This is a genomic window from Kitasatospora sp. NPDC056446, from assembly GCF_042796115.1.
GTDB lineage: Bacteria > Actinomycetota > Actinomycetes > Streptomycetales > Streptomycetaceae > Kitasatospora.
The window spans coordinates 55782-99510 of sequence record NZ_JBHTRF010000026.1 but is presented as its reverse complement, the minus strand read 5'-3'; the positions used below and the strand labels follow the sequence as shown (position 1 = coordinate 99510).

38 protein-coding genes (1 of these 38 running past the window's edge) are annotated in these 43729 nt (G+C 74.8%); 18 read left to right on the top strand and 20 right to left on the bottom strand.

Going from position 1 to position 43729, the window contains the following annotated elements; genetic code table 11:
* The first annotated feature begins 274 nt into the window (after positions 1 to 274).
* Positions 275 to 1066, top strand: a complete 792-nt coding sequence (locus ACFQ6N_RS18565) for a sigma 54 modulation/S30EA ribosomal C-terminal domain-containing protein (protein ID WP_380650173.1) — start codon at positions 275 to 277, stop codon at positions 1064 to 1066.
* Between the two features lie 109 nt (positions 1067 to 1175).
* Here the strand turns inward: ACFQ6N_RS18565 and lpdA are convergent, their stop codons facing one another.
* Together lpdA and ACFQ6N_RS18555 are read right to left on the bottom strand one after the other, a co-directional pair.
* A complete protein-coding gene (lpdA, locus tag ACFQ6N_RS18560) occupies positions 1176 to 2582 on the bottom strand; it encodes a dihydrolipoyl dehydrogenase (protein WP_380650172.1) in 1407 nt (468 codons plus the stop codon).
* A gap of 310 nt (positions 2583 to 2892) precedes the next feature.
* Complete coding sequence (locus ACFQ6N_RS18555; RefSeq protein WP_380650171.1) at positions 2893 to 4533, bottom strand: M28 family metallopeptidase; 1641 nt, start codon at positions 4531 to 4533, stop codon at positions 2893 to 2895.
* 151 nt (positions 4534 to 4684) lie between these two features.
* On the opposite strand from ACFQ6N_RS18555, the gene ACFQ6N_RS18550 reads away from it, so the two are divergent.
* The 3 genes from ACFQ6N_RS18550 (at position 4685) to ACFQ6N_RS18540 (ending at position 7215) form a co-directional block, all read left to right on the top strand.
* Positions 4685 to 4864 carry an antitoxin gene (locus ACFQ6N_RS18550; protein ID WP_380650170.1) on the top strand — a complete coding sequence of 60 codons (180 nt, stop codon included), beginning with the start codon at positions 4685 to 4687 and terminating at the stop codon, positions 4862 to 4864.
* Between the two features lie 366 nt (positions 4865 to 5230).
* Positions 5231 to 5821, top strand: a complete 591-nt coding sequence (locus tag ACFQ6N_RS18545; protein WP_380650169.1) for a TetR/AcrR family transcriptional regulator — start codon at positions 5231 to 5233, stop codon at positions 5819 to 5821.
* Positions 5818 to 7215 (top strand): MFS transporter, encoded by a 1398-nt coding sequence (locus ACFQ6N_RS18540; RefSeq protein ID WP_380650168.1) that lies wholly within the window; start codon positions 5818 to 5820, stop codon positions 7213 to 7215. The genes ACFQ6N_RS18545 and ACFQ6N_RS18540 overlap by 4 nt, the downstream gene beginning before the upstream one ends.
* Here ACFQ6N_RS18540 and ACFQ6N_RS18535 read toward each other — a convergent pair.
* Positions 7202 to 7729, bottom strand: coding sequence for a DinB family protein (locus ACFQ6N_RS18535; RefSeq protein ID WP_380650167.1), 528 nt, complete (start codon positions 7727 to 7729; stop codon positions 7202 to 7204). The genes ACFQ6N_RS18540 and ACFQ6N_RS18535 overlap by 14 nt on opposite strands.
* 100 nt (positions 7730 to 7829) lie before the next feature.
* The gene (locus ACFQ6N_RS18530; protein ID WP_380650166.1) at positions 7830 to 9266 is read right to left on the bottom strand and encodes an MATE family efflux transporter; all 1437 of its coding nucleotides are present in this window, start codon (positions 9264 to 9266) and stop codon (positions 7830 to 7832) included.
* Between the two features lie 223 nt (positions 9267 to 9489).
* Between ACFQ6N_RS18530 and ACFQ6N_RS18525 the strand changes: the two genes are divergently transcribed.
* From ACFQ6N_RS18525 to ACFQ6N_RS18505, 5 genes are all read left to right on the top strand, one after another.
* Positions 9490 to 10077 (top strand): PadR family transcriptional regulator, encoded by a 588-nt coding sequence (locus tag ACFQ6N_RS18525; protein ID WP_380650165.1) that lies wholly within the window; start codon positions 9490 to 9492, stop codon positions 10075 to 10077.
* A 171-nt stretch (positions 10078 to 10248) separates the two neighbouring features.
* Positions 10249 to 11118 carry a class I SAM-dependent methyltransferase gene (locus ACFQ6N_RS18520; RefSeq protein ID WP_380650164.1) on the top strand — a complete coding sequence of 290 codons (870 nt, stop codon included), beginning with the start codon at positions 10249 to 10251 and terminating at the stop codon, positions 11116 to 11118.
* Positions 11119 to 11438: 320 nt separating this feature from the next.
* Positions 11439 to 12326, top strand: coding sequence for an oxaloacetate decarboxylase (locus ACFQ6N_RS18515; protein ID WP_380650163.1), 888 nt, complete (start codon positions 11439 to 11441; stop codon positions 12324 to 12326).
* Positions 12323 to 12658: a hypothetical protein gene (locus ACFQ6N_RS18510; protein ID WP_380650162.1), complete on the top strand. Its 336-nt coding sequence runs from the start codon at positions 12323 to 12325 to the stop codon at positions 12656 to 12658. The genes ACFQ6N_RS18515 and ACFQ6N_RS18510 overlap by 4 nt, the downstream gene beginning before the upstream one ends.
* Before the next feature lie 98 nt (positions 12659 to 12756).
* Positions 12757 to 13788 carry a bile acid:sodium symporter family protein gene (locus ACFQ6N_RS18505; protein ID WP_380650161.1) on the top strand — a complete coding sequence of 344 codons (1032 nt, stop codon included), beginning with the start codon at positions 12757 to 12759 and terminating at the stop codon, positions 13786 to 13788.
* Here ACFQ6N_RS18505 and ACFQ6N_RS18500 read toward each other — a convergent pair.
* The 6 genes from ACFQ6N_RS18500 to ACFQ6N_RS18475 form a co-directional block, all read right to left on the bottom strand.
* The gene (locus ACFQ6N_RS18500) at positions 13754 to 14272 is read right to left on the bottom strand and encodes a hypothetical protein (protein WP_380650160.1); all 519 of its coding nucleotides are present in this window, start codon (positions 14270 to 14272) and stop codon (positions 13754 to 13756) included. The two genes, ACFQ6N_RS18505 and ACFQ6N_RS18500, sit on opposite strands and share 35 nt — an antisense overlap.
* Positions 14273 to 14354: 82 nt before the next feature.
* Positions 14355 to 15197, bottom strand: a complete 843-nt coding sequence (locus tag ACFQ6N_RS18495) for a hypothetical protein (RefSeq protein WP_380650159.1) — start codon at positions 15195 to 15197, stop codon at positions 14355 to 14357.
* Entirely contained in the window at positions 15194 to 17047 is a 1854-nt protein-coding gene (locus tag ACFQ6N_RS18490) for a GMC family oxidoreductase (protein WP_380650158.1), read from the bottom strand. The genes ACFQ6N_RS18495 and ACFQ6N_RS18490 overlap by 4 nt, the downstream gene beginning before the upstream one ends.
* Positions 17044 to 17541: a hypothetical protein gene (locus ACFQ6N_RS18485; protein ID WP_380650157.1), complete on the bottom strand. Its 498-nt coding sequence runs from the start codon at positions 17539 to 17541 to the stop codon at positions 17044 to 17046. The genes ACFQ6N_RS18490 and ACFQ6N_RS18485 overlap by 4 nt, the downstream gene beginning before the upstream one ends.
* Positions 17542 to 17813: 272 nt before the next feature.
* Entirely contained in the window at positions 17814 to 18860 is a 1047-nt protein-coding gene (locus tag ACFQ6N_RS18480) for a TIGR03617 family F420-dependent LLM class oxidoreductase (protein ID WP_380650156.1), read from the bottom strand.
* A 107-nt stretch (positions 18861 to 18967) separates the two neighbouring features.
* Positions 18968 to 19627, bottom strand: coding sequence for a TetR/AcrR family transcriptional regulator (locus tag ACFQ6N_RS18475; protein WP_380650155.1), 660 nt, complete (start codon positions 19625 to 19627; stop codon positions 18968 to 18970).
* 133 nt (positions 19628 to 19760) lie between these two features.
* Here ACFQ6N_RS18475 and ACFQ6N_RS18470 point away from each other — a divergent pair, with 133 nt between their 5' ends.
* Positions 19761 to 21266 (top strand): carboxylesterase/lipase family protein, encoded by a 1506-nt coding sequence (locus tag ACFQ6N_RS18470; RefSeq protein ID WP_380650154.1) that lies wholly within the window; start codon positions 19761 to 19763, stop codon positions 21264 to 21266.
* Positions 21267 to 21401: 135 nt separating this feature from the next.
* On the opposite strand, the gene ACFQ6N_RS18465 is transcribed toward ACFQ6N_RS18470, so the two are convergent.
* A complete protein-coding gene (locus ACFQ6N_RS18465; RefSeq protein WP_380650153.1) occupies positions 21402 to 22076 on the bottom strand; it encodes a type 1 glutamine amidotransferase domain-containing protein in 675 nt (224 codons plus the stop codon).
* 174 nt (positions 22077 to 22250) lie between these two features.
* On the opposite strand from ACFQ6N_RS18465, the gene ACFQ6N_RS18460 reads away from it, so the two are divergent.
* Complete coding sequence (locus ACFQ6N_RS18460) at positions 22251 to 23159, top strand: LysR family transcriptional regulator (RefSeq protein WP_380650152.1); 909 nt, start codon at positions 22251 to 22253, stop codon at positions 23157 to 23159.
* 109 nt (positions 23160 to 23268) lie between these two features.
* On the opposite strand, the gene ACFQ6N_RS18455 is transcribed toward ACFQ6N_RS18460, so the two are convergent.
* The 5 genes from ACFQ6N_RS18455 to ACFQ6N_RS18435 form a co-directional block, all read right to left on the bottom strand.
* A complete protein-coding gene (locus ACFQ6N_RS18455) occupies positions 23269 to 24105 on the bottom strand; it encodes an ABC transporter permease subunit (protein WP_380650151.1) in 837 nt (278 codons plus the stop codon).
* Positions 24102 to 25070 (bottom strand): ABC transporter ATP-binding protein, encoded by a 969-nt coding sequence (locus tag ACFQ6N_RS18450; RefSeq protein ID WP_380650150.1) that lies wholly within the window; start codon positions 25068 to 25070, stop codon positions 24102 to 24104. The genes ACFQ6N_RS18455 and ACFQ6N_RS18450 overlap by 4 nt, the downstream gene beginning before the upstream one ends.
* A gap of 174 nt (positions 25071 to 25244) precedes the next feature.
* Positions 25245 to 26534, bottom strand: a complete 1290-nt coding sequence (locus tag ACFQ6N_RS18445; RefSeq protein ID WP_380650149.1) for a styrene monooxygenase/indole monooxygenase family protein — start codon at positions 26532 to 26534, stop codon at positions 25245 to 25247.
* A gap of 93 nt (positions 26535 to 26627) precedes the next feature.
* A complete protein-coding gene (locus ACFQ6N_RS18440) occupies positions 26628 to 27380 on the bottom strand; it encodes a thioesterase II family protein (RefSeq protein WP_380650148.1) in 753 nt (250 codons plus the stop codon).
* A 133-nt stretch (positions 27381 to 27513) separates the two neighbouring features.
* Positions 27514 to 28152 carry an AAA family ATPase gene (locus tag ACFQ6N_RS18435; RefSeq protein WP_380650147.1) on the bottom strand — a complete coding sequence of 213 codons (639 nt, stop codon included), beginning with the start codon at positions 28150 to 28152 and terminating at the stop codon, positions 27514 to 27516.
* Positions 28153 to 28304: 152 nt separating this feature from the next.
* On the opposite strand from ACFQ6N_RS18435, the gene ACFQ6N_RS18430 reads away from it, so the two are divergent.
* Positions 28305 to 29945: an AMP-binding protein gene (locus tag ACFQ6N_RS18430; protein ID WP_380650146.1), complete on the top strand. Its 1641-nt coding sequence runs from the start codon at positions 28305 to 28307 to the stop codon at positions 29943 to 29945.
* A 150-nt stretch (positions 29946 to 30095) separates the two neighbouring features.
* Entirely contained in the window at positions 30096 to 30296 is a 201-nt protein-coding gene (locus ACFQ6N_RS18425; RefSeq protein ID WP_380650145.1) for a hypothetical protein, read from the top strand.
* Positions 30297 to 30320: 24 nt separating this feature from the next.
* On the opposite strand, the gene ACFQ6N_RS18420 is transcribed toward ACFQ6N_RS18425, so the two are convergent.
* The 3 genes from ACFQ6N_RS18420 to ACFQ6N_RS18410 form a co-directional block, all read right to left on the bottom strand.
* Positions 30321 to 31310: an ABC transporter ATP-binding protein gene (locus tag ACFQ6N_RS18420; protein WP_380650144.1), complete on the bottom strand. Its 990-nt coding sequence runs from the start codon at positions 31308 to 31310 to the stop codon at positions 30321 to 30323.
* A gap of 97 nt (positions 31311 to 31407) precedes the next feature.
* Positions 31408 to 34221, bottom strand: coding sequence for a hypothetical protein (locus tag ACFQ6N_RS18415; RefSeq protein ID WP_380650143.1), 2814 nt, complete (start codon positions 34219 to 34221; stop codon positions 31408 to 31410).
* Positions 34218 to 37535, bottom strand: a complete 3318-nt coding sequence (locus ACFQ6N_RS18410; protein WP_380650142.1) for an FtsX-like permease family protein — start codon at positions 37533 to 37535, stop codon at positions 34218 to 34220. Before ACFQ6N_RS18410 ends, ACFQ6N_RS18415 begins: the two co-directional genes overlap by 4 nt.
* A gap of 408 nt (positions 37536 to 37943) precedes the next feature.
* Between ACFQ6N_RS18410 and ACFQ6N_RS18405 the strand changes: the two genes are divergently transcribed.
* The gene (locus ACFQ6N_RS18405; protein ID WP_380650141.1) at positions 37944 to 38678 is read left to right on the top strand and encodes an ABC transporter ATP-binding protein; all 735 of its coding nucleotides are present in this window, start codon (positions 37944 to 37946) and stop codon (positions 38676 to 38678) included.
* A gap of 378 nt (positions 38679 to 39056) precedes the next feature.
* Here the strand turns inward: ACFQ6N_RS18405 and ACFQ6N_RS18400 are convergent, their stop codons facing one another.
* The gene (locus tag ACFQ6N_RS18400; protein ID WP_380650140.1) at positions 39057 to 40673 is read right to left on the bottom strand and encodes an alpha/beta hydrolase; all 1617 of its coding nucleotides are present in this window, start codon (positions 40671 to 40673) and stop codon (positions 39057 to 39059) included.
* 411 nt (positions 40674 to 41084) lie between these two features.
* On the opposite strand from ACFQ6N_RS18400, the gene ACFQ6N_RS18395 reads away from it, so the two are divergent.
* The 4 genes from ACFQ6N_RS18395 to ACFQ6N_RS18380 all read left to right on the top strand — a co-directional run.
* Positions 41085 to 41606, top strand: coding sequence for a MarR family winged helix-turn-helix transcriptional regulator (locus tag ACFQ6N_RS18395; RefSeq protein WP_380650139.1), 522 nt, complete (start codon positions 41085 to 41087; stop codon positions 41604 to 41606).
* A 128-nt stretch (positions 41607 to 41734) separates the two neighbouring features.
* Entirely contained in the window at positions 41735 to 42250 is a 516-nt protein-coding gene (locus ACFQ6N_RS18390) for a hypothetical protein (RefSeq protein WP_380650138.1), read from the top strand.
* The gene (locus ACFQ6N_RS18385; protein WP_380650137.1) at positions 42247 to 43113 is read left to right on the top strand and encodes an NmrA family NAD(P)-binding protein; all 867 of its coding nucleotides are present in this window, start codon (positions 42247 to 42249) and stop codon (positions 43111 to 43113) included. Before ACFQ6N_RS18390 ends, ACFQ6N_RS18385 begins: the two co-directional genes overlap by 4 nt.
* A gap of 415 nt (positions 43114 to 43528) precedes the next feature.
* Positions 43529 to 43729, top strand: the beginning of a protein-coding gene (locus ACFQ6N_RS18380) for a Pls/PosA family non-ribosomal peptide synthetase (RefSeq protein ID WP_380650136.1). It continues 3690 nt past the right edge of the window; only the first 201 of its 3891 coding nucleotides appear in the window; the start codon lies at positions 43529 to 43531; its stop codon lies beyond the right edge, outside the window.

Genomic DNA, 43729 nt, shown 5'->3' with positions numbered 1-43729 from the left:
TGGTGGTGGGCGGCCGGCGCCGCCGGACCGCGCTCTGCCGCGGTGTCTCCCCCGGTGTGGTATGTCGGCCGGGCCGACTCCCCACTCCTCGGGGGCGGCCTCCCGCCTCCCCCGGCTTCCCCGGCTTCCCCCGCTTCCCTTCTCCCGGAGCGGCACTGGTCCGCCCGGCCCCCGGGGTGGGGTCCTTGGGCCCTGGCCCGGACGGCCGGGCGGTGGGGATTCTGGTCGCCGGTACGCGCCGGTACCCGCCGGACGGGAGTGGAAGGGCCTGGTGATGGGCGAGTTGGTCGCGGTGGGGGCGTTCGATGGGCTGTTCGAGGGACTGCCGGGCGAGGCCCTGGCCGAGGCCCGGGCCCGGGTGGCCGCGGCGGCGGTCGCCCCGGGGGTGGGCACGCTGGTGGAGGCCCTGCGGGTCAGGCTCGCGGCGGTGGCCGGGGGCGTGCTGGCGCAGGTGAACGCGGAGGTGGACGGCCGGCGGATCCGCGTCCAGGAGGCCGCGGCCCGGCCGGGCGACTCCCTGGACCGGGCGGCCGAGGCGCTGCGCGCCAGGATCCGGGCCGTCACCGGCGCCTGGGCGCCGCGCCCGTGGCCCGCCCACCGCGCGTCGGCGCCCGCCGGTCCGGCCGACGCCGCCGCCGCCGGCTCCACGACCGGCGCGACCGGCGCGGCTGCCCCGGCCGGCCGCGCGCTCAGGGTCGTCCGGCGCAAGGAGCCGGCCCTGGTGTGGTGCTCGCCGGAGGCCGCCGCCCGGACCATGGACGCGATGGACTACGACATCCACCTCTTCACCGATCCGGCGACCGAGACCGACGCCGTCGTCTACCGGGTCGGACCGACCGGCTACCGCCTCGCCCGTACCCTCCCCGCCCGCCCGCCCGGCCGCAGGACCTCGCCGATCACCCTCAGCCCGCACGGCGCGCCGCGGCTGACCGAGGCCCAGGCCGTCGACCGGCTGGCGGGCGCGGAACTGCCGTTCCTGTTCTTCGCCCACCCGGTCAACGGACGCGGCCGGGTGCTCTACCGGCGCTTCGACGGCGGCCTCGGCCTGATCGCGGGGCGGGCCTGAGCGCCCGCGCCACGCGCGGCACCTCCGGAAGCTCCGGCCGCCGGGGAGACGGCCGTGCCCCGCGGAGCGGCTGCTCGGCGGGGCACGGACGGGTGGCGGGAGCGGTGCGTCACATGTTGATCATGTGACCGGCGAGGCCGTGGATGGCCTCCTTGACCGCCTCGCCCAGGGTCGGGTGGGCGTGCACGTTGCGGGCGACCTCGTGGACGGTCAGGTCCCACTGCTGGGCCAGCGTCAGCTCCGGCAGCAGCTCGGTGACCTCCGGGCCGATCAGGTGCGCGCCGAGCAGCTCGCCGTGCTTGCCGTCGCTGATGACCTTGACGAAGCCGATCGGGTGGCCGAGGCCGTGCGCCTTGCCGTTGGCGGTGAACGGGAACTTGGCGACCTTGACGTCGTACCCCAGCTCGCGGGCCTGCGCCTCGGTGTAGCCGAAGGAGGCGATCTGCGGCTGGCAGTAGGTGGCGCGCGGGATCATGGCGAAGTCGACCTCCATGGTCTCGGCCCCGCCGATGGTCTCGGCGGCGATCACGGCCATCGTCTCGGCGGCGTGCGCGAGCATCAGCTTGGCGGTCACGTCGCCGATGGCGAAGATGTGGTCGACGCTGGTACGGCCGCGGCCGTCCACTGCGATGGCGTTGCGGTCGGTCAGCTTGACCCCGGTGTTCTCCAGGCCGTAGCCGTTGACGCGCGGCGCGAAGCCGATCGCCTGGAGCACCTTGTCGGCCTCCAGCACCTTCTGCTCGCCGTCCTTGGTGACGGTCACCCGGACCTTGGCGCTCGGGTCGCTGTCGTCGATCGACTCGACCCGGGTGGAGGTCAGCACCTCGATGCCCAGCTTGCGGTACTGCTTGGCGAGTTCGGTGGAGACCTCGACGTCCTCCAGCGGCACCACGCGGTCCAGGAACTCGACGATGGTGACCTTCACGCCGAAGTTGTGCAGCACGTACGCGAACTCGACGCCGATCGCGCCGGCGCCCGCGATGATGATGCTCTCCGGCAGCTCCTCGGTGAGGATCTGCTCCTCGTAGGTCACCACCCGGTCGCTCAGGCTGGTGCCGGGCAGCAGACGGGTACTGGCGCCCGCGGCGATCACGCAGTGGTCGAAGGTGACCACGTCGAAGCCGCCACCGCTCAGCGCGACCTGGATGGTGCGGTCGTCGACGAAGGTGCCCCAGCCGTCGTACTCGGTGATGCCGTTCTTCTTCATCAGGTAGTGGACGCCCTTGACCCGGCCGTCGGCCACCGACCGGCTGCGGCGGAAGGCCTCGCCGAAGTCGAAGGTCACCGTGCCCTCGACCTTGATGCCGAAGGTCTTGGCCTCCTTGGTGAAGATGTGGGCGAGCTCGGCGTTGCGCAGCAGGGCCTTGGAGGGGATGCAGCCGACGTTGAGGCAGACGCCGCCCCAGTACTTGGCCTCGATGACCGCGACCTTCAGGCCCAGCTGGGCCGAACGGACGGCGGCGGTGTAGCCGCCGGGGCCCGCGCCGAGGACGACGACGTCGTAGTGCGTGCTCATGTTGCTGACTCCTCCGAGGGTGTCACGGTGTCGTGATCTCGGTCCCATGGTGGCAGGACCGGGCTCGGCGCACCCATCGGGTCTCGGCGGGTGCGCTCCGCGCGGCACCGTACAGGCCCGGGGCCGGATTGTCAGTGGGCTCCGTTACGGTGGCCGCGCCGGCACCCACCGGGGGTGACGACGGCTTGGCGGAGGGGAGGGAGCGGATGGCGCGATCGCGTGCGGCGTACTCGGAGCGCACGTCGGGTTCGGCGGGTACGTCGGGCGGGTGGGCCCGCCGCGTGCGGACGGCGGCGGGCCCACCCGGGCGTCAGGCCGTCACCCCGTGGGCGTGGTCGCCGCTGATACCCGGGCCGCTCCCGGCCGCCGCCGACTTCCCGGCCGGGCCCTGGGCCGGTACCGGCCGCTGGAGCGAGGAGAGGTCCCAGGCGTAGGTACCGACGGCGTGGGCGATCACGTCGATGTTGACGTCGAAGGCCTCCATGTCGATGTTGCCCAGGTTGTCACAGGCCTTGTGGTAGCAGGAGTCGTAGGCCGCGCCCGCCGTGCCGCCGTAACGGTCCGCCTGCTCCGGGGACTTGATCTTCTCGGCGCCGGTGTCGGTGCCGCCGGCCGGGATGCCCGCGTCGATGAACGGACCGTAGTCGGACCGGCCGTCGAAGGCGGTCGGGTCGTGCGGCAGGCCGAGGCCGTCCAGGTAGCCGGTGATGTCCCGTTCGATCTGCGCCGAGCCCTCGGGGCCCGAGCCGCCGCCGGCGCTGCCGGAGCCGTTGTAGACGAACTGTGCGTAGTTGGGGGAGGCGATCATGTCGAAGTTGAGGTAGAGCCGGACCTTCTTCCGGTCCGCCTCGGAGAGCGACTTCACGTACGCCTCGGAGCCCTTGAGGCCGAACTCCTCGGCGGACCACCAGGCGAATCTGACCTTGTTCTTCACCGGGTGGACGTTGAGGTTCTTCGCGACCTCCAGGATGCCCGCCGAGCCGGAGCCGTTGTCGTTGATGCCGGGCCCGGCCGGGACGGAGTCGAGGTGGGCGCCGACCATCACGGTGTTCGCCGGGTCACCGCCCCGGGTCTCGGCGATGACGTTCCAGGTCTTGCGCGGCTCCATGAAGGTGCGCAGGTCGAGGGTCACCCGGACGGGCCCGGCGGCGGCCTGGGCGGCCAGCGCCTCCCCGGCGGCCTGGGTGATCCCGCCGGTCGGGACCTTCCCGGCCGTCGGCTCCCCGAGGGTCCCGCTGAGCTCACCTTCGGTGTTGTTGTAGATCAGCGCCCCGGCCGCGCCCGCGGCCGCCGCGGCGGCCTGCTTCTGGGCGAAACTGCACCCGCCGCGCCGGATCAGCGCGACCTTCCCGGTGAATCCGCCCGCCGGGTAGTCGGTGGGCGCGCAGCCGGTGGTGGCGCCGACCGGGGCGACCGCCAGCTCGGCGGTCACGCCACCGTCCGGGCCGCTCACCGAGTACGTCATGGCGGTCACCGGCACCGACCCGGCCTTCGGGGACACCACGTCGAGCCGCTGGGTACGGGCCTCGAAGAAGGTGTACTCGAACTCCTGCTTGGACACCTTGAGCCCGGCCCGCCGCGCCTGCTCGTAGACGTACTGCGCGGACTGGTCGTGCCCCTTCGAACCGGCCACCCGGGTACCGCCGTTGCGGTCGGCGATCCGCTGCAGCGCGGCCAGGGTGTCGTGGGCGGTCTCGGCGTCACTGGCCTCGACCAGCCGGGCGGCCAGCTTGGCGCCCTTGCGCGCCGGGTCCGGGTCGGCCGCCGCGCTCCCGGCACCGGCCAGCAGCAGCGGGGTGACCAGGGCGGCGACGGTCAGCGCGGCGCCGGCGCCGCGCCGGGCGGCGACGGCACGCGGGCGCCGTAACGGGCTGGAACTGCCGGACCGGGCAGAGCGGTTGGTCGCGGTGGAACGGTCGAGCGGGGAGGTCGAGCGACGGGTGCGCAGCATCAGGGCGACTCCTTCCGACGGGACGTGAACTCACGATTTGACATGACCGGAATCGCCTTGCCAAGCCCCGCCGCGCACCTGTGGGATGCGCGTCGGGCGATGCGCGGTGATATTGGAGGGGTAGGGCCGTCTCATCCGGGAGTGTGACCACATGTCCATGTTGGATAAGCTCAAAGGCCTGTTGAAGGGCCACGAGGACCAGGCCGACAAGGCCGTCGACAAGGCGGGGGACGCCGTCGACGAGCGCACCCAGGGCAAGTACAGCGGCCAGGTGGACTCCGCGCAGGAGCAGCTGAAGAACCAGTTCCGGGACCAGCCTCCGCAGCAGTAGCCGACCGGCTCCGGTCCGGCCTCGCGGCCGGGCCGGTGGTCCGGCGTTCGCGCGGGTTCAACCCGGGCGCGGGTTCAGCCCGGGCGCGGGTTCAGCGGTGGTGCGGGCCGGTCTGCGGGTCCGCGGGCGTCGTGCCCCCGGGCTCCACGGCTTCGGGCGACCCGCCTGCGGGTGCCGTGTCCTCGCCGGCGCCGCAGTTCCCGCACGGTTGCGGCCCGGGCCGTTCGCGCAGCCGCCCGCACTCCGGGCACACCCGGTCCAGCCAACAGGCCGACTCGCCGCCTTCGTCCATGCCGCCGATTCTGCCCCGGGCGTCCGCACGAAGGCGAGTAGACACTGTCTACGCCCTGCTGGTAGACAGTGCCCATGACTGATCAGGACAGGGACCTCCGGGCCCGACTGGTGGCCGCGGGCGTCGAACTGGTGGCCACCGGGGGCGTCCAGGCGCTCGGACTGCGCGAGATCGCCCGCCACGCCGGGGTGTCCCACGGAGCGCCCCGCCGCTACTTCCCCACCCACCGCGAGCTGCTGGCCGCCATCGCACAGCAGGGCTTCGGCCGGCTGACCGACACCCTGGCCGGTGCCGACGCCCTCGCCGCCACCACCGGCGCCGACGCCCGCGGCCGGCTCGGCGCACTCGCCCGTGGCTACCTCGGCTTCGCCGCCGCCAACCCCGGCATGTTCGAGCTGATGTTCCGTCACGACCTGCTGGAGGGCAGCGGAGCGGAGCTGCGCCGCACCTCCGTGCCGCTGTTCCTCACCTTCGTCGGCCTGGTCGCCGAAGCGCACCCGCGGTCCGACGACCCGGCCACCGCCACCGCCGCCCTCTGGTCCAACCTGCACGGCCTTGCCCAACTACGCACCTGGGGCAGCCTGCGGCTCATCACCGGCGGCGAGGACGTCGAACCGCTGCTGCACGCCGTCCTCGACGCCCACCTCGGCCCGGCCGCCCGGTGACCCCACGGGTCCACCGGCGGCTCGCCCTCGTCGCGAGCATCACCGGCGCCGCCCTGGTCGCCCTCGACGGCACCGTGCTGACCGTCGCCCGGCCGGTCCTCCAGCACGACCTGCACGCGTCGGTCGCCGCCGTCCAGTGGGCGGGCACCGGGTACCTGGTCACCGTGGCCGCCCTACTGGTCTTCGCCGGGCGCCTCGGCGACCGGTACGGGCACCGGCAGATCTTCGCCCTCGGCGTGGCGGGCTTCGCGGCGAGCTCCGCCGGGATCGCCCTCGCACCGGACATCGGCTGGGTCATCGCGCTGCGCGCGGTCCAGGGCGTGGCGGGCGCCCTGCTGCAACCGGCCACCCTCGGCATGCTGCGGGCCACCTGGCCCGCCGAGCGGCTGGCCGGCGCGATCGCGGTCCGCACCGCCGCGATCGGACTCGCCGCGGCGGCCGGGCCGCTGGTCGGCGGGGCGCTCACCGCGCACTTCGGCTGGCGGTCGGTCTTCCTGCTCGGCCTCCTGCCCGCCGCGGCCGCGCTGCTCGCGGCGCTCGCCGTGCCGGCCCCGCCCGCCGAGCCTGCGGTGCGGCCCGGGCCCGAACAGCTCCGCGCCGGGCTCGACCTGCCCGGCGCGGCGCTGCTCGGGCTCGCCCTGGCCTGCCTGGTCCAGACCCTGGTGGCCGTACCGGACGCGGACGGACCGGCCGGACCGGCCTTCGGCCTCGCGGTGGCCGCGCTGCTCGCCCTCGCGCTGGCCCGGCACGAACGGCGCACCGACCGTCCGCTGCTGCCGCCCGCCCTGCTCCGCTCACCGACGGTCGCCCTGCCGCTCGGCGTCCTGCTCGCGGCCTCGGCCGCACTCCAGGGCGTGCTCTTCCCGGCCACGTACTACCTTCAGGACGTGCTGCGGCTCGACCCGTGGCAGAGCGCCGTGCGGGCGGCGCCGCTCGCGGTGGCGATGATCCTCACGGCGGCCGCCTCGGCCCGGCTGGCGCGGCGTCACGGCGAGCGGACCACCGTCCTCCTGGGGATGGCCCTGCTCACCTCGGGCGCGTTGCTCACCGCCCGGCTGGGCCCCGGTTCGGGGGGCGTCGCGATCGGCGCCTGCTTCCTTCTGCTCGGCGCCGGTTTCGGCCCGGTGATGGCCACGGCCACCGCGCTGGTGGTCCGGGGCGCGCCCGCCGCCGAGGCGGGCATCGCGAGCGGCCTCCAGCAGACCGCGCTCAACGTCGGCCCGGCCCTGGGCATCGCCCTGGCCACCACGACCGCCGGCCGGGCCGAACCGGGCGCGGCCCTGGCGCCCACCGCGCTCGCGATGGCCGCCGTCGCGGCGGCGGGAACACTGCCGGCCCTCCGGCTCCCGGACCGGCACAGCGGCCGGCGGCGGGAGCCGGTCACACCCCGGTGACGCCGTCGATGCACTCGCGGATCAGGTCGGCGTGGCCGTTGTGGCGGGCGTACTCCTCGATCAGGTGGACCAGGATCCAGCGCAGCGAGACGGTCTCCAAGCCGAGCAGCGCCGCGGCCCGCTCCGGGAGCGGCCCCGCCGCGTCCAGGGACGCCCCGACGGTCAGTTCACGGCCGTGCCCGACCTCCGCCTGCCAGTCCGCGAGCGCCCGGTCGATCCCCCGGCCCGGGTCCAGCCCGTACCCGTCGGGGTTGTCGGTGCCGTACACCGGCGGCTCCTCGCGACCGGCGAACACCCTCTGGAACCAGGTGCGTTCGACCTCGGCGAGGTGCTGGACCAGTCCCAGCAGGGTCATCGTCGACGGCGGCACGGCGGCCAGCCGCACCTGGTGGTCGTCGAGCCCGGCGACCTTCCCGGCGAGCGTGGCCCGCTGGAAATCCAACCAGGCTTCCAGCGTGGTGCGTTCGTCAGCGTGCGGGGGCGGAACGGGCCGCCCGCCCAGGGTGAGTGCCATGCCCACCACTCTGTCACAGCCCGCACCCCGGCTCCGTTCCGGGCTCCAGCTCACCGGCCTTGCCGCAGAGGCGGGTTGGGGGCTCCTCCGGCGCCGCGCATCACTCGACCGGCCGACCCCGCCGCGGCCCACCGGGCACCGGTGAGCCGTCCGCCGGTGAGACGTGCACCGCCGGGTGCGGCTGCGTCCGGTTCCGCGGCTCCGACTGCCGGGCCGGTACCGTCCGGCGCCGCGTGAGCAGCACCGTCAGTACGAGCTGGAGCACCGCGCCCACCGCCGGGCCGAGCCATACGCCCGACACTCCCAGCGGACCCGACAGGACCGCCGAGGTGGCGAGTTGGACGCCGAGGCCGGCCAGGACGGCGAGCACCAGCGGGCGGCCCGCGCCCACCGCCTGGTGGACGCCGCCGAGGGCCACCACCAGCGCGTACGGGAGGAGCTGGAGCGCCGACATCCGCAGGAAGCCGACGGACTGCGCCGCCACCGCCCGGTCGTCGGTGAAGAGCGTGGCCAGCGGTGCGGCGAGGGTCGCGGAGAGCAGCGCCGCCCCGGCGCCGAGGAGCGCGGCGAGCCGTCCGGTGTCGCGCCGCAGGGTGCGCAGCGCGTCGACCGCGCCCGCCCCGGTGAGGCGGGCGGCCTCGATCGCGGCGGCCTGGCGCAGCGCGTAGAAGGCCATGGTGGCGACGAGCAGCACCCGGTAGCCGACCCCGTAGCCCGCCACGGCCGCGACGCCGAAGCCCGCCACCAGGCCGAGCTGGGCCGCGCCGGCGGCCATCCGGGCGGTGAAGTCCAAGCCGAACGGCGCCCCCGCGCGCACGATCCGCAGCGCCGCCGCACCCACTCCCCCGGTTCCCGGCCGCCCTCCCCGCTGTCCCCGCCATACCCGCCCTCCCCGCTGTCGCCGCTGTCCTCCGCGCAGCCGCAGCGTGACGGCGAAGGCGACCGCCCGGGAGAGCGTCAGGGCGAGCGCCGCTCCCGGCACGCCGAGGGCGGGCAGCGGCCCGGCGCCGAGGATGAGCAGTGGATCGAGGAGGAGCAGCAGGGCGTTGGAGAGCAGCGCGATCCGCATCGGGGTGCGGGTGTCGCCCGCGCCCTTGAACAGTTCGTCGGCGACGCGCTGGCCGAAGAAGAGTGCGAAGGCCGGGAAGGCGACCGCGAAGTACTCGGCGGCGCGGGCGGCGGCCTCGCCGTCCAGGAAGACGCCTGCCAGCCGGTCGCGCAGCAGGAAGCCGGGGACGGCGAGCGCGAGGCTGCCGACGGCGCAGAGCCGCCAGGCGGCACGGCCGGTCCGGGCGGCCTCGTCCCGGTCCCCGGCGCCGAGGGCGTGGGAGAGCCGGACGCTGGTGCCGGAGGCGACCACCAGGACGAGCCCGAGCAGCAGGTTCTCGACGGTTCCGGCCAGGGTGACGGCGGCGACCGCCGCACCGCCGAGGCCGGCCACCCAGAGGGTGCCGATCACCGAGGCGACCACCCCGGACAGCAGTTCCGCGTAGACGGGTACGGCCAGAGCCGTGAGTCGGGGCAGATGCCCGCGCATGATTCCTCCCCTGTTCCGGCCGCCTTCGGCCGTTCCCCGGACAGCCCGACCGGGAGACCCGGACCGGGTCGTGAACCCGGGTCGTGAACCCGGGGCGCGTGGACCGGGGCCTGGACCGGGGCCTGGACGGCAACCTCGAATAGAGATACATCGCTTCGAGGTATATCGGCAAGAGGTAACATGACGGCTCCACCGGGCGCACTCCGACGGAAGGGCTTCGACCGTGCTGACCCTCGCGATCCTCGGCTTCCTGTACGACCGGCCGCTGCACGGCTACGACCTCAAGTCCCGGATCACCGCCCTGACCGGCCACGTCCGCCCGGTCAGCGACGGCGCCCTCTACCCCGCCATCGCCCGCCTGGAGAAGGCCGGCCTGCTGTCCCGCCGCACCGAACCGGGCACCGGCGCCGCACCGCGCCAGACCCTCGAACCGACCGAGGCCGGACGGGCCGAACTGCTGCGCCGGCTGGCCGACCCGGAACAGGCCGAGATCACCGACCAGATCCGCTTCTTCACGCTCGCCGCGTTCCTGCACCACCTCGCCGACCCGGCCCGGCAGGCCGCCGTCCTCCGGCGCCGGCTGGCCTTCCTGACCGCGCCGAGCAGCTTCTTCCACGACGGCGACGGCCTGCCGGTCACCGCCGAGCGTGAGCCGAACCCCTTCCGGCGCGGAATGCTGCTCGTCGCCCGGGCCTCCTCCGCCGCCGAACGGGCCTGGCTGACCGAGACCATCGCGGAGCTGGAGCGGTCGGAGTGGGCCGAGCCGAACGACTGGAACGAGGGGACCGAACGGTCGGACCAGCCCAAATGACCCGAACGGCCCATATACCTCGAACGTAGGCACGAAAAAGCGGAATCAGGTCCTTCCAGACCGGGTCCCAGCAGGCCCCGGCGTCGCTATGATGATCCGCCTCACGTCCTCGGCGTCCCCCCTCCGCGGCGTGATCCGCCACCGCGCCCCGCCGTCCCCCTGGAGGCCGCCGTGCCCACTGCCGAGAGCGCCGCCGCCCGTCCCGCGCCGCTGAAGCGCGACGACATCCCCGGCTGGTTCTTCAGCCTCGACCGGGCCGCCTTCGGGCACCTGCTGTCCTCCCAGAGCACCGCCGGCACCACCGGCGACATCCTGGAACTCGGCAGCTACCTGGGCCGCAGCGCGGTCCTGCTCGGCGACCACCTGCGCCCGGGCGAGCGGCTGACGGTCTGCGACCTCTTCGACTCCGACGCGGGCGACGAGGACAACGCCGCCGAGATGGCCATGTCCTACCGGAAGACCCTCACCCGCAGCGCCTTCGAGGCCAACTACCTGGCCTTCCACCGCGAGCTGCCGGACATCGTGCAGGCGCCGACCTCGGCCCTGGCCGACGGCCGGATCCCGGCGGGCAGCTGCCGGTTCGTCCACATCGACGCCTCCCACCTGTACGAGCACGTCGCCGGGGACATCGCCGTCGCGCGGGCCGCGCTCGGCGAGAACGGCCTGGTCGCCCTGGACGACTACCGCTCCGAGCACACCCCGGGCGTCTCCGCCGCGGTGTGGGAGGCGGTCTTCACCGGCGGCCTGCGACCGGTCCTGCTCACCCCGATGAAGTTCTACGGCACCTGGGGCGACGCCGCGGCCGCCCGGCGGGTCCTGCTGGACCGCGACTGGCAGGCCGACGGCCACACCATGGACGAGGACACCATCGCGGGGACGCGCGTGCTGCGCCTCAACTACCGGGTCAAGGGCCCGGTCCAGCGCTCCGCGTCCCGCCGACTGGCCCTGGAGCTGCTGCCGCCGGTCGCCACCAAGGCGACCCGCCGGATGCTCAGGACGCTGCGCGAGCGGCGCGCCGTCCCGCCGGTCGCGAGCGCCTGAGCCGCGACGGGTCCACCCGTACGGCCGCCGCCCCAATCGCCACAGTCACCGCAGGCACCGCAGGCACCGCAGTCACCCCGGCCGCTTCCGCCACTCCTCGGCGGGAGCGGCCGACGCGTGTCCGGACGCGATCGTGATGCGCATTTGGAATTATGAACATGTTTTACGCCTCTCATATTTTCGATGACACCTCACTCTAAAGAGGGAATTCCTTTTAAAGATTTGCCCATGGAACATTAAAGGGCGCATAGTGATGGCACCTCAGTTTGGTCTAGGCAACACCAAGTCTAGGCAAAGCCATCCCAGGTGAGGAGAAGTCCTTGTTCCACGGAATCACGACGACCGACGCCCCCGGCGGGCGGCTCCGCGCGGAGATCGCGGGCCCCGGCACCACGCCCCTGATCGGCGTCTACGACATGTACTCGGCCTCCATCGCGGCCGAGCACTACGACGGCATGTTCGTCTCCGGCTTCGGCTTCGCGGCCTCCTACTACGGCCTGCCCGACATCGGCTTCATCGCCTGGCCCGACATGGTCGGCTTCGTCGAGCGGCTGCGCGGGGCGTTCCCCCGGCACCACCTCCTGGTCGACATCGACGACGGCTACGTCGATCCCGAAGTCGCCTGCCACGTCGTGCGCAGCCTCGAACGCATCGGTGCCTCGGGCGTGATCCTCGAGGACCAGAAGCGGCCGCGCCGCTGCGGCCACGCGGACGGCAAGCAGGTCCTCCCGCTGGAGGAGTACCTGGAGAAGCTCGAGCTCGTCCTCGCCAACCGGACGGACCTCGTGGTGGTCGCCCGCACGGACGCCACCGAGGAGGAGGACATCCTGCGCCGCGCCCGGGCGCTCGCCGCCACGGACGCCGACGTGGTCCTGGTCGACGGCGTGCGCAGCGAGGAGTGGATCCGCCGGATCCGCGCGGTGGTCGGCGACAAGCCGCTGCTGTTCAACCAGATCGCGGGCGGCAAGTCCCCCCGGCTGTCGCTCTCCGAGCTGACGGACCTGGGGGTGGACGTGGCCATCTACAGCACGCCCTGCCTGTTCGCCGCGCACCGGGCGATGGACGAGGCGCTCGCCGGGCTGAAGGTCGCCGACGGCCGGCTGCCCGCGTCGGCCGGGGAGAGCCGGCAGGTCGGCGTCCGGGAGTCCACCGAGCTGCTGGAGCGCAACATCTCCCGCTCGCGCGGGCTGACGGCGGTGACGGCGTGAGGGCCGGGCAGCGCGGGCCGGCCCCGCCGTCGGCGGCCTCCGGGCTGCGGCCCACCAGCGCATTGCGCACCACCGCGCTGGGGATCGCCGGGGCGTGCGCGCTGCTCGCGGGCGCTGCCGCTCCTGCCTCGGCGGGCGGCGGGCTGATCACGGTCGTGGACAACTCGAACGCCGACTCCTGGCTGGAGATCGACCGGACGGCCAATCTGCAGAACGGCAGCGGCTCGGCGGGCAGCGACCACGACGGCGCGGGCTCCCTGGTGGGCGGCCTGCTGGGCCCGGGTGCGTCGGCCGGGCCCGCGCTCCGCCCGGTGCCGGGAGGCGGCCCGTGACCGACCGGCGGCAGGGGCTCCACGCACGCCTGCGGCTGCCTCGCCGGCTCCGGCTCCGGCTCCGGCTCCGGCTCCGGCCGCGGTGGCTCGATCCGTACATGGCGGCGCTGGCCGGGACGGTCGGCCTGGCCGCGCTGTTCCCGGCCTCGGGCGGGTCGGCGCGGATCGCCGAGGCGGCCTGCGACCTCGCGGTGGGGCTGCTGTTCTTCCTCTACGGCGCCCGCCTCTCCACCCGCGAGACGCTGGCCGGGCTGCGCCACCTCCGGCTGCACGGGCTGGTGCTGACGGCCACCTTCGGCCTCTTCCCGCTGCTCGGCCTGGCCACCGCGCTGCTCACGCCGGTCCCGTTGACCGGGCCGTTGCAGACCGGGGTGCTGTTCCTCTGCCTGGTCCCCTCGACGGTGCAGTCCTCGGTGGCGCTCACCGGCGCCGCCGGGGGCGACGTACCGGCGGCGATCTGCGCGGGCACGTACTCCAGCCTGGCGGGGCTGGTGCTCACCCCGCTGCTGGCGGCCTGGCTGCTGGGCTCGCCGACCGCGCTGTCCGCCGACGGGCTGCTGCGGATCGGGCTCCAGCTGCTGGCACCGTTCCTGCTCGGGCAGGTGCTGCGACCGTGGATCGGCGGGCTCCTGACCCGTCACAAACGGGTGCTGACCCCGGTCGACCGCGGCTCGATCCTGCTCGTCGTCTACACGGCGTTCAGCGCGGCGGTGGCCCAGGGGATCTGGCAGCTGGCCACGCCGCTCGCCCTGCTCGGGCTCCTCGCCGTGCTGCTCGCCCTGCTCGCCGTCACCCTGGCGGCCGCCGGGCTCGGCGCGCGACTGCTGGGGCTCGACCGCCCGGCCCGGATCGCGGCGGTGCTGTGCGGTTCACAGAAGAGTCTGGCCGGCGGCCTGCCGATGGCCTCCGTCCTGTTCGGACCGGCGGCGGGGCTGCTGGTGCTGCCGCTGATGCTCTACCACCAACTCCAGCTGGTGGTCGGCACGGTCCTGGCCGGCCGCTGGTCCCGCGAACGATCGGCACCGTCGGCACTGGCGACACCGACGGCTCCGGCGACGCCGCCGGCCCGGGCCGGCCGGCAGGCGCCGGGCGCGCTCACCGGTCCGGGCGCTCCGCCAGCGCCCGGGTGATCCCCCGGCGCAGCCAGGTCGAGGCCCCGGGCAGGTGTCCCAGCCACCGCATCCGCTCGGCCGTCAGCTCCGGCCGCCGGGCCAGCTCCAGCACCGCCTGGTACGGGCGGTCGCCCGCCCTCAGCCGGGCGGCCACCAGGACGACCAGGTCGTCCAGGGCCGGGCCGGTGAGGGCGGGGTGGGCGGCGAGCAGTCGGAGCAGGTAGTTGTCGTTCCAGGTGGTGTGGCGCCGGACGGACAGCTCGGCCAGCAGATCGGCGGGCACGGCGGCGTTGCGGACGATCGCGTGCCAGACGAACGGGTACTCGGCCTGGGCCAGTCGGCGCAGCACCGCCGGGTCCGCGGTCCGCTCGGCCAGGCGGCGGTAGTCCCCGCCGTCGTGCAGGTTCCTGAGCGCCTCGGCATCACTGATGCCGTCGGTGACGCCGGTGCCGTCGGTGACACCGGTGCCGTCGGTACCGCTGGGCTCGATCGTGTCGTTCATCTCGTCCATGTCGGGGCATGACCCTAGCAGGGGTGGGGTCCCGGTCGACGACGGCACCTGCCCGGGGGTGGCGGACGGACCGTCAGCGCACGTAGTAGGCGCGGTTGTGGGCGGCGACGGGCGGGGACTGGTAGGTCCAGACCCCGGCTGCCGGGGCGTCGGCGATCAGGTGGGCGAGGTCGCGGGCGGACTCCTCGGCGGGGTTGCCGAGGTCGAGCCGGACGCGTTCGGCGGTGTGGCCGTCCAGGGCGTAGTAGCGGTAGGGCTGGTACACGTTGAGCGGACCGGCCAGCAGCTTGCCCTCGTCGTCGGTCCCGTAGCCGGTGATCGGGGTGTTGTTGACCGCTTCGGGGGTGAGGCCGGTGAGGTTCACGTCCAGGGCGAGGAGCTCCTCGTCGTGGCGGCGCAGCCCGTCGGGACCGAGGGTGGCCCGGCGGCAGGAGACGGACCAGCGTTCGCGTACGGCAGGCGCGTTGAGCGAGGGCAGCGTGGTCTCGAACCAGCCGGGGTGCTTGGGTTCGGCGTAGAGCCGGCGCCCGGCGTCGATGGCCAGCGGGTTGTCGCAGAGGACGTGCAGCCGGGCGATGCCGAGCACCTTGGTCTGGTCGTGACCCCGGGCGTACTGGCCGTAGTCGACCGCCGGGATCCGGTCCTCGGCGAACACCGGGTGGGCGACCAGGTTGATCTCCAGCTCCTCGGTGATGCCACCGCCGTTCGGGTACTGGGCGAAGTAGAGCTGGTAGTTGAGCGAGACGCAGGCCCCGCCGTCGAAGGCGGCGACGGTCAGCCCGGGGTGGCGCTTGCCGAGCACTTCGCGTGCCCGCTCGCGATCGACCAGGTAGTCGACACCGATGTTGTGCAGCGCGCCGTAGTGGAAGGGCAGGTGGTACGGCTCCGGTACGGGCGGCAGCGGCAGGCCGGTCATGAGGACTCCGAGGACGAAGGGGCTTCGGGGGTACGGGAGGTGGCCGGGCGCGGGACCGCCCCCGGGGACTGCACGGCTTCCGGGGACCGCACGGCCTCCGGCGGCGTCACGGCCGCCGGGCGGTGCAGCGCCAGCAGGTCCAGGTGCATCCGTTCGGCACTGCGCAGCGCCAGGGCGGCCATGGTGAGCGAGGGGTTGGAGGTGCCGAGCGAGGGCATCGAACCGCAGCCGACGGCGTACAGGTTGGGGTGGTCCCAGCAGCGCTGCCAGTGGTCGACCACGGAGGTGGCGGGAGAGTCGCCCATGATGTGGGTGCCGCCGGCGTGGCCCGCGCCCCGGTAGCCGTGGACGGCGCCCCGGTGCTCCAGCCGGCCCGGCCAGGCGCCCGCCGGGTAGGCGGTGTGGTCCTCGGCGCCCAGCAGGGCGAAGAGCTGGTCGGAGACGGCCCGCGCGGAGGCCATGCCCTCGCGGACGTACTCGGACAGGTCGTAGCGGACGGCCGGGCTCGGCAGTCCGAGCGGGTCGCGCCGGTCCGGGTCGAGGGTGACGCGGTTGCCCGGGTCGGCGGGCTGCTCCAGTTCGAACTGGAGCGAGAACTGGCGGCCGAGCCGGTCGCCGAGGCGCTCGCGCAGTTCCTTGCCGCGCAGTCCGGCGGCGAGCATCGCGGCGGCCTCGGCCTCGGGGGCTCCGCCGGCCCAGGACCAGCCCCAGTTGCCGATCTCGATCCGGAACGGCGCCCGGCGGTCGCGGCCCGGGCCGAAGCGGAAGGCCTCCAGGCCGCTGGTGGAGCCGGGCCCCCGGTAGGGGCCGACCGGGCGGGGCATCAGGCCCCAGGTGAGCAGGGCCGGGTGGTCCATCAGGTTGCGGCCGACCTGGTCGCTGCGGTTGGCCAGACCGGAGAGCAGCAGCAGCCGGGCGTTCTCGATGGCGTGCGCGGCGAGCACCACCAGGTCCGCCTCCACCCGGTGGACGGCGCCGCCCGACAGGTACTCGACTCCCCCGGCCCGCCCGGTCTCCGGGTCGGCGAGCACCCTGGCGACAACCGCCCCGGTGCGCAGCTCCACGCCCGCCGCCCAGCGGGCCTGGGTGCGCAGCGGGGTGTACTTGGCACCGGTCGGGCAGGCCGGGACGCAGCCGGAGCTGCCCGCGCAGAGCGGTCCGTCGGCGGAGCCGGGGCGGGTCGGGATCCCGTTGCGGGCGTGCGGGGTGGCGGTGACGGCGAGCCGGGCGGGGCCGGGTACGGCGGGGTCGCGGACGCTCCGGCCGTCGAGGGCGTCGGCGAGCTGCCGGTCGAGGAAGCTGGCCGGGATGCCGCGCATCGGGAAGGCGTAGTCGTCCGGGATGGGCAGGCCGACGGCGGTGCGCTGTTCCTCGGCGTCGGCGGCGACGCCGAGTTCGTGTTCGGCGGCGCGGTAGTGCGGTTCCAGGTCGTGGTAGCCGATCGGCCAGTTGCGGCCGTGGCCGAGGTCGCCGGTGCGGAAGTCCTCGGGGTGCATGCGCGGGGCGAGCCCGGTCCAGAGCAGTCCGGTGCCGCCGTTGGCGCGCAGGTAGCCGCTGGCGTAGGGCAGCGGCCCGTACTGGCCGAGGTGTCCGGTGGCGGTGAAGCCGCCGTCCGGCAGTCCGGTGAGGTCGGTGACGTCGGGTGACGGCGCCTCGGGGCTGTGCGGGTAGGGCGAGGTGGGCGGTCCGCCGCCAGCCGCGCGGTGGGCGGCGGAGGCCTCGGCGCCGGTGGGTGCGGCCCGGCCGGCCTCCAGGACGAGCACCCGCCAGCCCTGTGCGCCGAGGCGGTGGGCGACGAGTGTCCCGGCGAAGCCGGCGCCGACGACGACGGCGTCCCAGCGCGCGTTCATCGGGCCTCTCCTCCCCGGGGCGCGTCGACCGGCGGCGTGCCGCCCTGCGACGTGCCGAGCGGTGGCGTGCCGAGCGGTGGCGCGTCCACCGGCCGCGTGCCGGGCGGCGGCACGTCGATCCGTGCGGCCCCGCCCCGGGGAGCCTCGGCCCAGCTGCCGTGGCCGGGGGCGGCGGCGCCGGGTGGTGCGGCCCGGAAGGTCCGCCAGACCAGGCCCTCGTCGTGGGCGCGGGCGGAGCTGGGCGCCTCGCCGGGCCAGGCGCCGACGTACCAGAGGTGGACGAGGGCGTGCTCGTCGCGGACCCGGTGGGCGAGCACGGTGCGGTGGTGCTCCTGAGCCATGCCGGTGGCGCGAAGCTCCGGCACGTCGAAGCCGGTCAGTTCGGCGCAGACGCGCAGGAACTCGTCCGGGTCGGCGAGTTCGTCGGGCCCGGCGGATTCGACGGGGTCCCAGTTCTCCGCCAGGTCGTAGTCGGCCGGACGATCGTCGGACACGGACACGCGGACACCCTCACGATCGGCAGCGGACGGTCAGGGAAGCAACAGCCACGGAACCAGCGGCCCCGGAACCGGGGCCGGGAAACCGGGGACCGGGTGGCCAAGACATGACAGGCCCGGAGCGCCATGGCCTCGTCGCCCGGCTGGTCTGCCCCCGTGATCCTGCCGCCCGGCCTCCGAACCGGAAAGCCATTGCCCGAATCTGCCTGGACTTGATCATCTGCTGCTCGATTGGCGACTCTCCGTGCCCGTACGACGCCCGGTTCCGGTCAGTCCAGGGCGCGCACCGCGTCCAGGACGTCCAGCCCCAGCTCCGGGTCGGCGTCCTCGGGCAGGCTGACGGACAGCCGGGTGACCAGGCCCGCGTACCGGCGGCGGATCTCCCGGGCGACCTCCTCGACCGAGCCGGACACGGCGAACGCGTCGAACACCTCGTCGTCGACCAGCGCGGCCATCTCCGCCCAGCGTCCACGCACCGAGTGGGTGTGCAGTTCCTCCTGCAAGCCCTCCCAGCCGTGCCGCGCCAGCACCGGGCGGTAGGCCGGCGTGGAGGCGTAGAACGCCAGCCGCTCACGCGTCGCGGCCCGGTTGGCCGCCAGTTCCTCCTCGGTGCGGCCGGTGGCGGTCAGCACGTTGCCGACGACCTCGAACGGCCGCTCCGTCCACGCGGCCCCCTCCGCCTCGGCCCGGGCCCGCTCCTCGCGCAGGCCGGGCAGCACCTGCTCGGCCAGGTAGGCCGTCGAGGAGAACGGGTGGGCGAGGAAGCCGTCGGCCACCGCCCCGGCCGTCCGGGTCATCAGCGGCCCGACGCCCGCCAGCAGGATCCGCGGCACCCCGGCCGGGACGGGGTCGGGCGAGAAGACCGGTGTCATCACCGTGTGGGCGTAGAACTCGCCCCGGAAGCGCAGGCGTTCACCGGTCTGCCAGCTCTGCCAGATCGCCCGCACCGCGTGCACGTACTCGCGCATCCGGGCGGCCGGACGGTCCCAGGGCATCCCGAACCGCTTCTCGATGTGCGGCTTGACCTGAGAGCCGAGCCCGATGACGGCCCGTCCGCCGGAGGCCGCGTGCAGCCCCCAGGCCTGGTAGGCCAGCGTCATCGGGGTACGGGCGAAGGCCACCGCGATGCCGGTGGCCAGCTCGATGGACGAGGTCCGGTCGGCGGCGCGGGCGAGTTGGAGGAACGGGTCGTACGCGGTCTCGGCGACGACCAGCCGGTCCATGCCCCGGCGCTCGGCCAGTTCGGCGGCGTCCAGGATGCCCGCCGGGTGCCCGGAGGCGGTGGCGTCGAGGCGGAGGGCGGCGGGTCGGTCCATGGCGGTGCTCCTGGTCGGGGGCTGCGGTGCTACCCGGGTAGCCTGCCACGCCGTCACCACCGCCGACGCCGACCGGCCCCGCCCTCGGCCGCCGCCGCGAACGCCGGCTACCCGGCCGCCGGCCCGGTCCCCGCCCCGGGCGCGTCGCCCGGCCCCGCCACCGGCCCGTCACCCACCGCGAACAGCCGGTCCAGGTACCGGTCGACGGCGGTGAGCACGGCCGCCGGCGCCACCACGTCCAGCTCCAGCAGCGTGGCGAACCCGGTGAGCGCGAGCAGCAGGTCGGTCTCCACCACCGGATCGCGGTCGGCGGCGATCAGCCCGTCGGCGATCGCCTGCCGGACCACCTGCTCGACTGCCTCCCGCCCCTGGAGCAGCCCGTCCCGGGCCCGCGCGTGGACCGCCTCGTCGTGGAGCGCCTCCAGGACGTAGGCGACGCTCATCCGGCTGGTCGCGCGCGAGTCGGCGTGCAGCGGCAGCATCTCGACCAGCAGCACCCGCAGCACGTCACGCGGGCGCGGCGGTTCGCCGAACTCCCGCAGGGCCCGGCCGACCCGGGCGGTGGTCAGCTCCCCGGCGAAGTCCATGGCGAAGGAGAACATCGCCGCCCGGGAGGCGAAGTAGTGCTGGAGCTGCCCGAGCGAGATGCCCGCCTCCTGGGCGACCTCGCGCATGGTCAGATGCGTGGCGCCGCGCCGCTCCACGACCCGCCACAGCGCGCGGGCGATGGTCTCCCGGCGCTCCCGGTGGTCCACTTGCTTGGGCATGGCGTGCCACTCCTCCGAACATTCCCCGGCGACGGCGGTCCCGCGCCGCCGCCCCCGCACCGCTTTTCCATACGCTTGACATAATACAGCTGACCTATAACGCTGGAGGCACTTCCGAGCGAGGAGTGTCCACATGCTCACGCAGCCCACCGCCCAGACCACCGAGGGGACCGTCCGCGGCTTCCTGGACCGCGGGCTCGCGGTCTTCCGCGGCATCCGGTACGCCCAGCCCCCGGTCGGACCGCTCCGCTTCGCCGCCCCCGCCCCGCCCGAACACTGGGACGGCGTCCGCGAGGCCTTCGAGTTCGGCCCCGCCGTCCCGCAGTCCGGCCCGCTCCAGGCGGCTCCGTCCCAGGACACCGACTGGCTGACGCTCAACGTGTGCACACCGCACCCGGACGGCACCGGGCTGCCGGTACTGGTCTGGATCCACGGCGGCGGCTACATGGCCGGGACCTCCGGCGACCCGCTCTACGACCCGGTCGAGCTCACCCGGGCCGGGCTCGCCCACGGCGGGCTGGTCGTGGTCAGCCTCAACTACCGCGTGGGCGCGGAGGGTTTCGCCCTCCTGGAGGGAGCACCGGCCAACCGGGGCTTCCTCGACCAGGTCGCCGCCCTGGAGTGGGTCCAGCGCAACATCGCCGCGTTCGGCGGCGACCCGGACCGGGTGACCGTCGCCGGCCAGTCCGCGGGCGCCGGCTCGGTCGCCGCGCTCCTGACCATGGACGGGGCGCGCGGCCTGTTCGGGCGCGCCGTCGCGCACACCGTCCCGGGCACCCTCTGCACCCCCGCCCTGGCCGCCGAGGTCACCGCCGAACTGGCGAAGCTGCTCGGCACCTCCCCGACCGCCGCCGCGCTGGCCGAGGTCGACCCGTGGCATCTCGCCGAGGCGGTCACCCGGCTCGGCACCGCACTGCCGGAACACCTCGCACGCTGGGGCCGGCTCGCGCAGGCCGGCATCGCCACCGTCCCGGTCGTCGACGGCGAGGTCCTGTCCGGTGCGCCCTGGTCCGTCCTGGCCGCCGGCCGGGTCCCGGGCATCGACCTGCTCATCGGCCACACCCGCGACGAGTTCCGGCTGTTCAGCGTGCTCAGCGGCCGGCACGGCAGCTTCACCGACGAGGAGGCCCGCCTCGCACTGGAGCTGTTCGCCCCGCCGCCGTCAGGACCGGACGACTACCGCGCCGCCGACCCCGCGGCCACCCCCTCGGACCTGCTCGAAGCGGTCAGCTCCGACGCCCTCTTCCGGATGCCGTCGGTCCGGCTGGCCGAGGCCAACACCGAGGCCGGCGGCACCTCGTACCTGTTCGAACTCGCCCTCCCGGCCCCCGCCATGGGCGGCGCGTTCGGCTCCTGCCACGGCCTGGACCTCCCACTGGCGTTCGGGACCCTGAGCAGCCCCACGGGACGGAACTTCCTCGGCGACCCGCCCTCCCCCGAGGCGGTCCGGGTCTCGCAGGAACTCCAGCAGGCCTGGCTCCGCTTCGCCACCACCGGCGACCCGGGGTGGCCCGCCTTCGAACCGGACGAGCAGCTCACCCGGGTCCTGGACGCCCGCTCGGAGACCGTCCGCTACCCCGAGCAGGCCGCCCACCGGATCTGGGCGGGGCAACCCCTGACCGCCTTCGACCTCCGCTGACGGACGCCGGGCGGCGGGAGACGCCCCGCGCCGGGCACGGGCGGCACCTCGCAGCCCGTGCCCGAGCGGGCGCCCCCGACGCTTCCGGCCGGTCCCGCTCCCGGCCACGGCCCGGCCCGGCCCGGCGCACGACCGCTACGCCGCCGCCAGCAGCTTCAGCAGTTCGGCGGCCACCAGCGCCGAGGAGGCCGGGTTCTGACCGGTCACCAGGTTGCGGTCGACGACCGTGTGCGGCGCCCAGGGCTCGCCCTCCTCGAAGTCCGCGCCGAGGGCGACCAGCCGGTCCTGCACCAGCCAGGGCGCCCGGTCCGCCAGTCCGGCCTGGACCTCCTCGGCGTCGGTGAAGCCGGTCATCCGGTACCCGGCGAACGGCCAGCCGCCGTCCTCGGTCCGGGCCGCGAGCAGTGCGGCCGGGCCGTGGCAGACCACGCCGAGCGGGCGGCCGGAGGCCAGTGCCCGGGTGAGCAGCCGGCCCGAGTCGGCGTCGACGGCCAGGTCCTCCATCGGGCCGTGGCCGCCGGGGTAGAAGACGGCGTCGTAGTCGGCCGGATCGACCTCGGCCAGGACGAGCGGCCGGCGGAACTCGGCGATGGCCTCCAGCGCCTCGGCCGTACCCGGGTCGGTCAGGCTGGCCCGGTCGGCGACCGGGACGACGCCACCGGGTGTGGCGGCGGTGACCCGGTGCCCGGCGGCGGTGAGGGCCTGGTACGGGACGACGGCCTCCTCCGCCCAGAAGCCGGTCGGGTGCTCGGTGCCGTCGTTCAGCGTCCAGACGTCCGCTCCGGTCAGGACGAACAGGATGTCGGCCATGGTGGATGCCTCCTATGGTGCGGTCCCCGCCGCGACGGCCCTGCCGCGGCGCTCACGCCGACGAAGCTAGACCCGGCGGACCCGCGGGAACCAATGGGCCACGCGATGCCGCCCATCGGGATTCCGATGGCTCGCACGGGCGGCCCAACCATCGGGATCCCGTAGGCTCGCGGGATGAGCGATCGGCTGCCGCTGGGCTCCGGCCCGCTGGACCTCAACCACCTGCGGACCTTCCTCGCCGTGCACCGCGCGGGGTCCTTCACGGCGGCCGCGCACCAGCTGGGCCTGTCCCAGTCGACGGTGACGGCGCAGATCCGCGCCCTGGAGCAGCGGCTGGACCGGGAGCTGTTCGATCGCCGGGCGCGCGGCGTCAGCCCGCTGCCGTACGCCGACGACCTGGCCGCCCGCCTGGCGGTGCCGCTGGACCGGCTGGCGGACCTCGCCGACGGGCGGGACGGCGGCGTGCCGGAACCGGTCCACCTCGCCGGACCGGCGGAGTTCCTCGGCACCGCCCTGCTGGCGAAGCTGGCGCCGCTGGTCGCCGAGGGGGTGCAGCTGCGGGTGACCGCCGGGCTGACCGATCCGCTGCTGGAGGACCTGCGGGCCGGACGGCACGACCTGGTGGTCGCCACCCGGCGCCCGCGCGGCCGGACACTGCTCGCCGAGCCGCTGGCCGACGAGGAGTTCGTCCTGGTCGCGGCCCCGGTGTGGGCAGAGCGGCTGGCCGGACGGGCCCTGCCCGACGCGCTCGCGGAGGTCCCGCTGCTCAGCTACGCCGAGGACCTGCCGATCGCCCGGCGCTACTGGCGGCACGTCTTCGACCGGCGCCTGCTCACCCGGGCGGCGGTCACCGTGCCGGACCTGCGGGCGGTGCTCGTGGCGGTGACGGCGGGCGCGGGCTGGAGCGTGCTGCCCGGCTACCTGTGCCGCGCCGAACTCGCCTCCGGGGCACTGCGGTTGCTGCACGAACCGGCCGACCCGCCGATCAACACGGCCTACCTCGTGCGGCGCCCGGCGGGCTCGACCAACCCGCACGTCGCGCTGGTCCGCGAGCGCCTGCTGGCGGTCGCCTGGGACTGCTGAGGCCCGGGCCCTTCGCGAACGGCCCTTCGCGAACGGCCCCTCGGGAGGAACCCCTCGGGAAGAACCCCTCGGGACGAGTCTCTCGGGACGGGCCCGGGCCGCGCGAGGGTCAGATCGCCAGGTCGCGCCGCTCCAGCAGCCGGAACGCCGCCAGCAGCCCGAGCAGGCCGACACCGGTCAGCAGCCCCAACGACGCCCACGGCACCCCGCCGTGGCCCAGCACGTCGCCGGGCGCGTAGTAGTGGAACGGGCTGAGGTAGCGCAGCGGCCGGGCCGGGGACCAGGCGAGCGCGACGAAGTTCAGCGCGTAGCCGACCGCCCCGAAGGCGACGGCCGCGCCGATCACGTACGCCCGCCGCCGGCTGAGCGCGGACACCGCCAGGACCGGCCCGGTCAGGCAGAACGCCAGGGCGCAGCCGAGCAGTCCGGCGGTGAGCACGGCGGTCACCGGGACGGCGTCGCGCAGCTTCGGGGAGAAGGCGACCCCGAGGGCGACGGTCAGGGTGGCGGCCGCGTTGAGCAGCACCGAGGCGAGGACCAGGGCGCCGGCCCGTTCGGCGAGCAGGCGGCGCCGGGACACCGGGCGGGTCATCAGCAGTTCGATGGTGCCGGACTCGACGTCGGCCGCGACGGCGGCGGCGCCGAGTGAGCCGATCACGGTGAGCTGCAGGGCGACCCAGAACGGGTGGGTGAGCCCGGCGCCGAGCAGGCCGGGGTAGCTGGCGATGGAGATGTCGCCGTTGGAGCCGCTGAAGGCCCGGAACGCGCCGGGCGGGTTGCGGCTGCCGGTGCCGAACAGGTCACCGGGCGGAATGGTCCCGGCGATCACCACGATCAGGGTCTCGAAGACGACGATGCCGAGGAGCAGCGAGACCAGCATCCGGCGGCGGCGGTGCAGGGCGAGCCAGACCAGCGGGAGGCGGCGGCTGACGGTGCCGGGGGTCACGGTCCCTCCTCGGTGTCCGGCCGGTGGTCGTCGTCCGAGCGGTAGAGGTCGAGGAAGGCCTCGTCCAGGCCGGCCTCCTCCACGGTCAGGTCGGCCACCGGCAGGTCGGCCAGCAGGGCGCGCACGGCCGGGACCACCTCGTCCGGGGGCACCAGCAGTTCGACCCGTCGGCCGTCCCAGCGCGGGGACCAGCGTTCGGCGGCGCCGAGCGGCCGGGCGCCCAGCCCGTCGGCGAAGAGCAGCCGGACCCGGCGGGCCCGGGCCTCGCGCAGTTCGGCGACCGAGCGGACGGTCACCAGCCGGCCGCGGCGCACGATGGCGACCCGGCCGCAGGTGCGCTGCACCTCGGGCAGCACGTGGCTGGAGAGCAGGACGGTCCGTCCGGCCGCGGCCTCCTCGGCGAGCAGTTCGTAGAAGGTCTCCTGGACCAGCGGGTCCAGGCCCTCGCTCGGCTCGTCCAGCACCACCACGGGGGGCCGGTGCTGGAGGGACTGGACGAGCCCGAGCTTCTGCTTCATCCCGCGCGAGTACTGCCCCACCGGGCGTGCCAGGTCGGCCCGGGAGAGCTTGAGCCGCTCGCACAGTTCGCCCCGGCGCGGCACCGGGGCGCCCTGGAGGGCGGCGAGCAGGTCGAGGGTCTGCTGCCCGGTGAGCTCGGGGTAGAGGCGCAGTTCGCCGGGCAGGTAGCCGATGGAGGGGGCGAGCCGGCGGTGGTCGGCGACCGGGTCCAGGCCGAGCACCCGCACCTGCCCGTCGCTGGGGCCGAGCAGGCCGACCAGGCAGCGCAGGGTGGTGGTCTTGCCCGCGCCGTTGGGGCCGAGCAGGCCGAACACCTCCCCGGCCGCGACCGACACGTCGAGCCGCTCGATGCCGACCGTGTCGCCGTACCGCTTGGTGAGCGACCGCAGTTCGATCACCGGGTCCGCGCTGTCCGCGGGCCCGTGGGTGTCCCCGTTCCCGGGCATGGCCACCTCCTGCTCCTGTGACGGATGCGTCCGACATCAAAGCGCGCCCGGCGGGGCGAGTCGAGGGACACGACCGGATTCGGCGGAACCCGTCCGGTCGGGCACCGGCCGGGGGCCCGGCGGGGGTCGGTGGCCCGGCGGCGGCGGCGGAGCGGGCAGGCAGGCAGGCAGCGCCTAACGCGCCGGTTCCAGGGAGGCGAGGTAGGCGGCGGTCAGCTCGGGGCGGGCCAGCCAGGCGGCGTGGTCGCTCGGCTCGGCATAGGTGTTGGCGAGGCGGCGGGCGACCTCCTCGTGCTCGGCGGCGGCGGCGAAGACGCCCTGGAGGTGGTCCGGCATGGTCAGCATCGCGGTGGTGAACTCGACGGTGTGGCGGGCGTGCTGCTGCCAGAACCGCTCGGAGGTGCGGCACATCCAGTCGGCGGTGAACGGGGCGTCGCCGTGCTCGACGACGGCCCTCCGACAGGCCTCCGCCGCGCGCGCCGCGCTGTTGGCGCCCTGGCCGGTGATCGGGTCGTTCACCACCACCGCGTCGCCGAGGCCCAGTACGTGGACGGAGTCCACGCCCGAGCCCAGCTCGGCCACCGCGCGCCGGACCGTCGGGGTGACCGCGCCGAACAGCCCCGCCCCGGCGTCGGTCGGCTCGGCCCCGGTCCAGAGCTCCGCCTCCCAGGGCAGGTACTCGCCCAGCAGCGCGCGGATCCGGGCCAGCTGGACGTCCGGCGGCGGCCCGTCCCCGAACGCGTCGAGCGGGCCGCCGGGCAGCGCCTCCCACAGCAGGATCGCGCAGGGGCCGGACAGGGTGAGCGCCGGCTGGAGGTACAGCTCGCCGAGGCCGGGCAGCGCGTGCATCCGCGCCCGGGGTCCGGCGGCCGGGTCGGGCGAGCCGACGCCGTGGACGTACAAGCACGACAGAGTCCGCTGCGGCCGGTCGAAGGGCGAGCGGGCAGCGTCGCGGGCGAAGGTCCCGGCGAGGCCGCCGCGGCCGGCCGCGACCACCGTCAGCTCGTGGCGGCGGGCCAGGTCGTACAGCCCGTCCCGGTCCAGCTGGCGGTACTCGATCCGGGCGCCGCGTTCGGCCAGCAGTTCGAGCCAGGCGGCCAGTTTGATCCGCTGGTCGACCGAGCGGGCGGGCTCGTCGAGCGTCATGGTGAACTCCAGCGCCCGGACGGCGGGCGGCGCCGCCAGCACCGCCTCGACCGAGGAGACCGACGGCGTCCGGTCCGCCCAGAGGTCCAGCCCGGCCGCCGCCTCGATCCGCAGGGCCGGGCCGAACATCGCCTGGGTGGAGAGCACCCGCCCGCCGCGCACCTGTTCCGGGGTGCGCTCGGCGACCAGCGTCACCCGGTACCCGTCGGCCACCAGGCCCAGCGCGAGCTGCAGGCCGGCCTGGCCCGCTCCGACGACGGCGATCCGGCGCACGCTGCCTCCCGGTGGTCTACTGACGGTCTGCTGACGGCTCGTCAAGCAGGCACAGTAGCCCAGCAGGCGGTCCCGGTCACCGGTGCGGACGCCGGAGGCGACCACCGGCCGGGCGGTGCGGCCACCGGCCGACCGGGCTCAGCCGCCCAGGTGGGTGGCGAGCAGTCGGACGACCTCGTCGGTCCGGTCGGCCAGGTAGAAGTGCCCGCCGGGGAAGACCCGCAGGTCGAAGGGGCCGGAGGTGTGCCGGTCCCACTGGGCGACCTGTTCGGCGGTGGCGTTCGGGTCCTCCTCGCCGACCAGGCCGGTGATCGGCACCGACACGGTCGCGCCCGGGGCGCAGCGGTAGGTCTCGATGGCGGTGTAGTCGGCCCGCAGGGCGGGCAGCACCAGCTCGCGCAGGGCGGGGATGGTCAGGATCCGCTCGTCCGTGCCGCCGAGGCCGACGATCTCGGCGAGCAGTTCGTCGTCCGGGAGCTTGTGCATCGCGCTGTCCCGGGGCAGCGAGGGCGCCCGCCCGGCAGAGACGAACAGCCGCTCGGGCCCCTTGTCCCCGTCGCGCTCCAGGCGCCGGGCGGTCTCGAAGGCGACGGCGGCGCCCATGCTGTGGCCGAAGAAGACGAGCGGCCGGTCCGCCCAGTCCCGCAGCTCCAGGGCGAGCCGGTCGGCCAGTTCCTCCACCGAGTCGATCGGCGGCTCCATGAACCGGTTCTGCCGGCCGGGGTACTGGACGGCGAGCACGTCGGCGTGCGGCGCCAGCGCGTTGGCGTACTCCAGGTAGTAGCTGGCCGAACCTCCGGCGTGCGGGAAGATCACGACCCGGACGGGCGCGGAGTGGGACGGGTTGAACCGGCGGAACCACGGGTTGTCGACGGCAGCGCTGCTGGGCATGCGGGATGTGGCCTCTCTCCGTGTCGGACTCTGCTGGCCCCAGTCTGGCAGTGCCGGGCCGTGCCGCGGGTGTTGTGGTGATCACGTACACCGGCAACGGCACCAGCACGGCACCGGCCCGGGCGTGGGGGCCTCAGGCCCGGGGGTCCGGTCCGAACCGCGCCGAGGCGGCCCGGGAGCGGGAGACGGCGTCCAGCAGCAGGACGGACGCGGCTTCGGGCGTCGGCATCGGCCCGCCGGACCGTACGTACCGGGTGAAGGCGGCCAACAGGCGCTCCAGGCCCCGGTGGTGGCGTGCGAACACCCGGGCGGAGGCGTGCCGGCCGCGGGCCCGCTGGCCGTCCAGCGCGGTGGCCGTGCCGACGTCCAGCAGCACCAGGTGCAGTTCGCGGCCCCGGCGGCCCGCCTCCCGGGCGAGCCGGCGCCGCATCCAGGCGCGGCTGCCGCAGTCGTGCACCAGCAGCGGACCGCCGCGCCGGACCGAGGCGCGCAACAGCCGGAAGTGCTCCAGCCGCGCCCACGGCCGGTACACGGCGTACGGCAGGCCCGCCGGCATCACCGCCTCGCAGGCCTCGTGCACCGTCCGCGGGTCCACCGCGCGCACCGCCGCCCCGGACCACCGGCGCAGCAGGGTGCTCTTCCCGGCGCCCGGCAGCCCGGACACCACCACCACGGCGTCGGCCGGGTAGGCCACGTCGAAGGCGGATCCGGCCGCACCCCGGAGGTCGACCACCCCGCACGGCGCCACCACCGCGTCCACGCTGCCGCCCACCGGCCCCCCGTTCACGTCCGACCGGGAACCCTAACAACCGCGCCGGGCCCGCGCCGCGCCGGCCTGGGGCCCGTGGGGCCCGGGGCGGCCGCCGTGCCGTCGCACGGCCGCCGGTCCACTAGGCTGACGAGCCGTCAGACAGGAGGCAGGCCATGGCGGATGCGGGTCCGACGTACACCGCGCTGGTGCTGGACGGGCTGGCGCGCGACCCCGGGCGGGTGGCGATCCGCTCGGCGGAGGGCACGCTGACCGGGCAGGACTGCCTGGACGCGGTGTACCGGATCGCCCGGGCCCTGGAGCGGGCCGGTCTCGGGCGCGGGGACGGGGTGACGGTGCTGGCCGGGAACCGGCCGGAGGCGCTGCTGGCACGGTCGGCGGCGAACCTGCTGGGCTGCCGGGTGGCGATGCCGTACCCGGACGGGCCGGTCGCGGAGCAGGTGGCGCTGGCGGAGTTCGCCGGGACGTCGGCGCTGCTCTTCGACCCCCTGCGCTGTTCGGCGGCGGCGGCCGGGATCGCGCGGGCCCTGCCCGGCGCCGCGCTGTTCTCCCTCGGCCCGGCGCCGCGAGGGCCCTGGCCCGGCTCAGGATCAGGGCCAGGGCCAGGGCTCGGGGAGGACCTCCTGGAGCTCGCCGCGGCCTGCTCGCCGGCCCCGCTCGAACCCCGCTACCGGCCCGAGGACGTGATGGCGGTGCGGTTCACCGGCGGCACCACCGGTCGCCCGAAGGGGGTGCTGCGCCGCTTCGCCCGGCCGCCGCGCCCGCCGCTGCCGTCAGGGTCGACGTTCCTCCTGTGCACCCCGCTGTGCCACGGCGGCGGCACGACGGCGGACCTGGCGCTGGCGGCGGGCGGCACGGTGGTGCTCCAGGACGGGTTCGACGCCGGGGCCGTGCTGGCGGCGGTCGAGCGGTACCGGGTCTCCCGGATGTACCTGCCGCCGCACCTGCTGTACCGGCTGCTGGACCATCCGCTGCTGTCCGCGACCGACACCGGCAGCCTGCGGCGGATCGGCTACACGGGCTGCCCGCCCTCGCCGCGGCGGCTGGCCGAGGCGACCCGGCGGCTGGGCCGGGTGCTGCACCAGACCTACAGCCTGACGGAGTGCGGTCCGGTCTCCCGGCTGGGCCCGGACGAGCACCTGGACCCTCGGCTGCTGACCACCGCCGGCCGGCCGTACCCGGACACGGAGGTCCGGGTGCTGGACGAGGAGGGCGTGCCGCTGCCGCCGGGCCGGACCGGCGAGGTCTGCGTCCGCACGCCGACCGCGATGGCCGGCTACTGGCGCGATCCGGAGCTGACCGGGCGGGTGCTGCGGGAGGGGTGGCTGCACACCGGTGACCTGGGCAGTCTGGACGCGGCGGGCTATCTGACGGTGCTCGGGCGGCGGGACCCGATGGCGATCGTCGAGGGGCACAATGTGTTCCCCCGCGAGGTCGAGGAGCCGTTGCGCGCCCACCCGGACGTCCGGGACGCGGTGATGTTCACGACCACCGACCCGGACCGGCTGGAGCGCGTGCACGCCGTGGTGGCCCTGGAGTCGGGCTCGCGGACGACGGCGGAGCAGCTGCGCCGCTGGAGCCGGGAGCACGGCTGCCCGCGGTGCGCGCCGGACACGCTCCTCCTGCTGCCCGCGATCCCGCTGAACGGCCTCGGCAAGCCGGACCTCGGCGCGCTGCGCGCGCTCGTGCCCGACGGCCGCACCACGGCCCGGTCAGCCGACCGGGCCGCCGACCGGTCCACCCGCCACGGCGCCGGGCGGCCCGCCGCCACCGCAGGGGCGTGCGAGGGAGTGTGACGCGCCCTGCCAGTGCTTCGAGCGCCCACGCGGGCGACCTCTCGCGCGCCACCCGGCGGGAAGAACCGTCCGTGGGCACTCGACCGTGCGGGCCCGCCTGCCGATACATCCCCGGCAGCGTTCCCCGCACCGTCCCCAGGAGGCACTCCCTTGACCTGGCTACGCGTCCTGACCGCACTGGGCATCCTCGCCGTGGCGGCCAGTGCCCTGCTCGTCTTCGCCCTCTGCACCGCCACGTCCCGGGCCGACCGCGGCGACCACGGCGACCGCGCCGGGGAGGAGCGGCCGCCCGACCTCCGGTCGGACGCCGAGGGCAGCGGCCTCTTCCAGCGGATGGGCGGCGACAGCTGACCCCGCCCACCCCCCGGAACCGGCTCAGTTCCCCCCGATGTCGTCCGGGCGGACCTCGATGTGGTCGGCCGCGAGGTCGACCGCCACCCGGTGCTCCATCCCCAGCGCCTCCAGGAACTTGACCGGCAGCTGCACCCGCCCGGTGCGGTCCAGCATCACGTACTCGCGCTCGTTGACCGACTCCTCGCCGTGCTCGTCCGTCACGGTGCGGCGCAGCACCTCGCTGCTGGTCCGCCCGTCCCGGATGGCGACCGTGCGGCGCACCTCGCCCGCGACCATCGGGTCGTGGGTGACGATGACCACGGTGGCGCCGAGTTCCCGGTTGACGGTGCGGAAGGACTCGAAGATCACCCCGGCGGTCTCGGAGTCCAGCTCGCCGGTGGGCTCGTCGGCGAGCAGCACCGGCGGGTTGTTGGCCATCGCCACCGCGATCGCCACCCGCTGCTGCTGACCGCCGGAGAGCTCGTCGGGGCGCCGGTGGGCGAGCTCCCCGATCTCCAGCGCCTCCATCAGCTCGGCCACCCGGGCCATCTGGCGCTTCGCGCCGCCGGTGCCCGCCCGACGGCCGCGCAGCTGCATGGGCAGGGCGATGTTCTCGGCGGCGGTGAGGAACGGCAGCAGGTTGCGGGCGGTCTGCTGCCAGATGAAGCCGACCACCTCGCGCCGGTAGCGCAGCCGCTCCTTGACGGACATCTCCAGCAGGTCGCAGCCCGCCACGGTGGCGGTGCCGGCGGTCGGCACGTCCAGCCCGGCCAGGATGGTCAGCAGGGTGGACTTGCCGCTGCCGGAGGCCCCGACCAGGGCGACCAGGTCGCCCTGGTCGATGGTCAGCTCCAGGCCCTGGAGGGCCTGGACCTCGACGCCCTCGGCGCTGAAGATCCGGACCAGCCGGTCGCAGACGATGGCCGCGCCCTCGCCGTACGCCTTGGGCGAGGCGGCTGCCAGGGCCCGCTGCCGGAGCTCCTGGAGGCTGGGGGCCTCGACGACCGTCCGCTCCTGGGGGATGCTCTTCACCGCTGGTCTCCTGTCTCGACTGTGCGCGCCATCTCGCCGTTCTCCACTGTCCCGGCGGTCCTCACCGCTGTCACGGCTGCTACGTCCGGTTTCCGCGTCATTGCTGCTCCCCCGCTCGCAGTTCGGTGGCGATCTGGCGCCGGCCGGCGATCAGCGTCTCCAGCACCACGACCAGGCCGACCAGCAGGGCCAGCCCCACCGTGGGCAGCAGCACCGGCATCAGCGCCGGTGCCAGCGCGTCGCCGACCCTGGCGCCGACCAGGGTCGAGATGTCGAACGCTCCGCCCAGCAGTGCGACCGCCGCCAGGGCGACCAGGCCGCCGCCGACGGCCGCCGCCAGGGTCTGCGGCAGCGCCTCGGTGACGATCAGCGCCAGACCCTGCCGGGGCCGCAGGCCCATCGTCCGCAGCCTGGCGAGGACGGCCGTGCGGTCGGGCGCGGCCCGGAACAGCGTCAGCAGCACGGCGAGCAGGGCGAACCCGGCGCCGGCCGCCGCCGCGTACCAGAACAGCCGCCCGGCGGCGTGCTGCAGCGGGTCGTCCGCGAGCGCGGCGGCCGTCTCCCGGCTGCTGTGCACCGTGTACCCCGAGGGCAGCCCGTGGGTGCTCTTGCCCGCGGCGGCCGCCTCGTCCGAGACGAGCTTGGCGATGCCGGTCGGCTGGGTCAGGCCCTGTTCCCGCAGGACCGTCCTGACCTGGTCGGGGTCGAGGTCGCCGACGGCGAGCCACTTGTTCATCCGCTTGAGCTCCGGCATGCGTTCCGCGGCGGGGCCGGCCGCCACCACGACGAACGGCAGGCCCGGGTCGGGCAGGGCCGGGGTCGCGGCAACCGTCCCGGCGACGGTGGTGCGCAGTTCGCTGCCGTTGGGGGTGCGCACCTTGGGGTCGCCCGCGCCCAGGCGCTTGGCCAGGTCGCGGCTGAACAGCGCGGGCACCGGGCTGTCCGGGCCGCCGGGGGCGGCGGCCAGCTTCGCCGGGTCGAACTCGCCGACCCCGAGGGTGCGGGCGATCTCGGCGTACGCGTTCGGCTCGGCGACCACGAGGATCGCCTTGGTGTACTCCTTGTCGGCGCCGATGAACAGGGACTTGGGCTCCACCCAGACCCCGGTCGAGGCGCGGGCCCCCGGCAGTTCGCCGGCCGCCTTGGTGAAGGTCTCGGGCAGTGTGGCGTAGTCCGGGATGGCGATGCCGATGTCGCCGCCGGTCGTGATCCGCGCGGCGCGGGTGCGGCTGTGGTCGACGGTGGTCAGCACGGTGGCGCCGAAGCCGGTCGTGGTGACGGCGATCAGGAGGGCGAGCAACGGCAGGGCGGAGGGCCGCCGACGGCCCGAGGTGTCGCGGGCCGCCCGGGCCAGGCCGAGGAAGCCCACCAGTCCGCGGCCCCGGCCGGCGAGCGCGGCGAGCCGGCCCACCAGCAACGGCTCGATCCGGGCCAGCAGCAGGCCGCCGGTGACCGCGAGCAGCAGCGGAGCGGCCACCAGCAGCGGATCCACCCCGGCGGCGCCGGTGCCGACGCCGCGCCGACGGACCTCGGCCACGGCGGCCACGGTAACGGCCAGGAAGGCGAGTTCGCCGACCAGCCGGCGCCGCCCGCCCGCCGCCCGCGGGCGGGCCCAGAGCAGGGCGGCCCGGGCCGGGAAGGCCAGCAGGGCGATCAGGCCCGCGACGAGGCCCGCCGGCACCGCGTACTCCCACCGGGGGGTGGGCAGCAGCACCAGCGCGAGCGCCGTCCCGAGCACGGCGCCGGGCAGGACGGTCGCCGCGCCCTCGCCGAGCAGCCGCCGCAGCACCCCCGCGCGCGAGCCGCCGCGGGCCTGGAGCAGCCGGATCTCGGCGGTGCGCCGGTCCGTGCTCAGGGCGGCGGCCAGGAACAGCACGACCACCGCGACGCCCGCGACACCGGCCGGGCCGATCGCGCTCAACGGGAGCGAGGCCTGGTACCGCTCGTCCGCCCGGGTGAGGATGTCGGACAGGTACGAGCCGGTGTGCAGGTCGGAGCGGTGGGTCGCGTAGGCCAGTTCGGTGGCGCCGGGCCCGGTCAGGAAGGAGCTGAGGGTGCTGCGCGTCTCGTCCAGCCGGTCGGCGCGCAGCGACGCGGTGTCGATGGGCAGCCGCCAGAAGTCCTCGACGGTCCAGCCCCAGCCGGACAGCTCCTTCAGGCTGCCGCCGTCGATGAAGCCGGTGGTCTTCCAGAAGTTGCTGCCCATGGGGCCGAGTTCGAGGCACGCCCGGGCCGGGCAGTTGAGGTCGGCCCAGAACGGGTCCAGCGGGTCGTTGACCTTGTAGAAGCCGCTCACCACGCTGTTCAGCCGCTTGCCGGTGCCGTCGGCGCCGTTCTCGACGAGGTCGCCGAGCTTGATGCCGATGGTCTCGGCTGCCCGCTGGCTGACGATGATCGGCAGCGGGCCGCTGTCGACGTCGACCGCGGCCGGCCACGTCCCCTCGGTCAGCGTCACCCGGTCGGCGAGGCCGTGCAGGTAGACCAGGGAGAGCTTCGGGGAGGCGTTGTCGGACAGCCTGGCGTAGTTCCGGTTGTTCATGTTGCCGAAGCCGGTCGTACGGGCACCGTAGGCCTGGTTGGCCTCGGTCAGCGGCAGCTTGCGGCCGATGCGCTGGGTGAGCTGCTGCTGGACGGCGTCCAGGTCACCGGCGGTGTCCTCCGGCCGGGTGCGCGAACTGGTCTGCATGCTGGTCGCGCTGAGGCCCCGCTGCTCCACGTAGTCGCGGAGCGCCGCGTCCGCGCCCCGGTCGGCGACGCGGGGGAAGGCCGCCGCCAGGAAGACCGTGACGAACGCCAGGGCCGCCATCAGCAGCGCGGCCGACGGACTGGCGCGCAGCCGGGTGCGGACCCAGGGCGCGGGGCGCCGGACGGGATGGGGGTCGGGCACGGTGGTGCCGGCCTGGGTGGTCACATCTCCTCCACGAGGCGCAACCTGGCGGCCACGTTTCGTCGGCCGCGGCCGACGAGGAAGGCCGACAGCAGCGGGACGACGGCGATCGCCGCGGTGAACAGGAGCACCTGGCCCACCGGCAGGTGGATCAGCGCCTCGGGCAGCGGGCGGCGGGCGGCGGGGGTCAGCACCATGAACGGCACGATCAGGTGGACGAGCAGGGTGCCGAGGGCGACGCCGACCGCTCCGCCGAGGGCGACCAGCAGGCCGTACTCGGCGGTCGTGGCCCGGGTGACGACCCGGCGGGGCGCGCCCAGGGCGAGCAGCAGGGCCGAGTCCTGGGTCCGCTGGCGGGCGGAGCCGGCCACGGCGGCGCCGAAGCCGATCGCCGCGAGCAGCGCGGTGGCGACCGCGATGGCCATCAGCGCGCTCTGTGGGGCGGCGCCGACCGGGTCGCCTAGGAGCCCTTCGGAGACCTCGTCGTAGAGCTGGACCTGCTGGGAGCCGGGTTCGGCCCGCAGCACGGCGGCGGCCTCGGCCGGGGTGCGGTCGCCGGGGCCGGTGGCGGGCAGCCACCACTCGGCGTGGGCGGACAGCGAGCGGCCCTGGGCGGCCAGCAGCCGCGCGGCGGCGGGGAGGTCGACGACCAGTCCGCTGCGCCCGGCCACCGGCAGGGCCTCGACCGCCCCGGTGATCTTGACCTGGAGGACGACCCCGGAGAACGGCACCTTCACGGTCTGGCCGACCGAGGCGCCGACGAGCTTGAGGTAGTCCTGGGTGGCGACGCCGGACAGGACCGTCGGCGGGGTCTCCCCGACCGGGAGGAGGACGGCCCGGATGGCGTTTCCGTTGCCGTCCGCGAAGACGTGGTCGACGGAGAGCAGCCGGTCGGTGTCGGCCGGTTCGGACTTGGCGGTGGCCAGGGGCCCGGCCGGGGCGTGCTTGCCCGGCATGGCGCCGGGCGTTTCGGCCTTCCAGGAGAGCCCGGCCGGCAGCGGGACGGCGGTCGCCGGGCCGTCGGCGCTGTCGGAGACCGCCAGGCCGCGGAGGGTGACCGTGCCGCTCGCGCGGTCGCTGTAGGACACCGTGGCGCCGACCACCGTCAGCGGCGCGGCGGCGGAGCCCATCGGGGCGTCGACCAGGCCGCTCAGCCGGGCGGAGGCGTGCACGTCACCGCTGATCGGGACGTCGGCGAACGGCACCTTGTGGATGTAGCCGAAGCGGTCCTTCAGCAGGAGCGTCACCTCGGGCGGGAAGGGGGCCACCACGCTGCCGCCGGCCCGGACGACCGCGCTGTCGAAGACCTCGCGGACGGAGAGCTCGGCGTCGATCCGCAGCGGGTGGCCGGGCAGCGGCACGCCCGCCGACGCGGCGGCCACGGGCTGGGCGAGCGGCGAGAACAGCGCCGTACGGGAATGCCCGCCGAGCAGGTCGTCGCGGACCGGGACGCGGTCGGCGAAGGCCGCGGTGTCCAGGGCGAGCACCTGCCCGGAACCGGTGGGCAGCATCTGCTCCTCGCGTGCCACCGGGATCAGCCGGTCGCCGCCGGGCAGGGCGCCGAAGCGGCCGGCCTGGCCCATCACGGCACTGTTCGCGCCGGATATCCGCAGGCCGCCGGCCGTGCCGAAGGCCGCCTGGTCGCGCTGGGAGGCGGTCCAGGTGGCGTGCTGGCCGAGGGCGAGCACGCCGGTGGCCACGGCCATGACGAGCAGCAGCACCGGGCCGGTGGCCCGGGCGGGCTGACGGGCCAGCTGCCAGCCGACCATCGCCGGGCCGAGGCCGCGGCCGCGGGCGGCCACCCGGGCACCGAGCCGGGCGGCGAACGGCAGCAGCCGCAGCACCACCAGGGTGCCCGCGCAGAGCGCCAGGGTGGGGGTGGCGACCAGCAGCAGGTCGACGCCGAGCCGGCCGGAGGAGTCGGTGGAGAGCCCGCCGCCGTACTGGTCGAGCTGCTGGTAGGCCAGTGCGGCCAGCACCAGGACGGCGACGTCGCCGCCGCTGCGCGCGATGCCGGAGACCACGGCCTGGCGGCGCCCGCTCCTGCGGCGCAGGGCCGCACCGGCGCCGCGCAGCACGCTGGGCACGGCGGCCAGCAGGATGCAGGCGAGGGAGGCGATCAGGGCCACCGGCCAGAGCGTCCAGCCGATGCGGGTGTCCAGGGCCACCTGGTGGGAGCGGCCGAGGCCGGCCAGGACGCGGACCAGGAACGGGGTCAGCAGCGGCGCGAACACCGCGGCCGGAAGGGCCAGCAGCACCAGTTCCAGGGCGGTGAAGCCGCCGAGCCGGGCGCCGGAGGCGCCGCGGGCGGCGAGCAGCTCGTTCTCCCGCTCCTGCCGGGTCGAGATCAGCCGGACGACCAGGAGCAGGGCCGCGGCGGCGAGCACGGCGAGTTGGAGGGCGCCGATCAGCAGGGTGGACCGGGCGACCATCAGACTGGCCGACAACTCGCCGATGACGTTCGGGAGTTCCGTCGTCACACCGAGCGAGGCGGTCCTCCGCAGCTCGTCGGACAGCCCCTGGGAGCGGTCGCCGACGGCCTCGGCCGTGTCCTGGTCGACGCCGGCGAAGTCGGCGTCGAGGAGCCAGGCGCGGCTGCTCTGCGGCAGGCCGCCCGCCGTGAAGGCGCTCCCGTCGACCATCATCGGGCCGAAGGTGGTGAAGCCGCCGACCAGCATCTCGTGGCCGCTGATCGGGTCGACGCGCCAGTACGGGTCGAACGGGTCGGCGGCCCGGTAGACGCCGGTGACCCGGACGGTCAGCGGCTTGCCGTCGGTCCGGTCGGCGATCCGCACCTCGGCGGGCAGGGCCTGCTCGGTCAGACCGAGCCGGGCCAGCAGGGTCGGCGGGACCGCGGCCTCCGGGGCGGCGGACCCGACGGGCCCGGAGACGGTGCCCGGCCAGGCGCCGGCGACCAGCCGGGCACGGCCGCGGTCGACGTCGGCGAGGACCGTCAGGTCGACCTTCGCCCCGGCGGACTCGGCGGACGGGGACGTCCCGGCCGCGGCCGCCGTCCCCCCTGCGGCCGGCAGGCCGTAGGAGCGGCTGCGCTGCATGCCGTCGGTGCGGACGGGCAGGTCCCCGAAGAGCTTCTGCCGGTAGGCGGCCAGTGCCGCCTCGTCCTTGTCCCGCTGGTCCGCCCCGTGTTCCCCGGCCACCACCACGGTGGTCCGGGCATGACCGGGGCCCTGGAGCGCCTGCCGCAAACCGGCCTGACCGACACCGCTGTTGAACGTCACCAAGGCGGTGAGTACCGCCGTGGTGATCAGTACTGTCAGCAGGACGGCAGCAGCCAGCGGCAGTCGTCCGCGCAGTCGGCGCACGACGAAGCCGAGCATCAAGTTCCTCCCCCGGATCACGTCCCCGGTAGCGTCCGCGGCCCCGTCCATTGATCCGATCCAGGCACAAATCGGCCTCAGATGGACACATGGAGAGCACAGCGGCGCATTGACCACCGGCAATCGGTCGCCGGATAGCGGACGATGCTGTCAGATTCGATCGAGGAACGGAAGGGACTTGCGCGAATCAAGTAAGCAATGAACAAATTCCTTTCCTTGATAGCATCCCGGCCGGGGATGCCCCGTCGAAATGCCATGCACACTTCAGAAATCCGGCTTCGCCGCGCTCCCTCGACCAGGGGACTCCGTCCGCTCGGATTCCTTCCCGGGAACGTGAACCGGTGAAGCCGCCGCATCCGTAGGCACCGGTAGAGAACCGGGTAGCCGCGCCCACAGGGGGGACGCCGCATGACGCAGAATCAGGCCGCCACCGCCACTGCCACGACCACCGGGCCGATGGTGGCCGTCACCGACCTCCGCCGCAGCTTCGGCAGCGGCGAGCGGACCGTCCACGCCCTGCGCGGCATCGACTTCTCGGTCGAGCGCGGCGAACTCACCGCCCTCAAGGGCCGGTCCGGCTCCGGCAAGACCACCCTGCTCAACCTGGTCGGCGGCCTGGACGCCCCGACCGGCGGCAGCATCTCGATCGACGGCATCGACCTCGGCGGACTGGACGAGGACGGCCGGCTCGCCCTGCGCCGGGAGCGGATCGGGTTCGTCTTCCAGTCCTTCGGGCTGATCCCGATGCTCACCGCCGCCGAGAACGTCGGCGTGCCGATGCGGCTGCGCAAGGTCGCGGCCGCCGAGCGCGAGGAGCGCGCCCACACCCTGCTGGCGCTGGTCGGCCTGGCCGACCACGCCAACCAGCGCCCCGGCGAACTCTCCGGCGGCCAGCAGCAGCGCGTCGCCATCGCCCGCGCACTGGCCAACGAGCCCGGCCTGATCATCGCCGACGAGCCCACCGGCCAGCTGGACTCCGAGACCGGCCGCTCCATCATGGAGCTGCTGCGCGCGGTGGTCCGCAGCGAGGGCGTCACCGTCCTCGTCGCCACCCACGACCCGACGCTGATGGGCCTCGCCGACCGGGTGATCGAGCTCCGGGACGGGCGGGTCGTCGAGGACGAGGCGGAGCAGGCCGCGTAGCCGGGTGCGGGAAAGGCGCGGGGATGCGGGGTGCGCCCCCACGCCTTTCCCGCACTCCGCGGGCCCGGATAATCCAGGGGCCCGAAAAGCAATCCACAAATAGATGTGACAGTACGTCATTCTCCGTGACTCATCCGGGTCGCGGAGATCGCCTTTTCACGGACCGTGATTGTCGGTGGCACCGGCTATGGTCACCCACGACCAGCAGGAATCCGCTCACCGGAGGTTCGATGGCGATCTTCTGGCGCATTTCCCGGGCGATCCGGGTGCCGGGCCGGGTGCCGGGACAACCGGAAACACGGCTGTGGTGGCCGGCAGCACCGCCGACCACCACAACCGTTGGGCCCCTCCGTCAGACGCCCGGGGGCCTGTTCACCCTCAGGCCGCCGGGAAGATCTCCGCGTCCGGCTTCAGCAGCTGGCCCGGCTTCGGCGCGGTGCCGTCCACCAGGTAGCGGGTGACCAGGTCGTTCAGCGCCTTGCTGCGGCCCACGGCGCAGTGCTCGATCGAGTCGACGCTGACCAGCACCGCGTTGCCCAGCTCCTGCTGCATCCGCTGGGCGAACTTGTACTGGGTCGCCGGGTCGTACAGGTTGCCGATGACCATCACGGTGTTGGAGGTCTTCTTGTTCCACGGGCCGGAGAAGCGCTCGGCGTCCCGGGCCGGGGCCGGCCAGCTCGCGCACGCGGGCGCGTCGAAGGCCTGGTAGCGGCCGAAGGTCGGCGACTCCTGCTCCCAGGTCTTGGCCACGTTCGCGAACACCCGGTCGTTCGACGGGTACGGCTTGTCCTGGCAGTTGACGCCCATGTACGAGTCGTCGGCGGTGTACTCGGAGTCGGCCGGGGCCTCCCGCAGCGCCCGCGGGACGTTCACCGAGAGGAGGTTGGCGTCCTCCTCCGCGACGTTGGCCTTCGGGGCCAGCAGAGCGGCGGCGTTCGGCTTCTGCAGCACCTGGTAGGTGGCCTGCAGCGACTTGGCCAGCGGGGCCAGCTTGGCCTGCGAGTACAGGGCGCTGGCGACCTCGCTGGTGAAGCTGCTCAGCGTCACCGTGGAGCCGTTCGGCAGCGTGATCGGGCTGGTCCGCAGGTGGTCGCGGAGCTGGTCGAACTTGGCCCGGGTGTCGCCCTCGCCGAAGGCGCAGCGCGGGGCGCCGGCGGTCTGGCAGCGCTTCAGGAACTCGCTCAGGGCGAGCTCGAAGCCGCCCGCGCGCTGGCGGTCGTACTCCAGGCCGTTGTGCAGGCGCAGGTTCGGGTCGACGTTGCCGTCGACGATGATCGCCCGGACCTTGTTCGGGTACATGTTGGCGTACGTCGAACCGATCAGGGTGCCGTAGGAGAACCCGGCGAAGCTGAGCTGGGAGTCACCGACGGCGCGGCGCATCCGGTCGAGGTCGCGCACCACGTTGATGGTCGACATGTGCTCGATCAGCGGGCCGGCGTTCTTGCTGCAGGCGTCGGTGTAGTCCTGGTCCGCGTCCAGCGTCTCGTTGACCTCGGCCTTGGTGACCGGCACGCCGACCATGCGGTTGTTGACCGCGTCGGCGTCCTCCTGGGTCTTGAAACACTTGAGCGGGTTGCTCCGGGCCACGCCGCGGGGGTCGAAGCCGACCAGGTCGAACTTGGACTGCACCTCGGGGCCGAAACGGCTGGTCGTCGCCCACAGGTAGCCACTGCCGCCCGGGCCGCCCGGGTTGAGGAACAGCGAGCCGATCCGCTTCGACGGGTCGCTCGCTCGGCGCCGCATCATGGCGATGCCGATCTTCTCACCCGAGGGGTTGTCGTAGTCCAGCGGCACGGGGTAGACGGCGCAGTCGTAAATGCCCGGGTCCGGCTTGGTCGGGTCGGGGTTGCACGGGGTCCAGGCGACAGCGTCGACCTTCGCCTCGGCCAGGCTCGGGGCCTGGTCGATCGGCGCCGCCGAGGCGGCGACCGCGGTACCGGTGACAAGGGCGAGGGCCGTGGTGACTGCTCCGGCCAACGTGGATATGCGGGACAAGGAACCTCCTTGGTGCGGAAAGGGCGGCCCCAGCCTGTCAGCCGGAGTTCTCCGTGTGAAGACCTCGGAGCAGCGGAAATTGTCCGCACACCATGCCCTTTTCCGCTCGAATATTCTGTGAATGAACCGACTTGACGGTTGGTTGACCTGATGCGCAGTCATCCGACCGGGTCCACCCCCCTACGTCGCCATTCCGCGATCGGCGCCGGCGGGCCCTCCACGGGCGGCGACCCGGCCGGCGACCCGGCCACCCGCCTGTCGGACCTCCGCCCGGCAACCCGGCCACCCGTCCGGCCACCCGTCCGGCCGCCGCCTCACGGGGCCGCGCGACAGGCTCCGGTGGCCGTGCTCCGGCCCGGGGCCGCCGACAGCACTTGACGAGGAGTCTGATTAGGCGCCATATTACTTCTTGTGACGCAGCACTCCGAGCCCGACCCCGGCTCCCCCAGCCTCGACCAGGCCCGCCGCCAGATCGCCCGCTACGGCCTCCCGGCCGACCCGCAGGCGGTCCTGGTCGCGGCCCGGCTGATGGCGGCGGGCGCCCGGCTCGGCCAGGCCGGCGAGGCGCACTTCGGCCGCTTCGGCCTCTCCACCGGCCGCTACCGACTGCTGGCCGACCTGGAGGACCACGGCGGCGAGAAGTCGCCCTCCCAGCTCGCGGCGAGCCTCGGCGTCTCCCGGGCGACGGTGACCGGCCTGGTCGACGGCCTGGAACGGGAGGGCCTGGTCGCCCGCCGCCCGTCCACCGAGGACGGGCGCGGCAACGTGGTGATCCTCACCGCGCGCGGCGCCGACAGGCTGCGCGAGCTGGCGCCCGAGCACTTCGCCCGGATGCAGGCGATGGTCGGCGGCCTCTCGGTCGAGGAGCGCGCCACCTTCCTCGATCTGCTGGCCCGGGTGGTCGCGGGCATCGACGCGCTGACGGCGGACTGACCTCCGCACCCCCGGGGCGGGCCGCCGGACGGCCCGCCTTTCTTTCGCCCAATAGTTAGGCACCTAAGTACACAGCTTCGGGTGCCGACCGGATCCGGACCGACGAACCCGAACGTGAGGACAACCCCATGAGCAAGAAGGCCCCCGGCGCTCCCCCGCCCTTCGTCCTGTGGCGCGAGGTCCTGCTCGCCTACGTGATGCCCGCCGTGATGGCAGGCCTCGGCGGAGCCGTCACCCGGCAGCAGGAGCTGGTCGTCGCCGCCCTGACCACGATCGGCGGCACCTCCGCCCTGGTGGCCGCCGTGCTCGGCTCCGTACTGCGCCGCCGCCCGGTCCGCACCCGGCCGGCCCGGATCCCCCGCGCCCTGGCCGCCGCCTTCCTCGGCCTGGTCGCCGCCGGGATCGGCCTCGCCGTCGGCCTGGCCGCCGCGCACTGGCTGCCGCAGCTCCCGGCGCTCGCCGACAGCCCCTGGCCGAAGCGGCTGCCGGTGGACCTGCCGGTCTCCTCCGCCATCGCCGCCACCATCACCACCTGGCACTGGCGCGGCAGCCGCCGGGTCCGCGCACCGCAGCACGCGCACCGCCCGCACAGCACCGCGCCCGACTCCGAGAACACCGTCCGTCACGAAAGGCAATCAGCATGATCGTCATCATGGGCGCCGCCGGCGCCACCGGCGGCGCGACCCTGCGCGGCCTCGCCGCCCTCGGCGCCCCGAGCCGTGCGCTCAGCCGCGACCCCGCCCGCCTCGCCGCCGGACTGGACGAGCGGACCCTCGCACTCGCCGAGCCGTTCCCGGCCGACGCCGGGGACCCGGACTCGCTCCGCACGGCCTTCCGGGGCGCGCACCAGGTCCTGCTCACCATGGCCAACAGCCCGGACCAGGTCCGCTACGAGCTGAACGCGGTCGAGGCGGCCCTGGACTGCGGAGTCGAGCACATCGTCAAGGTCTCGGCGCCCGCCGCCGAGCCCGACTCCCCCGTCGCGGTCTCCCGCGGCCACCACCTCATCGAGGAGCGGCTGCGCTCCTCGGGCGTGACCACCACCGTCCTGCGCCCGTACGCCTTCATGCAGAAGCTGCTGCTGCTGGCGCCCGGCATCGCCGCCGCCGGGGTGGTGCACGGCGCGATGGGGCAGGCGCGGTGCAACTACGTGGACGTCCGGGACATCGGCGACCTCGCCGCGGACGTCCTCACCCGCCCGGAGCTCGCGGGCGCCGAGTACCCGCTCACCGGCGGGCGGGCCTACAGCCACGCCGAGCTGACCGCCCTGCTGGGCGAGCTGCTCGGCCGCCCGGTGCGCCACATCGACCTCACCCCGGACGGGCTGCACGCCCACCTGGTGGAACGGGCCGGGATGCCGGGCTGGCTCGCCGCCCACGTGGTGGAGATCCAGCAGCTCGCGGTGGTCCGCCGGGAGGCGCCCGACGACGCGTTCACCCGGGCCACCGGCCGCAGCCCGCGCACGCTGGAGGCCTTCCTCCAGGAGCACCTGCACCTCTTCCGCTGACCGCCCCGTCCGGGTGGCGGGCCCGCGCCGGCCGGGCCCGCAGGGCCGAAAGCGCCCTGTGAACGGTCGGAAACACCGGGCCCGCCACCCGAAGGGAGCAGTATTCGCTGTGGCATGGATCACGATCGGCCAGTCGACCTGACGATCAGTCAATTCGACTGACCTCCCGTCACATCCACCCCGCAAAGCCCCAGTTGTCGACTGACGTTCCGTCAGATCCGGCCGTTCTCGGCCGAGTTGAGCCGGTCAGGGCCGGGCGCCACCCCGTACGCCGCCGGGAAACCGGAGCTACCATCGGTCAGGTTGTCCGCTCCGGCCCCGGAGTGGGGTCACCCGGTCCGGCGAGTGCTCCCACCGCCCCCAAGGGCCGGGCATCGGTCGGAACGGGGCGAGGACGAGGAGCGCACGGGCTGCCATGACAGCTGAACCGAGCCAGCCGAACCACCCGCACCACCCGAGCCCGACCGACGCGCCGCCGCGCGCCCTGTTCCCGGGCCGTCCGGCCGCCGCGCCGCGGACCCTGGTGGACGTCCTGGACGCCACCGTGCGCGCCCACCCCGACGAACCGGCCCTGGACGACGGCCACGCGGTGCTGAGCTACCGCGCGCTGGCCGTC

Excerpts from the sequence above, each read along its gene's own strand:
- ACFQ6N_RS18565 (WP_380650173.1), top strand. The coding sequence starts at position 275 with ATGGGCGAGTTGGTCGCGGTGGGGGCGTTCGATGGGCTGTTCGAGGGA.
- lpdA (WP_380650172.1), bottom strand. The coding sequence starts at position 2,582 with ATGAGCACGCACTACGACGTCGTCGTCCTCGGCGCGGGCCCCGGCGGC.
- ACFQ6N_RS18555 (WP_380650171.1), bottom strand. The coding sequence starts at position 4,533 with ATGCTGCGCACCCGTCGCTCGACCTCCCCGCTCGACCGTTCCACCGCG.
- ACFQ6N_RS18550 (WP_380650170.1), top strand. The coding sequence starts at position 4,685 with ATGTCCATGTTGGATAAGCTCAAAGGCCTGTTGAAGGGCCACGAGGAC.
- ACFQ6N_RS18545 (WP_380650169.1), top strand. The coding sequence starts at position 5,231 with ATGACTGATCAGGACAGGGACCTCCGGGCCCGACTGGTGGCCGCGGGC.
- ACFQ6N_RS18535 (WP_380650167.1), bottom strand. The coding sequence starts at position 7,729 with ATGGCACTCACCCTGGGCGGGCGGCCCGTTCCGCCCCCGCACGCTGAC.
- ACFQ6N_RS18530 (WP_380650166.1), bottom strand. The coding sequence starts at position 9,266 with ATGCGCGGGCATCTGCCCCGACTCACGGCTCTGGCCGTACCCGTCTAC.
- ACFQ6N_RS18505 (WP_380650161.1), top strand. The coding sequence starts at position 12,757 with ATGGCGGCGCTGGCCGGGACGGTCGGCCTGGCCGCGCTGTTCCCGGCC.
- ACFQ6N_RS18500 (WP_380650160.1), bottom strand. The coding sequence starts at position 14,272 with ATGAACGACACGATCGAGCCCAGCGGTACCGACGGCACCGGTGTCACC.
- ACFQ6N_RS18495 (WP_380650159.1), bottom strand. The coding sequence starts at position 15,197 with ATGACCGGCCTGCCGCTGCCGCCCGTACCGGAGCCGTACCACCTGCCC.
- ACFQ6N_RS18490 (WP_380650158.1), bottom strand. The coding sequence starts at position 17,047 with ATGAACGCGCGCTGGGACGCCGTCGTCGTCGGCGCCGGCTTCGCCGGG.
- ACFQ6N_RS18480 (WP_380650156.1), bottom strand. The coding sequence starts at position 18,860 with ATGGACCGACCCGCCGCCCTCCGCCTCGACGCCACCGCCTCCGGGCAC.
- ACFQ6N_RS18475 (WP_380650155.1), bottom strand. The coding sequence starts at position 19,627 with ATGCCCAAGCAAGTGGACCACCGGGAGCGCCGGGAGACCATCGCCCGC.
- ACFQ6N_RS18470 (WP_380650154.1), top strand. The coding sequence starts at position 19,761 with ATGCTCACGCAGCCCACCGCCCAGACCACCGAGGGGACCGTCCGCGGC.
- ACFQ6N_RS18465 (WP_380650153.1), bottom strand. The coding sequence starts at position 22,076 with ATGGCCGACATCCTGTTCGTCCTGACCGGAGCGGACGTCTGGACGCTG.
- ACFQ6N_RS18460 (WP_380650152.1), top strand. The coding sequence starts at position 22,251 with ATGAGCGATCGGCTGCCGCTGGGCTCCGGCCCGCTGGACCTCAACCAC.
- ACFQ6N_RS18450 (WP_380650150.1), bottom strand. The coding sequence starts at position 25,070 with ATGCCCGGGAACGGGGACACCCACGGGCCCGCGGACAGCGCGGACCCG.
- ACFQ6N_RS18440 (WP_380650148.1), bottom strand. The coding sequence starts at position 27,380 with ATGCCCAGCAGCGCTGCCGTCGACAACCCGTGGTTCCGCCGGTTCAAC.
- ACFQ6N_RS18430 (WP_380650146.1), top strand. The coding sequence starts at position 28,305 with ATGGCGGATGCGGGTCCGACGTACACCGCGCTGGTGCTGGACGGGCTG.
- ACFQ6N_RS18410 (WP_380650142.1), bottom strand. The coding sequence starts at position 37,535 with ATGCTCGGCTTCGTCGTGCGCCGACTGCGCGGACGACTGCCGCTGGCT.
- ACFQ6N_RS18405 (WP_380650141.1), top strand. The coding sequence starts at position 37,944 with ATGACGCAGAATCAGGCCGCCACCGCCACTGCCACGACCACCGGGCCG.
- ACFQ6N_RS18390 (WP_380650138.1), top strand. The coding sequence starts at position 41,735 with ATGAGCAAGAAGGCCCCCGGCGCTCCCCCGCCCTTCGTCCTGTGGCGC.
- ACFQ6N_RS18385 (WP_380650137.1), top strand. The coding sequence starts at position 42,247 with ATGATCGTCATCATGGGCGCCGCCGGCGCCACCGGCGGCGCGACCCTG.